Annotated in this window: 55 protein-coding genes (2 of these 55 cut by a window edge); 28 read left to right on the forward strand and 27 right to left on the reverse strand. The window is 72.5% G+C overall.

All coding sequences use genetic code 11. The features are described from left to right. Positions 1-850: the 3' portion of an L-serine ammonia-lyase, iron-sulfur-dependent, subunit alpha gene (locus V6R91_RS06170; protein WP_336394701.1), read on the forward strand. Its footprint begins 752 nt before the window's first position; only the last 850 of its 1,602 coding nucleotides appear in the window; its start codon lies off the left edge, out of view; its stop codon occupies positions 848-850. A gap of 108 nt (positions 851-958) precedes the next feature. Continuing rightward, positions 959-1,417 (forward strand): Hsp20/alpha crystallin family protein, encoded by a 459-nt coding sequence (locus V6R91_RS06175; RefSeq protein ID WP_336394702.1) that lies wholly within the window; start codon positions 959-961, stop codon positions 1,415-1,417. 111 nt (positions 1,418-1,528) lie between these two features. On the opposite strand, the gene V6R91_RS06180 is transcribed toward V6R91_RS06175, so the two are convergent. Next, the gene (locus V6R91_RS06180) at positions 1,529-2,722 is read right to left on the reverse strand and encodes a low temperature requirement protein A (RefSeq protein WP_336394703.1); all 1,194 of its coding nucleotides are present in this window, start codon (positions 2,720-2,722) and stop codon (positions 1,529-1,531) included. A 27-nt stretch (positions 2,723-2,749) separates the two neighbouring features. Next, positions 2,750-3,334 carry a thymidine kinase gene (locus V6R91_RS06185; RefSeq protein WP_336394704.1) on the reverse strand — a complete coding sequence of 195 codons (585 nt, stop codon included), beginning with the start codon at positions 3,332-3,334 and terminating at the stop codon, positions 2,750-2,752. Between the two features lie 113 nt (positions 3,335-3,447). On the opposite strand from V6R91_RS06185, the gene V6R91_RS06190 reads away from it, so the two are divergent. Together V6R91_RS06190 and V6R91_RS06195 are read left to right on the forward strand one after the other, a co-directional pair. After that, entirely contained in the window at positions 3,448-4,281 is an 834-nt protein-coding gene (locus V6R91_RS06190; protein ID WP_442928106.1) for an ABC transporter ATP-binding protein, read from the forward strand. Beyond that, positions 4,278-5,012 (forward strand): ABC transporter permease, encoded by a 735-nt coding sequence (locus V6R91_RS06195; protein WP_336394705.1) that lies wholly within the window; start codon positions 4,278-4,280, stop codon positions 5,010-5,012. The genes V6R91_RS06190 and V6R91_RS06195 overlap by 4 nt, the downstream gene beginning before the upstream one ends. Before the next feature lie 16 nt (positions 5,013-5,028). Here the strand turns inward: V6R91_RS06195 and V6R91_RS06200 are convergent, their stop codons facing one another. Then, a complete protein-coding gene (locus V6R91_RS06200; RefSeq protein WP_336394706.1) occupies positions 5,029-5,469 on the reverse strand; it encodes a MarR family winged helix-turn-helix transcriptional regulator in 441 nt (146 codons plus the stop codon). A 42-nt stretch (positions 5,470-5,511) separates the two neighbouring features. On the opposite strand from V6R91_RS06200, the gene V6R91_RS06205 reads away from it, so the two are divergent. Both V6R91_RS06205 and V6R91_RS06210 read left to right on the forward strand, forming a co-directional pair. Beyond that, positions 5,512-7,311, forward strand: a complete 1,800-nt coding sequence (locus V6R91_RS06205; protein WP_336394707.1) for a DUF2207 domain-containing protein — start codon at positions 5,512-5,514, stop codon at positions 7,309-7,311. A gap of 609 nt (positions 7,312-7,920) precedes the next feature. After that, on the forward strand, positions 7,921-8,628 hold the full coding sequence (locus tag V6R91_RS06210) for a DUF899 domain-containing protein (RefSeq protein ID WP_336394708.1): 708 nt from the start codon (positions 7,921-7,923) through the stop codon (positions 8,626-8,628). A gap of 84 nt (positions 8,629-8,712) precedes the next feature. Here V6R91_RS06210 and V6R91_RS06215 read toward each other — a convergent pair whose 3' ends face one another. Together V6R91_RS06215 and pgi are read right to left on the reverse strand one after the other, a co-directional pair. Continuing rightward, complete coding sequence (locus tag V6R91_RS06215; protein WP_336394709.1) at positions 8,713-9,627, reverse strand: phospholipase; 915 nt, start codon at positions 9,625-9,627, stop codon at positions 8,713-8,715. Positions 9,628-9,879: 252 nt separating this feature from the next. Further along, entirely contained in the window at positions 9,880-11,562 is a 1,683-nt protein-coding gene (gene pgi / locus V6R91_RS06220; protein WP_336394710.1) for a glucose-6-phosphate isomerase, read from the reverse strand. Positions 11,563-11,743: 181 nt separating this feature from the next. Between pgi and V6R91_RS06225 the strand changes: the two genes are divergently transcribed. Beyond that, entirely contained in the window at positions 11,744-12,160 is a 417-nt protein-coding gene (locus V6R91_RS06225; RefSeq protein WP_336394711.1) for an HNH endonuclease, read from the forward strand. 79 nt (positions 12,161-12,239) lie between these two features. On the opposite strand, the gene V6R91_RS06230 is transcribed toward V6R91_RS06225, so the two are convergent. Next, positions 12,240-12,995, reverse strand: a complete 756-nt coding sequence (locus V6R91_RS06230; RefSeq protein ID WP_336394712.1) for an SDR family NAD(P)-dependent oxidoreductase — start codon at positions 12,993-12,995, stop codon at positions 12,240-12,242. 108 nt (positions 12,996-13,103) lie between these two features. Between V6R91_RS06230 and V6R91_RS06235 the strand changes: the two genes are divergently transcribed. Beyond that, positions 13,104-13,685, forward strand: a complete 582-nt coding sequence (locus V6R91_RS06235; protein ID WP_336394713.1) for a TetR/AcrR family transcriptional regulator — start codon at positions 13,104-13,106, stop codon at positions 13,683-13,685. A gap of 33 nt (positions 13,686-13,718) precedes the next feature. Here V6R91_RS06235 and V6R91_RS06240 read toward each other — a convergent pair whose 3' ends face one another. Continuing rightward, positions 13,719-14,561: a hypothetical protein gene (locus V6R91_RS06240; RefSeq protein ID WP_336394714.1), complete on the reverse strand. Its 843-nt coding sequence runs from the start codon at positions 14,559-14,561 to the stop codon at positions 13,719-13,721. Between the two features lie 10 nt (positions 14,562-14,571). After that, positions 14,572-15,243, reverse strand: a complete 672-nt coding sequence (locus V6R91_RS06245) for a TetR/AcrR family transcriptional regulator (RefSeq protein ID WP_336394715.1) — start codon at positions 15,241-15,243, stop codon at positions 14,572-14,574. A 108-nt stretch (positions 15,244-15,351) separates the two neighbouring features. On the opposite strand from V6R91_RS06245, the gene V6R91_RS06250 reads away from it, so the two are divergent. Then, the gene (locus V6R91_RS06250) at positions 15,352-16,851 is read left to right on the forward strand and encodes an MFS transporter (protein ID WP_336394716.1); all 1,500 of its coding nucleotides are present in this window, start codon (positions 15,352-15,354) and stop codon (positions 16,849-16,851) included. 26 nt (positions 16,852-16,877) lie between these two features. On the opposite strand, the gene V6R91_RS06255 is transcribed toward V6R91_RS06250, so the two are convergent. Both V6R91_RS06255 and V6R91_RS06260 read right to left on the reverse strand, forming a co-directional pair. Beyond that, positions 16,878-18,590 carry an amidase gene (locus tag V6R91_RS06255; RefSeq protein WP_336394717.1) on the reverse strand — a complete coding sequence of 571 codons (1,713 nt, stop codon included), beginning with the start codon at positions 18,588-18,590 and terminating at the stop codon, positions 16,878-16,880. Between the two features lie 19 nt (positions 18,591-18,609). Beyond that, positions 18,610-19,647 (reverse strand): agmatine deiminase family protein, encoded by a 1,038-nt coding sequence (locus V6R91_RS06260; RefSeq protein ID WP_336394718.1) that lies wholly within the window; start codon positions 19,645-19,647, stop codon positions 18,610-18,612. A 205-nt stretch (positions 19,648-19,852) separates the two neighbouring features. On the opposite strand from V6R91_RS06260, the gene V6R91_RS06265 reads away from it, so the two are divergent. Next, positions 19,853-20,044: a hypothetical protein gene (locus V6R91_RS06265; RefSeq protein WP_336394719.1), complete on the forward strand. Its 192-nt coding sequence runs from the start codon at positions 19,853-19,855 to the stop codon at positions 20,042-20,044. Positions 20,045-20,096: 52 nt separating this feature from the next. Continuing rightward, positions 20,097-20,930: an aldo/keto reductase gene (locus V6R91_RS06270; RefSeq protein WP_336394720.1), complete on the forward strand. Its 834-nt coding sequence runs from the start codon at positions 20,097-20,099 to the stop codon at positions 20,928-20,930. Positions 20,931-20,944: 14 nt separating this feature from the next. On the opposite strand, the gene V6R91_RS06275 is transcribed toward V6R91_RS06270, so the two are convergent. Further along, the gene (locus tag V6R91_RS06275) at positions 20,945-21,691 is read right to left on the reverse strand and encodes an SDR family oxidoreductase (protein WP_336394721.1); all 747 of its coding nucleotides are present in this window, start codon (positions 21,689-21,691) and stop codon (positions 20,945-20,947) included. Between the two features lie 126 nt (positions 21,692-21,817). Continuing rightward, positions 21,818-22,576 (reverse strand): SDR family oxidoreductase, encoded by a 759-nt coding sequence (locus V6R91_RS06280; RefSeq protein ID WP_336394722.1) that lies wholly within the window; start codon positions 22,574-22,576, stop codon positions 21,818-21,820. Positions 22,577-22,685: 109 nt separating this feature from the next. Here V6R91_RS06280 and sigJ point away from each other — a divergent pair, with 109 nt between their 5' ends. Together sigJ and V6R91_RS06290 are read left to right on the forward strand one after the other, a co-directional pair. Next, positions 22,686-23,564: an RNA polymerase sigma factor SigJ gene (gene sigJ / locus V6R91_RS06285; RefSeq protein ID WP_336394723.1), complete on the forward strand. Its 879-nt coding sequence runs from the start codon at positions 22,686-22,688 to the stop codon at positions 23,562-23,564. Between the two features lie 33 nt (positions 23,565-23,597). Next, positions 23,598-25,739 carry a S9 family peptidase gene (locus tag V6R91_RS06290; RefSeq protein ID WP_336394724.1) on the forward strand — a complete coding sequence of 714 codons (2,142 nt, stop codon included), beginning with the start codon at positions 23,598-23,600 and terminating at the stop codon, positions 25,737-25,739. Between the two features lie 9 nt (positions 25,740-25,748). On the opposite strand, the gene V6R91_RS06295 is transcribed toward V6R91_RS06290, so the two are convergent. The 3 genes from V6R91_RS06295 to V6R91_RS06305 form a co-directional block, all read right to left on the reverse strand. Continuing rightward, on the reverse strand, positions 25,749-26,537 hold the full coding sequence (locus V6R91_RS06295) for a siderophore-interacting protein (protein WP_336394725.1): 789 nt from the start codon (positions 26,535-26,537) through the stop codon (positions 25,749-25,751). Between the two features lie 81 nt (positions 26,538-26,618). Beyond that, positions 26,619-26,804 carry a DUF1918 domain-containing protein gene (locus tag V6R91_RS06300; RefSeq protein WP_336394726.1) on the reverse strand — a complete coding sequence of 62 codons (186 nt, stop codon included), beginning with the start codon at positions 26,802-26,804 and terminating at the stop codon, positions 26,619-26,621. A gap of 69 nt (positions 26,805-26,873) precedes the next feature. Next, on the reverse strand, positions 26,874-27,098 hold the full coding sequence (locus V6R91_RS06305; RefSeq protein ID WP_336394727.1) for a hypothetical protein: 225 nt from the start codon (positions 27,096-27,098) through the stop codon (positions 26,874-26,876). Positions 27,099-27,188: 90 nt separating this feature from the next. Here V6R91_RS06305 and V6R91_RS06310 point away from each other — a divergent pair, with 90 nt between their 5' ends. Next, complete coding sequence (locus V6R91_RS06310) at positions 27,189-28,106, forward strand: aldo/keto reductase (protein WP_336394728.1); 918 nt, start codon at positions 27,189-27,191, stop codon at positions 28,104-28,106. 18 nt (positions 28,107-28,124) lie between these two features. Here the strand turns inward: V6R91_RS06310 and V6R91_RS06315 are convergent, their stop codons facing one another. The 3 genes from V6R91_RS06315 to V6R91_RS06325 form a co-directional block, all read right to left on the reverse strand. Then, on the reverse strand, positions 28,125-28,541 hold the full coding sequence (locus V6R91_RS06315; protein ID WP_336395054.1) for a VOC family protein: 417 nt from the start codon (positions 28,539-28,541) through the stop codon (positions 28,125-28,127). A 137-nt stretch (positions 28,542-28,678) separates the two neighbouring features. Further along, positions 28,679-29,686: a DNA-3-methyladenine glycosylase family protein gene (locus V6R91_RS06320; RefSeq protein ID WP_336394729.1), complete on the reverse strand. Its 1,008-nt coding sequence runs from the start codon at positions 29,684-29,686 to the stop codon at positions 28,679-28,681. A 47-nt stretch (positions 29,687-29,733) separates the two neighbouring features. Beyond that, a complete protein-coding gene (locus tag V6R91_RS06325) occupies positions 29,734-30,471 on the reverse strand; it encodes a winged helix-turn-helix domain-containing protein (protein WP_336394730.1) in 738 nt (245 codons plus the stop codon). A 550-nt stretch (positions 30,472-31,021) separates the two neighbouring features. Between V6R91_RS06325 and V6R91_RS06330 the strand changes: the two genes are divergently transcribed. The 4 genes from V6R91_RS06330 to V6R91_RS06345 all read left to right on the forward strand — a co-directional run bounded on the left by V6R91_RS06330 (position 31,022) and on the right by V6R91_RS06345 (position 32,879). After that, positions 31,022-31,315 carry a GNAT family N-acetyltransferase gene (locus V6R91_RS06330; protein ID WP_336394731.1) on the forward strand — a complete coding sequence of 98 codons (294 nt, stop codon included), beginning with the start codon at positions 31,022-31,024 and terminating at the stop codon, positions 31,313-31,315. 88 nt (positions 31,316-31,403) lie between these two features. Beyond that, positions 31,404-31,640, forward strand: a complete 237-nt coding sequence (locus V6R91_RS06335) for a hypothetical protein (protein ID WP_336394732.1) — start codon at positions 31,404-31,406, stop codon at positions 31,638-31,640. A 1-nt stretch (position 31,641) separates the two neighbouring features. Next, positions 31,642-32,388, forward strand: coding sequence for a hypothetical protein (locus tag V6R91_RS06340; protein WP_336394733.1), 747 nt, complete (start codon positions 31,642-31,644; stop codon positions 32,386-32,388). Between the two features lie 56 nt (positions 32,389-32,444). Beyond that, positions 32,445-32,879, forward strand: a complete 435-nt coding sequence (locus tag V6R91_RS06345) for a DUF1622 domain-containing protein (protein ID WP_336395055.1) — start codon at positions 32,445-32,447, stop codon at positions 32,877-32,879. Positions 32,880-32,924: 45 nt separating this feature from the next. Here the strand turns inward: V6R91_RS06345 and V6R91_RS06350 are convergent, their stop codons facing one another. The 4 genes from V6R91_RS06350 to V6R91_RS06365 all read right to left on the reverse strand — a co-directional run bounded on the left by V6R91_RS06350 (position 32,925) and on the right by V6R91_RS06365 (position 35,085). Next, the gene (locus V6R91_RS06350) at positions 32,925-33,152 is read right to left on the reverse strand and encodes a hypothetical protein (protein ID WP_336394734.1); all 228 of its coding nucleotides are present in this window, start codon (positions 33,150-33,152) and stop codon (positions 32,925-32,927) included. Positions 33,153-33,263: 111 nt separating this feature from the next. Then, on the reverse strand, positions 33,264-33,995 hold the full coding sequence (locus tag V6R91_RS06355) for an alpha/beta fold hydrolase (protein ID WP_336394735.1): 732 nt from the start codon (positions 33,993-33,995) through the stop codon (positions 33,264-33,266). Positions 33,996-33,998: 3 nt separating this feature from the next. Then, positions 33,999-34,559, reverse strand: coding sequence for a hypothetical protein (locus tag V6R91_RS06360; RefSeq protein ID WP_336394736.1), 561 nt, complete (start codon positions 34,557-34,559; stop codon positions 33,999-34,001). A gap of 52 nt (positions 34,560-34,611) precedes the next feature. Beyond that, positions 34,612-35,085 carry an 8-oxo-dGTP diphosphatase gene (locus V6R91_RS06365; RefSeq protein ID WP_336394737.1) on the reverse strand — a complete coding sequence of 158 codons (474 nt, stop codon included), beginning with the start codon at positions 35,083-35,085 and terminating at the stop codon, positions 34,612-34,614. A 109-nt stretch (positions 35,086-35,194) separates the two neighbouring features. Between V6R91_RS06365 and V6R91_RS06370 the strand changes: the two genes are divergently transcribed. The 3 genes from V6R91_RS06370 to V6R91_RS06380 all read left to right on the forward strand — a co-directional run bounded on the left by V6R91_RS06370 (position 35,195) and on the right by V6R91_RS06380 (position 40,397). Next, a complete protein-coding gene (locus V6R91_RS06370; protein WP_336394738.1) occupies positions 35,195-36,343 on the forward strand; it encodes an exonuclease SbcCD subunit D in 1,149 nt (382 codons plus the stop codon). Next, on the forward strand, positions 36,340-39,366 hold the full coding sequence (locus tag V6R91_RS06375) for an AAA family ATPase (RefSeq protein WP_336394739.1): 3,027 nt from the start codon (positions 36,340-36,342) through the stop codon (positions 39,364-39,366). Before V6R91_RS06370 ends, V6R91_RS06375 begins: the two co-directional genes overlap by 4 nt. A 179-nt stretch (positions 39,367-39,545) precedes the next feature. Beyond that, complete coding sequence (locus V6R91_RS06380) at positions 39,546-40,397, forward strand: SGNH/GDSL hydrolase family protein (RefSeq protein ID WP_336394740.1); 852 nt, start codon at positions 39,546-39,548, stop codon at positions 40,395-40,397. Between the two features lie 55 nt (positions 40,398-40,452). Here V6R91_RS06380 and V6R91_RS06385 read toward each other — a convergent pair whose 3' ends face one another. Beyond that, on the reverse strand, positions 40,453-41,010 hold the full coding sequence (locus tag V6R91_RS06385; protein WP_336394741.1) for a phosphorylase family protein: 558 nt from the start codon (positions 41,008-41,010) through the stop codon (positions 40,453-40,455). Between the two features lie 92 nt (positions 41,011-41,102). On the opposite strand from V6R91_RS06385, the gene V6R91_RS06390 reads away from it, so the two are divergent. Beyond that, positions 41,103-42,695 (forward strand): MFS transporter, encoded by a 1,593-nt coding sequence (locus V6R91_RS06390; protein ID WP_336394742.1) that lies wholly within the window; start codon positions 41,103-41,105, stop codon positions 42,693-42,695. A gap of 19 nt (positions 42,696-42,714) precedes the next feature. Here V6R91_RS06390 and V6R91_RS06395 read toward each other — a convergent pair whose 3' ends face one another. After that, positions 42,715-44,199, reverse strand: a complete 1,485-nt coding sequence (locus tag V6R91_RS06395; RefSeq protein WP_336394743.1) for a lipase maturation factor family protein — start codon at positions 44,197-44,199, stop codon at positions 42,715-42,717. A 217-nt stretch (positions 44,200-44,416) separates the two neighbouring features. Between V6R91_RS06395 and V6R91_RS06400 the strand changes: the two genes are divergently transcribed. After that, positions 44,417-44,998, forward strand: coding sequence for a hypothetical protein (locus V6R91_RS06400; RefSeq protein ID WP_336394744.1), 582 nt, complete (start codon positions 44,417-44,419; stop codon positions 44,996-44,998). Positions 44,999-45,014: 16 nt separating this feature from the next. Here V6R91_RS06400 and V6R91_RS06405 read toward each other — a convergent pair whose 3' ends face one another. Continuing rightward, positions 45,015-47,093: an NAD(+) synthase gene (locus V6R91_RS06405; RefSeq protein ID WP_336394745.1), complete on the reverse strand. Its 2,079-nt coding sequence runs from the start codon at positions 47,091-47,093 to the stop codon at positions 45,015-45,017. Between the two features lie 93 nt (positions 47,094-47,186). On the opposite strand from V6R91_RS06405, the gene V6R91_RS06410 reads away from it, so the two are divergent. The 4 genes from V6R91_RS06410 to V6R91_RS06425 all read left to right on the forward strand — a co-directional run bounded on the left by V6R91_RS06410 (position 47,187) and on the right by V6R91_RS06425 (position 53,296). Further along, complete coding sequence (locus V6R91_RS06410; RefSeq protein WP_336394746.1) at positions 47,187-50,843, forward strand: TM0106 family RecB-like putative nuclease; 3,657 nt, start codon at positions 47,187-47,189, stop codon at positions 50,841-50,843. 97 nt (positions 50,844-50,940) lie between these two features. Next, on the forward strand, positions 50,941-51,258 hold the full coding sequence (locus V6R91_RS06415; RefSeq protein WP_336394747.1) for a DUF3467 domain-containing protein: 318 nt from the start codon (positions 50,941-50,943) through the stop codon (positions 51,256-51,258). A 209-nt stretch (positions 51,259-51,467) separates the two neighbouring features. Further along, complete coding sequence (locus V6R91_RS06420) at positions 51,468-52,004, forward strand: hypothetical protein (protein ID WP_336394748.1); 537 nt, start codon at positions 51,468-51,470, stop codon at positions 52,002-52,004. Further along, a complete protein-coding gene (locus V6R91_RS06425) occupies positions 52,001-53,296 on the forward strand; it encodes a type III PLP-dependent enzyme (protein ID WP_336394749.1) in 1,296 nt (431 codons plus the stop codon). The genes V6R91_RS06420 and V6R91_RS06425 overlap by 4 nt, the downstream gene beginning before the upstream one ends. On the opposite strand, the gene upp is transcribed toward V6R91_RS06425, so the two are convergent. Then, on the reverse strand, positions 53,281-53,913 hold the full coding sequence (upp, locus tag V6R91_RS06430) for a uracil phosphoribosyltransferase (RefSeq protein ID WP_336394750.1): 633 nt from the start codon (positions 53,911-53,913) through the stop codon (positions 53,281-53,283). The two genes, V6R91_RS06425 and upp, sit on opposite strands and share 16 nt — an antisense overlap. Positions 53,914-54,012: 99 nt before the next feature. On the opposite strand from upp, the gene tadA reads away from it, so the two are divergent. Then, entirely contained in the window at positions 54,013-54,444 is a 432-nt protein-coding gene (gene tadA / locus V6R91_RS06435; protein WP_336395056.1) for a tRNA adenosine(34) deaminase TadA, read from the forward strand. Positions 54,445-54,446: 2 nt separating this feature from the next. On the opposite strand, the gene V6R91_RS06440 is transcribed toward tadA, so the two are convergent. Next, on the reverse strand, positions 54,447-54,563 hold the 3' portion of the coding sequence (locus tag V6R91_RS06440) for an LLM class F420-dependent oxidoreductase (RefSeq protein WP_336395057.1). 810 nt of this gene lie beyond the right edge of the window; only the last 117 of its 927 coding nucleotides appear in the window; its start codon lies off the right edge, out of view; the stop codon is at positions 54,447-54,449.

Below are 54,563 nucleotides of genomic sequence, written 5' to 3' on the forward strand. Positions count from 1 at the left end.
GATGGCCGCCTGCGTCGAGGCCGGTCTGCGCGCCGACGGCGTGCTGCCGGGCATGCTGGGCGTGAAGCGGCGTGCCGCTGCCATCCGCGCACAGCTCGAGACGGCGGAAGCGGACGGTCGCCGCGAACTCCCGGGGGAGTGGCTCGGTGCCTTCGCGCTCGCGGTCAACGAGGAGAACGCCGCCGGTGGCCGCGTGGTGACCGCGCCCACGAACGGCGCCGCGGGGATCGTGCCCGCCGTGGCGATGTACTGGTGGCGCTTCCTCGCCGATTCGGGGCTCGGCGCCGGCAACGCGGTCACCCCGTACGGCGAGCTCGTCGGCAGCGCCCTCCTCGGCTACCACGGGCATGCCGCCGCGCCCGAGGCGATCGCCGGGTGGGACGAGCGCGAGGTTGCCGAGGCGAACCGTCGCCGCGGCATCCGTCGGTATCTCCTCACCGCGACGGCGCTCGGCTCTCTCTTCAAGGCGAACGCGTCGATCTCGGGGGCCGAGGGCGGCTGCCAGGCCGAGGTCGGGTCGGCGTGCGCGATGGCCGCCGGCGGGCTCACCGCCGTGATGGGCGGCACCAACCGCCAGATCGAGAACGCGGCCGAGATCGCGATGGAGCACCATCTCGGCCTCACCTGCGACCCGGTCGGCGGGCTGGTGCAGATTCCGTGCATCGAGCGCAACGCGATCGCGGCGTCCACCGCCGTCACTGCGGCGCGGCTCGCGCTGCGCGGTGACGGCTCGCACTACGTCTCGCTCGATGCCGTGGTCGAGACGATGCGGCAGACGGGGATCGACATGTCGCACAAGTACAAGGAGACCAGCGAGGGCGGGCTCGCGGTCAACGTCATCGAGTGCTGACGCGTTCGTTCACGGCGAACAGCGGACCTAGCACTCGCACCCTTCGAGTGCTAATCTGTGATTAGTTGAGTCGACTCGACTCAACTCCAAGAACGAGAGGAGACAACCATGGCTACGTATGACCCGTTCCGTGATCTCGATCGTCTGGCGTCGAGTCTCTTCGACACGCGACGCGGCCCGCGCCGCATGCCGATGGACCTGTACCGCGATGGCGACCACTACGTCCTGACCGCCGATCTGCCGGGCATCGACCCGGGATCCGTCGACATCGACGTGGACGGCCAGCTCTTGACCATCCGCGCCGAGCGCACCCTCCACAGCGGCGAAGACGTCAAGTGGATCACCCGTGAGCGCGAGGCCGCGAGCTTCCTGCGGCAGCTCAACCTCGGCCAGGGGATCGACACCGACAGCATCTCCGCCAGCTACAACAACGGCGTGCTGAGCGTCACGATCCCCGTCAGCGAGAAGGCGAAGCCGCGCAAGGTCGAGGTGATGACCGAGGGGTCGTCGCCCACCATCCAGGCGCACGAGTCCACCTCGGACGCGCCGCAGCCCATCGAGCAGTGACCGGCTGAGCCGCACACGATCGACGGATGCCTCGTCCCCACGCCGGGGACGGGGCATCCCGTCTTTCCGCACGGCCCGGGAGCGAGGCCGCAGCAGCCGGTCCGGGCCCGCTCAGCCTCCGCTGCGGCGGCCGCGGCGGACGCGATCGAGCGTCTCGCCCGCGGCGACTCCGGCGAGCACGACGGAGGCGGCGACGGTGAGCCACAGCGCACCGATCCCGCCCGACGCCAGCGCCACCGCGCCGACGACCAGCAGCGCCGCGATGCCCGCGAGCTGGGCACGCGCCCACCGCTGCTCGAGCACGCGCCGGAAGAGGACGCAGCCGATCAGGAACAGCAGCGGGCCCAGCAGCACGGCGACCGTGGGCGCGAAGCCGGCTGCCCGCGGATGGGCGAGGGCCTCCTTGTCGCCCACGCTCAGCGCGACGATCCCGCCGATGATGGCGAGGTGGATCCAGGTATACGCCGTCCGCGCGAGGCGGCCGGGCTCGTCGGCCGCCTCGATCGCCTCCGAGCCCAAGCGCTCGCCGTGATCGAAGTAGATCCACCAGATGGCGGCCGCGGCGGCGAACGCCGCCGCCATGGCGATGATGGACTCGGCCGATGACTCCTTCGCCACGAAGGCGAACCCGGTGACCAGGAGCCCCTCGCCCAGGGCGATGAGGACGAACAGGGCCGTGCGCTCGGCGATATGGGGCCCGGAGAGGTCCCAGGCGCCGATGAGCACGCGGCCGCGTCCGGGGACGGGGAAGCCGAGGATGGTGCCGAGGAGCTCCACGGCGAGGGCGGCCGCCCAGAGCGGCAGCTGCCACCACAGCGGCAGCAGTGCCCCGGCGATCCACAGGCCCGCGGCCACAGCCGTCCAGACCAGCACCAGCGTGAAGTCGTGCGACACCTGGCGGTCATGGCGACGCGTCGCCCACACGATGAACGCCGTGCGGCCGATCTGCAGCACGACGTAGGCGAGGGCGAATGCCCACGCCCGCTCGCCGAACGCCTCCGCGATCGCCACGCTCATCACCAGGGCCACGAAGGCGAGGCCGATCACCACGCCGCGCACGGGCAGCGCGACGGGGTCGAGCCAGTTCGTGACCCACGTGGTCGAGACCCACGCCCACCACAGGGCGCACACCATGATCACGCCCTCGAGCAGGCCCGCCGGATTCTGGTGCTCGGCGAGATAGCTCGACAGCTGCGTCAGGGCGAACACGAAGACGAGGTCGAAGAAGAGCTCGACATAGGTGACGCGGTCGGCGCGCGGCGAGTCGGTCGGGCGCATCACATCGCGCGCCAGCCCAAAGGTCATGCCTCATCCTGGCACTGCGGCCCTCGTTCACCGGCTCCCGCGGCCGGTGAAATGCCGGCGGCAGCGGGCCTGATAGGACTCGATGCCGCCGATCTGCGCGCGGGTCGGGATCCTGGCGTCACCGGCATCCGCTGCCGAGATCCGCTGATGGAATGCGGCGTCCTCCCCGCACACGGCGCACACCGCGGTCAGCTTGATCACGTCCTCGGCGATCGCCATCAGCGACGGGAGGGGCTCGAAGGGCTCCCCGTCGAACGTGACGCACAGGCCCGACACCACGACGTCCACGCCGTCGGCGACCAGCCCGTCCACGGCGCCGACGAGCTCGGGGCCGAAGAACTGCGCCTCGTCGACGGCGACGAGATCCAGGTCCCTGCCGCGCACGGCGGACACGAGCCCGGCGACGTCGGCGACCGGCCTCGACGCCACGCTGAGTCCCGAATGGGAGCTGACCTGACCCTCGCCGCGCCGATCGTCGAGCGCATGGCTGAGCACCTCGACCGACAGTCCGGCGATGCGCGCGCGGCGGACCCGCCGCAGCAGCTCCTCGGACTTGCCGGCGAACATCGGACCGGCCACCACCTGCAGCCTGGCCTGGTTGCGTGTGTGCATGGCGCCCACCCTACGGCCGCCCATCACCGGACGCGGTGCCCGGACTCCGGGCCTGCGTCTCCGGACCTCTTGACGGCGTGCCGCCGCGGGGTCACTGTTCACACGTGATGAATATGCCTGCAGCGGATGCCGTCACGGTGCGCGGGCTGCACGTGAGGCGCGGCACCACCGAGGTCTTCAGGGACCTTCATCTCGAAGTTCCGCGTGGAGAGATCACGGGCCTTCTGGGACCGTCCGGCTGCGGCAAGACCACACTGATGCGCGCGATCGTGGGCGTGCAGAAGGTCGAGGGCGGCACCGTCACCGTGCTGGGGGAGCCGGCCGGATCGGCGGCGCTGCGCCGGCGGGTGTCGTACGACACGCAGGCGGCGTCGGTCTACGGCGACCTCACCATCCGGCAGAACATGCGGTACTTCGCCCGGCTCGTCGGCGCCCACCGCTCGGACGTCGACCGCGTCATCGAGCAGGTCGGGCTCGCCGACCAGCGCGACCAGACCATCGACTCCCTCAGCGGCGGCCAGGAGACGCGGGTCTCGCTCGGTGTGGCGATGCTCGGCGCGCCGGAGCTCCTCGTGCTGGACGAGCCGACGGTGGGCCTGGACCCGCTGCTGCGCGCCGAGCTCTGGGACGTCTTCCGCGCACTCGCCGACGCAGGGGCGACGCTCATCGTGTCGAGTCACGTCATGGACGAGGCGCTGCGGTGCGACCGGCTGGTGCTGATGAGGGCAGGGCGCATCATCGCCGACACGACCCCCGGCGGTCTGCTCGCCGACACCGGAGAGACGGATCCGGATGCCGCGTTCCTCGCGCTCGTCCAGCAGGACGCGCTGCGGCGGGCGCAGGACACCCCGGCCGACGCCCACGAAGGCCACGCCCTGACCCGCCGTGAGGCACGCCGGAACGCGGACGCGCCCGGGCGACGCGCGAAGGACGGGGGTGCGCCGTGAACGGCACCCTGACCGTCGCGACCGCCGGCCGCGTGCTGCGGCAGCTGAGCCACGACCCGCGCTCGATCGCGCTGATGCTCGTCGCCCCGAGCCTGCTGGTCGGGCTGTTCGCGTGGCTGTTCAGCGATCTGGACGGCGTCTTCGACCAGTTCGGGGGGCCCATCCTGGCGCTCTTCCCGTTCATCGTCATGTTCCTCATCACCTCGATCACGACCCTCCGTGAGCGCAGGTCGGGCACACTCGAGCGCCTGATGACGACCCCGATCCGCAAGACCGACTTCATCCTGGGGTACGGCCTCGCCTTCGGGCTGATGGCGACCCTGCAGGCGATCGTCACCGTCACCTTCGCGGTGTGGGTGTGCGGGCTCGACGTCGACGGACCGCTCTGGCAGCTCGGCCTCGTGGCCGTCGTCGACGCGATCCTGGGCAGCGCGCTCGGACTGTTCGCGAGCGCGTTCGCGCGGACGGAGTTCCAGGCGGTGCAGTTCATGCCGCTGATCGTGTTCCCGCAGATCATCCTCGGCGGACTGTTCATGCCGCGCGAGGACATGCCCGACGCGCTGTACCAGATCTCGAAGGTGCTGCCGCTGAGCTATGCGATCGACACGATCAACGCGGTGACGGCCGGAGACGAGGGATGGGACGTGTTCGGGCCACTCCTCGTCGTGGTCGCGTTCGCCGTCGGTTCGCTCATCCTGGCGTCCCTCACGCTCCGCCGTCGCACACCGTGACGGACCGGCCCGCGGCTCAGCAGCTGGGCTGCTTCTTGCGCAGCTTGGCCGTGAGGTCGCGCAGCTGAGCCAGCTCGTCGTCCGAGAGCAGCGACATCCGCTCGGCGATCGCACGTCCGTGCGCGCTCGCGATCCGGCGGAACAGCGACGCACCGGCATCCGTCGCGGTGACGAGCGCTCCGCGGCCGTCGTCGGGATCCGCGCACTTCGTGAGCAGCCCGCGCGTCACCATGCGGTCGACCAGCCGCGAGACGCTGGGCTGGCTGATGAGCATGTTCGCCGTCACGTCGCGCAGGCGCGCGGTCATGTCGGCGGCTCGGGTGACCGTGAGCAGGACGTCGTACTCGGCCTGGCTCAGGCTGTCGTCGTGGAAGTCGTCGTTGATGTCGCCGAACACCTCGTGCTGCGCGCGGAAGAGACTCTCCCAGGCGTCGATGGCGAGGCGGCGATCGGTCATAGCGTCCAGATTAGAGCCTCGGGTCGACCCTAGGCTGGCCCCATGGGGACTTCTGCTGCCGTGCCTTCGCGCGCACGGCGACTCGGGATCGCCGGCCTCGCGCTCGCCGTGTTCGCCGGTCTGCTGCTCGCGCTCGCCATGCCGGTACCGGCGCACGCCGGCGTCGACGACTTCTCGTTCGACAGCCTCGACGTCGAGTACCAGCTCGGCCGCACAGGCGACGGCACCAGCACGCTCACCGTCGTCGAGACCTTCGTCGCCCGGTTCCCCGACATCGACCAGAACCGGGGGATGCGCCGCATCATCCCGGACTCGTATCAAGGGGCACCACTGAACCCGCAGCTCGTGTCGATCACCGACGAGAGCGGCGCCGAGCGGGCGGCGGAGACGGAGTCCGAGGACGGGTTCTACATCATGACGTCCCGAGCCGACGGCTACGTGCACGGCGTCCAGACGTACGTCTTCACCTACACGCTCGAGAACGTCACGCGGTACTTCGCCGACACCGGCGCGGACGAGTTCTACTGGGACGTCAACGGCACCGCGTGGCCGCAGCCGTTCGGTCGCGTGACGGCGCGCGTGACGATGCCCGACGAGCTCGCCGCCGCGCGCACCGGCGCACAGGCGTGCTACTTCGGGCAGCAGGGCGACGACCAGACGTGCCCCATCCGCGACGACGCAGGCGCGGTCGTGGCATCCGTCGAGGGTCTTCAGCCGTACCAGACCATGACGATCGCGATCGGGTTCGAACCCGACACGTTCACCGAGTTCGATTCCTCGTACTTCGCGTCGCCGTGGGGCTGGCTGCAGGCCGGCGTCGCGCTGGTGGGCCTCGGGAGCGCGCTCGCGCTCGCGGCGGTCGCGCGCGTCCGTCACCTGCGCGACGATCCGGGGCGACCCGTGATCATCGCCGAGTACACGCCGCCGCGCGGGATCGACGCGCTCGAGAGCGCCGTGCTGCTGGGCCGCACGACCAAGGCGATCCCGGCCGAGGTGCTCGAGCAGGCGGTGGTCGGCAGCATCCGCATCGAGGAGGGTCCCCCGAAGTGGTTCGGCGGCACGCGGCTGAAGGCCGTGCTGGTGAACCCCGCGCTCGCGGACGGGGATGGACGGATGCTGCTGCCCGGCCTCTTCCCCAGTGGCGTGCCGGGGGAGGAGTTCGAGTTCGGCCGCACCGACACGCGGTTCTCCACCACCGCACAGAAGGTGCTCAAGGCGGCCGCCTTGGAGCTCGGGACGCGCGGCCTGCGACGTGCGGTGCCGCTCAAGGCCCGGGTGTGGCCGATCGTCATCGCGATCGGCTCGGCGGTGCTGGTGCTCCTGTTCGGCCTCGGCGCACTCGCCGCCTTCGTGAATCCGTTGTGGCCGATCATGCTGATCATCGCCGCCGCGTTCGTCGCGATCATCGTCGGGGCGATGGTCGCGCGCAGGCCGCTCACCGCCGCCGGGGCCGAGGCGCGCGACCACCTCGGGGGGCTGAAGCAGTTCATCGAATGGGCAGAGGCCGACCGCATCCGCATGCTGCAGTCGCCGCAGGGCGCGGAGCGGGTTGCGGTCGACATCTCCGATCCGCGTGTGAAGCTCAAGCTCTACGAGACCCTCCTGCCGTACGCGGTCGTGTTCGGGCAGGAGAAGGAGTGGTCGAAGGAGCTCGCGGTCCTCTACGGCGAGGGCAACTCGCCGACCTGGTACGCGGGCACCTCGGGCTTCAACGCCGCGGCGTTCTCGGCGGGCATCTCGACCCTCTCCGCCTCGGCCGCGTCTTCGTCGTCCTCCGGCGGCTCGTCCGGCGGCGGGTCCGCCGGCGGCGGCGGGGGCGGCGGCGGTGGCGGCGGAGTGTGACCCGCATCAACGCTGCTTCAAGGCATTGATCCGGGTCGCCCTTGAGATCTCGATACGGCGCTGGCGCGCCTACTCGATCTTGCCCCGACCCGCATCAACGCTCCTTCGTCGCATTGATCCGGGTCGCGGCAAGAGTAAGGGCCGGTCGGAGAGGCTACCGACCGGCCCTTGTCCCTTGCACCAAGAGTGTCCTGCAATCACATGTCGGCAGCTGCCACAGCAAAACAGTTACCGTGCAAGCACTCTATAACGACCAGGTAACGGTGGCAAGCATTCGTCGTTATGTTTTCGTGATGGATCGCGGCCAGCGGTGGGAGGAGGTGTCCGCACAGGGTGAGGGCCGGTCGGAGAGGCTACCGACCGGCCCTTGTCCCTTGCACCAAGAGTGTCCTGCAATCACATGCCGGCAGCTGCCACAGCAAAACAACTACCGTGCAAGCACTCTATAACGACGAGGTAACAGAGGGAAGCTTTCGCCGTTATCTCCTTGTGATGAATTCGCTGAGAGTGCGGGCCGCGCGTCCAGCCGAGCCGAGCGACGCGGCCCTTGACCACGGCGTCGGGATGTGTACAGTGTGAACATACGCATCCGCACACTCGGAGGTTCCGATGCCGAGCACGACCGACCACGCTCTTCCGCCCGTCGTCGACGCCGAGTCGTGGCGCCGAGAACTCGCCGAGCTCCGTGTCCGCGAGAAGGCAGCCACTCGTGAACTCGACGCCATCGCCGCGCAGCGGCGGCGCCTGCCGATGGTGGAGCTGCCGGACTACATGCTCGTCGGGAAGGACGGGCCGGTGCGGCTCGTCGACGTCTTCGACGGCAGGACGCAGCTGATCACGTACCACCACATGTGGTTCGAGGGGAAGGAATGGCACTGCCCCGGCTGCACCGGGTACACCTCGCAGTTCACCCGGCTGGAGTTCCTCGAGCCGTACGATGCGCGCTTCGTGATCGTCACGACGGGGCCGATCGACGAGGCGCTGGCCTACAAGGAGAGGACGGGGAACCGGATGGAGTGGTTCTCGACGGCGGACAGCCCGTTCGGCGCCGACATGGATGCGCCGGCCGGCGGCGGGTTCGCGGTGAACGTCTTCCTCCGCGACGGCGACACGGTGTACCGCACGTGGCACACCGACGGCCGCGGCACCGAGCAGCTGAGCCATACCTTCCCGCTCATCGATCTCCTCCCGTTCGGACGGCAGGAGTCCTGGCAGGACTCTCCGGAGGGCTGGCCGCGATCGGACACGTTCGACGGCTGGCTCAGCTCGCAGCAGGTGGCAGAGCTCTACGGAGCCGGCTCGGCCCGTCGCGACTGAGCCTCAAGACGAGGATGCCGCACCCCGCGACTGCGGCCGGGGTGCGGCATCCGTCATCCGAGCGCGCCGATCAGCGCGCGCCGGTCAGTACCAGTCCGTGGCCTGGCTGTGTCCCCACGCGGCGCACGGTGTGCCGTAGGCGCGCTTGATGTAATCCAGGCCCCACGCGATCTGCGTCGTCGCGTTGGTCTGCCAGTCGGAGCCGAAGCTGGCCATCTTGTCGCCCGGGAGCGACTGGGGGATGCCCGTCGCGCCGCTCGAGCCGTTGTAGGCCTGATAGTTCCAGTCGGACTCCTTGTCCCACAGCGAGTCGAGGCACGAGAACTCGCCGTCGCCCCAGCCGTACTGCGACGCCGCCATCTGGCGGGCCGTGGCCTTCGCGCCGTCGACGGTGTTGGCGGCGGCCAGCGCGGCCGCGGCGGCAGCGGCCGCCTCCGCCTGGCGCTGCGCCTCGGCGGCGGCAGCAGCGGCGGCTGCGGCGGCAGCCTCTTCGGCGGCCTTCTTCTCCTTGGCCGCGTCGAGGTGCCCGCGCAGGTCGGCGACGCGCTCCTGCACCTCGGCGGTGACGGCCGTGGCGTCGGCGGCGAGACCGGGGATGAGCAGCATGGGCACGACGTCGAGCTTCGAGAGGCGCTCGGCGGCATCGTGCAGCGCCGACGTCTCGATCGTGGTGTCCTCGACGCCGATGTCGAGACCCGAGGCCTCGATGTCGGCCGTGAGGGCATCGGCCTCGGTCTGCGCGACGCGAGCGGCCAGGAGCGTGCCCTGGGCTTCGACGCGGATGTCGCGGAGGGTCTCCGCGGCGGCATCCGGCGCGGCGGCGGTGGCGATCGCGGTGGCGGCCAGCGGGGCGGCGGCCGCGAGGGCGGGGGAGGCGAGCGTGAGGCCCGCGGTCAGGATGATGCCGAAGGCGGTGCCGGTGGCGACGGCCGGGCCGAAGAGTCGGTGACGGCGGCGGAGGGAGCGACGGGAGGGAGCAGGCGACTGGTCTGTATGCATGGGGAACGTAACGAATCTCTCGGGTATCGCGCCGCGGGTACCGGCGCCCGTGCGCCCTCGGGTCGGACACACAAGTCCCCGAGTCTGCCTCATCCCGTCTGGACGACTCCCGGCCGTTTGCTGAACGGAACCTCAGAGCGGTTTCCCGCAGAAGTGCTGGTCCGGACGCCGGAAATCCACCTCTCGCCAGGGGATCAGACAAGAGGGGGCGGATGCCGATGCTCCCGGCATCCGCCCCTCCGACGCTTTTCGCTAGACCGTTCGGTGGGCGGCGTAGTACGCGAGCAGGGCGCGGGTCGAGGCATCCTGAGCCGCGATCGCCGACTCGTCGCCCTCGATCGCGGGCGCGATCTGCAGAGCGAGCTGCTTGCCGAGCTCGACGCCCCACTGGTCGAACGAGTTGACGCCCCAGATGACGCCCTGGGTGAAGGTGATGTGCTCGTACAGCGCGACGAGCTGACCGAGCACGGCGGGGGTCAGCGCGGGCGCGAAGATCGACGTGGTCGGCTTGTTGCCGGCGAAGGTGCGGGCCGCCACGAGCGCGCCTGTCGTGCCCTCTGCCTCCACCTCCGCTGCGGTCTTGCCGAACGCGAGCGCCTTCGTCTGCGCCAGGAAGTTCGACAGGAACAGCCCGTGCACGTCCCGGCCGCCGTCCTCGAGCGGGTACGCGGGGTTCGCGAAGGCGATGAAGTCGGCGGGGATCAGCCGTGTGCCCTGGTGGATGAGCTGGTAGAACGCGTGCTGCCCGTTCGTCCCCGGCTCGCCCCAGAACACCTCGCCGGTGTCGGTGGTGACGGGGGAGCCGTCCCAGCGGACCGACTTGCCGTTGGACTCCATCGTGAGCTGCTGCAGGTAGGCGGCGAAGCGGCTGAGCTGCTGGGCATAGGGAAGGACCGCGTGCGACTGCGCGCCCAGGAAGTTCGAGTACCAGACGTTGAGGAGGCCCATCAGCACGGGCACGTTGCGCTCGAGGGGGGTCGTGCGGACGTGCTCGTCGACGGCGTGGAAGCCGGCCAGGAGCTCGCGGAACACGTCGGGTCCGAGCTCGATCATGAGCGACAGCCCGATGGCGGAGTCCACCGAGTAGCGGCCGCCCACCCAGTCCCAGAAGCCGAACGCGTTCACCGGGTCGATGCCGAAGGCGGCGACCTTGTCGAGCGCGGTCGAGACCGCGACGAAGTGGTGGGCGACGGCATCCGTCTTCTGCTCCTCGGTGCCGTCGATCGCCCCGGAACCCTCGAGCCCGGCCCACAGCCAGTCCCGGGCGAGGCGCGCGTTCGTCAGCGTCTCGAGCGTGGTGAACGTCTTCGACGCGACGATGAAGAGCGTCGTCTCGGGGTCGAGGTCCTTCGTCTTGCTCGCGAGGTCGAAGGGGTCGATGTTCGACACGAAGCGGGCCTGGATCCCGGCCGTCGCGTACGGCTCGAGCGCGGCCGAGATCATGACGGGACCGAGGTCCGATCCGCCGATGCCGATGTTGACGATGTGCGTGACCTTCTTGCCGGTCACGCCGTTCCACTGGCCGGAGCGCACCCGGTCGGCGAAGGCGGTCATCGCCGTCAGCACGGACTGGACGTCGGCGTCGATGTCCTGCCCGTCCACGACGAGGGCCGGATGCGCGCCCGCGGGGCGCCGCAGCGCCGTGTGGAGCACCGCGCGGTCCTCGGTGGTGTTGATGTGCTCACCGGCGATCATCGCGGCGTAGCGCTCGGCCACCCCCGTCTGCTCCGCCAGGCGCACGAGGGCGGCGAGGATCTCGTCGGTGACGAGGTTCTTCGACAGGTCGACGTGGAGGTCGGCCAGCTCGAAGCTGAGACGCTCCGCGCGGCGGGGATCGATCGCGAACCACTCGCGCAGGTCGGGGGCGAACGAGTCGCGGAGGGAGCTGAGCTCGGCCCAGGCGGACGTGGCGGTGGCATCGACGGGAGCAGTCACGCCACTACCGTACTCGCGCCGGTCGGCGGCACGGTTTCGTGTTGCTCACGGCCGGATCGTGTGCGTTGTGAGTCCGACCTCCCGTCCGTCGGTGCGCTTCCGGGCCACCCGGACGTGTCGCATCCCGCTGCTCGACGGTGTGCCGACGCGATCGTCCGTCGGGGCTCGGTAGCGTTGCGGCGTGGCGGTGAGTCAGTCCCGGAGGGCTCGAGCGGCGCGCCGGCGTGCCCGTCGCGTCGCCGCGGCCGACAACGACCTGAGCGTCCAGGAGTGGCAGGCGCTCCTGGAGGCGTGGGGCGCGTGCGCCTACTGCGGCACGGCAGTGGGCCCGTTCCAGAAGGACTGCGTGCTGCCGATCTCGCGCGGCGGCCGGTACACGTTCGAGAACGTCGTGCCGGCGTGCCGCTCGTGCAACGCGAGCAAGTGCAACGACGAGGTGACGGGGTGGCTGCGTCGCAAGCGTCTGGACGAGCGGGCCTTCCTGCTCCGTCACATCGAGGTGCTGGCCGCGTGGCGGGCATCGGCGACGGTGGTCGAGGCGCCGGCCGGCGCGCCGGGGGGCCGACGCGCCGGCTCTGAGGCTCCGGAGCGCTCCTGAGCATCGACCTCCGGCCCGCCGGGGTGCGCGAAGCGGCCCGCGCGTCCGGGTCGCGCGGGTCGCTCCGCGGGGATGCCCGCTACTGCGCGGCGTACCCGCCGTCGACCAGGTGGTAGCTCCCGCTGACGAAGGTCGCGGCATCCGACGACAGGAACGCGACGAGGTTCGCGACCTCCTGCGGGTCCCCGAGGCGACCGAGCGCGTGCTTGGCCGCGAGGGCCGCCTGCGCGTCGGCGTCGAGGTTGGCGTCGACGAGCGGCGTGTGGATGAAGCCGGGCCCGACGGCGTTGACGCGCACGCCCTGGGCGCCGTACTCCAGCGCGGCGTTCTTGGTGAGTCCGACGACGCCGTGCTTGGCGGTGACGTACGCCGACGACATCGGGATGCCCACCGAGCCGAGCACCGATGAGATGTTCACGATCGACCCGCCGCCGTTCGCGGCGATGGCGGGGGCCTGCGCCCGCGTGCCGTAGAACACCGCATTCAGGTTGATATCGATGACCTTCTGCCACGAGTCGATCGGGTACTCGCCCATCGGCGCTGCCGCGCCGCCGATTCCCGCGTTGTTCACGGCGATCCGCAGCGGGGCCATCGCCTGGGCGGCGTCCACCGCTGCCTGTCCGGCGGCCGGGTCCGCGACGTCGCCCACGAACGCCGCGGCGGTGCCGCCGGCCTGGGCGATCTCCGCGACCACGGCGTCGGCGGCTTCCTGTCGCACGTCGGCGACGAGGACGGCCGCTCCGTTCGCCGCGAGGGTGAGGGCGACCGCCCGGCCGATGCCGGACCCGGCGCCCGTGACGATGGCGGAACGCTCCGCGACATCGTACGTAGCCATGATTACCTCCGTTGGTGGCGTCATCGCGTGGCGCCCTGTGACTTTCCGACATGTGTCGGCTATACATGCCCTAACCTACACCTGTCGGAAAACATTCCCGGAGGCCTGATGGATCCCCGCAAGCGACGCAGCCGCGATCGCCTCTTCGCCGCGGCGCTGGACCTCGCCGCGGGAGAGCCCATCTCGCAGCTGACGGTCACCCGTATCGCCGCAGCCGCGCGCGTGCACCGCTCGACGTTCTACGAGCACGCCGACTCGCCGGAGCGGCTCGTCGAGGAGGCGCTCATGGCCGAGCTCGACGCTCTCCGGCGCGAGCTGATGGAGGACCGGTCGGATGCCGCGACCGCCCTCGCGACGGTGACCGAGGGTGTGCTCCGCCACATCCTGCGGCACGCCGACATCTACCGCCGCGAGCTGGCCGACGGCGGCGGAGCCCTGCACGCCATGCTCAGCCGCCATTTCCGAGGCACCACCGAGACGCTGCTCGCGCGCGGTCGCATCGAGCTCGACCTGCCGGTGAAGGACATGCCCGCCGCGACGGTGTCGGACGCGGCCGCCCGGTTCCTCGCCGACGGCACGGTCGGGGTCATCGGCGGCTGGCTGCGGCATCCGGATCCGCGGGTCGAGGACTTCCTGCGCGTGTACACCGCGCTGCTTCCCGCGTGGTGGCCGCACCGATCGGTCGCGTGAACGGCGGAGGACACCGGCGATCGCACCCCGGATCTACTCCTCGGAGACACCTCCGCGGCTGAGGAGCGCGATGCCGTCGAGCACCGCGCGCGTCGTCGCGGCGGCGCCGAGGACGCGGAAGTGGCCGGCCGTCGGCACGACGATGTTCGTCGCGCCGTCCAGCGCGCTGCCCTCGGGGATGTGCGGATCCCAGGGCCCGAAGACCGAGACGATGCGGCCGTTCACCGACGCGTCGCGCCCGAGGGTCACGATGGTCTCGTCGTCGGGGCGGAAGGCGCGGATGCTCGGGATCACGAAGAGACCCGCCAGCCGCGACCCGCCGAAGGGGGTCGCCACGGCCACGAGACCCAGCACGCCGAGGGGGCGGCCGTCCTCGGTGGTCGCGGCGGCCGCCGCCGCGGGGTCGCCGCCGGTGGCGGCCTCGACCGCCGCACGCGCCGCCGCGCCCGACGAGACGAGCAGGTGCTTGCCGATGAGCCCGCCCTTGCTGTGCGCCACGAGCACCCGGCCCGCGGGAGGAGGCGGCGTGTCGCTCAGGATCCGGCCCAGGATCTCGGCCGTGTGGGGGACGCCGCGTCGGTTGACGCCGAGGCCGTGCACCACCCGCACCCGGTGCCCCGCGCGGGCGAGGGCGTCGCCGAGGGGGCGCAGGAACGTCCAGTGCTCGTAGACGCCGGGCAGCAGATACACCTCCGGCAGTTCGGGGTCGTCCCGGCTCCACGCGGCCGGAGCCGGGCGGGGACGCCCGATGGCCCACGGGAGCGACAGCACCGCGAGCTGCCGTCGCGCCGCGTAGGCGTAGTCCGCCGCCCACCACAGCCCTCGGCGCACCAGCGAGTGCCGCGCGGTCGGGATCGCCTCGCGAGTGGCCGCCATGCGCGAAAGTCTAGGAGGGTGAAGCGGTGGGGTGGGCCGGCGCCGTCCCCGCGGGTGCGCCCCGGACGCCGGTGATCGCCGCCTCGACGACGTTCGCGGCGAGGGCGTCGATCACGCCCGGCGGCTGCCACCGGACCGGACCGTGCACGGCGATCTCGGCGAATCCGTGCACGGACGACCAGCAGGCCCACTCGGCGTAGGGGCGGCGATCGGCCGACAGCGCGCCGGAGTCGACCATCTCGTCGAGCGTCTGCATCAGGAGCCGGAACGGCGCCACGATCTCGTCGTCCAGCGTGACGATGCCGTCGTTGGCGTGCGTGTCCTGCGTGAAGAAGGCGGTCTCGAACCACCCGTTCTCGGCGCGGGCGAAGTCGATGTAGGCGAGACCGACGCGGCGGAGGCGCTCGATCGCGCGGTCGGCCGGCGCGAGGTCGGCGGGCGCGAGCGCGACGCGGTCGGCGATGGCGCGGGCGAGGGCGAGCTGCGCTTCGGCGGCGACGGCTCGCACGAGGGCGTCGCGGTCTCGGAAATGCCGGTACGCGGCGTTCGGCGACACGCCCGCCGCGCGCGTCGCCTCCCGGAGCGTCACGGCGCCCGGGCCGCCGGTGCGGGCGAGCTGCAGCCCCTCCGCGATGAGCGCACGTCGGAGGTCGCCGTGATGATAGGTGCGCGGTGTGATCATTGCGCCGCCCCGCTCGGGTGTGTACGGTGTGAACATTCCATGTGAACGGTGTCCACATTCACTGTATCGCCCACCCCCAGCCCCCACCGCGAACACGCCGGAGGACCCATGAGCCAGCCGACCCCGGGGCGTGCCGCGCGCTCCGACGAGATGGCGCAGCACACGCCGGGTGAGCGCACGCTGCGCGCGTTCTACCAGGTGCTCGTCAACACCGCGGTGGCCAACGTCACGACGAGCTATCTCTGGTTCGCCCTGACGTTCTGGGTGTACCTCGAGACCCGGTCGGTGCTGGCGACCGCGATCATCGGCGGCTCGTACATGCTCCTGGTCGCCGTGTTCGGCGTGGTCTTCGGCGTGATCGTCGACCGCATGAAGAAGAAGGCCGTGATGCTCCTGTCGAGCGTCGTCACGACGGCCGCCTACCTGGTCGCCGGCGCCCTGTTCCTCGCGTTCCCCGAGAGCACGCTGCTGGACTGGCAGGGGCCGTGGTTCTGGGTGTTCTCGGGCGTGATCCTCCTCGGTGGCGTGGTGGAGAACCTCCGCAACATCGCGCTGTCCACGACCGTGACGCTGCTCGTGCCGGCGGAGCGACGGGACCGGGCCAACGGCCTGGTGGGCGCCGTGCAGGGCATCGCGTTCATGGTGACCAGCGTGTTCTCCGGCCTGTCGATCGGACTCCTCGGCATGGGGTGGACCATCGCGATCGCGATCGCGGCGACCGGTGTGGCGCTCGTTCACCTGCTCTTCGTGCCGATCCCCGAGCGAGGCGTGGCGCACGTCGAGGGCGAGGCGCCGAAGAGCTTCGGCTTCCGCGGCGTCATCCCGGCGGTGATGGCCGTCCCGGGTCTGCTGGCCCTGATCCTGTTCGCCACCTTCAACAATCTCGTGGGCGGCGTCTTCATGGCTCTGATGGACCCGTACGGTCTGACGCTGTTCTCCGTCGAGCTGTGGGGGATCGTGCTGGGCGTGACGAGCTTCGGCTTCATCATCGGCGGTGCGCTGGTGGCCAAGTTCGGTCTGGGCAGGAACCCGGTCCGCACGCTGCTGCTCGTGAACATCGGCATCGCGCTGCTCGGCATGACCTTCGCGATCCGCGAGTGGTGGTGGCTGTACGCCCTCGGGATCCTCATCTTCATGAGCCTGATGCCCATCGCCGAGGCCTCGGAGCAGACCATCGTGCAGCGTGTCGTGCCGTACGAGAAGCAGGGGCGCGTGTTCGGGTTCGCGGCGAGCGTGGAGTCCGCCGCGGCGCCCGTGTCGGCATTCATCATCGGGCCGGTCGCGCAGTTCTGGCTCATCCCGTACATGGAGTCGCCGCAGGGGCAGGAGAGGTTCGGCTGGCTCCTCGGCGACGGCGAGGCCCGCGGCATCGCGCTCGCGTTCGTCGGCGCGAGCCTGCTGCTGCTCCTGGTCGTGCTGCTCGCCTTCTTCTCCAAGCCGTACCGCGACCTGTCCGCCGCGTACGCCGCGGCCCCGCCGTCACTGGCCACCGACGACGGTACGTCGGCCCTCGGCCCGCGCGACGAGGACGACGGGGCCGGGGGACCGGACCGCACGCTCGACGCGATCGGCGAGGCCGGAGAGGATCTGCGCTCGGGCCTGCGCTGACCGCGCGACGGCTCCCCCGAGGCAGCTCAGAGCTCGGGCGTGCGCGGCGGCACTGTCCGGCGCACGCGCAGAACCTCGAACGCGGACGCCCACGCCAGCAACGCGGCGTCGTCGTACGCGCGCCCGGCGATCGTCAGCCCGATGGGCATGCCGATGTCCGCCATCGTGCCCATCGGCACGGTCACCGTCGGGATGCCGAGGTGGCGGATCGCGAGGTTCCCGTTGGCGACCCACACCCCGTTGCGCCAGCCGAGATCGGCGGATGACACGTTCACGTCCATGTCCGCGCGGCCGACGTCGGCAACGGCCGGGAAGAGCACGGCATCCAATCCCTGCCGCGACATCCACTCCTCGAGGTCGAGGCGGCGGGTCTCCTCGAGACCGCGGATGCCGCGCTCGATCTCGGGGATGTCGGTGAACGACGCGTACGGGTGCTCGCGCACCTGTGCCGGGTACGTGGCGATGTCGTCGTCGAAACCGGTGTAGCGGTCGGGAAGCGCACCCTCGGGGTGGGGGTAGATGGCGGCGCCGTCGACGTCATCGAGCCGGTCCAGCGAGGGATCGCCGTTCGCCCGGAGGAAGTCGTCCCACGCCCAGGCCGAGAGGTCGACGATCTCGCGCCGGAGGAACTCCTCGGGCACGAGGCCGCGGGTTCTGATGGTCGGCGCGCCGGGGCGGTCGCCCTCGTAGTTCGTGACCGTGGGGAAGTCGACCTCCACGACCTCCGCGCCGGCGGCCTCGAGGTCGCGGCGCGCCTGCTCCCACAGCGACAGCACCGACGGGCGCGTCTCGATGGGGGTTCCGGTGGGGCCGCCGATGCCCCCGGCGGTCCCCGCCTCGGGGTCGGCGCCGATGTACATGCGCGGCACGCCGAACCGGCGCCCGGCCAGGGCGGCCCGCGCCGCATCCGCGTCGGGCGCCGCCAACGCGGGGTAGGACGCGGGGCGTGCGGCCGAGGCATCCGGGATCTGGATCCAGGGCTGCGCCCGCCAGAAGTCGCCCCGGGTCTCTGGGTCGTCGGCGACCAGGACGTCGAGGACTTCGAGCAGGTCGCGCATCGTGCGGGTGTGGGGGACGACGACGTCCATGGTGGGCACGAGCGGCCAGTTGCCGCGCACCGAGATGACGCCGCGCGAGGGCGTGTAGGCGCACAGCGCGTTGTACGAGGCGGGCGCGCGGCCGCTCGACCAGGTCTCCTCGCCGAGGCCGAAGGCCGCGAACGAGGCCGCCGTCGCGGTGCCCGAGCCGTTGGACGACCCCGAGCCGAACGCCGAGGTGAGGTAGTCGGCGCTGTAGGGGCTCTCGGCGCGCCCGTACACGCCCCGCTGCATGCCTCCGTTCGCCATCGGGGGCATGTTGGTGAGCCCGAGCAGGATGCAGCCGGCCCCGCGGAGGCGCTCGATCGAGAAGGCGTCCCGCCGGGCGACGAGATCCTGGAACGCGGGCGACCCCGCCGCCACGGTGAGACCCTTCGCCATGAACGAGTCCTTGGCGGTGTACGGGATGCCGTCGAGCGGACCCAGCGTGCGGCCTTCGGCGCGACGGAGATCGGATGCCGCCGCCTCGGCCCGCGCGTCGGGGTTGCGCACGACCACGGCGTTGAGGGCGGTCTCGGTGCCCGTGGCGTCGTACGCGTCGATGCGGGCGAGGTAGGCGTCGACGAGCTCGACGCTCGTCACGGCGCCGGACTCGAGGGCCTCGCGGAGCTCGGCGATCGTCTTCTCGACCACGGGGTACATCAGGTGTCACACCTGGGACTCATGGGGCCACGACCTTCGGCTGCTGCTGGGTGATGCAGTGGATGCCGCCACCGCCGGCGAAGATCTGGCGGGCGTCGACCGTCACGACGCGCCGACCGGGATACGCCGCCCCGAGGATCTCGCGCGCCTGGGCGTCGGCGCGCTCCTCGCCGAAGCCGCAGGCGATCACACCCCCGTTGACGACGAGGTGGTTGACGTAGCTGTAGTCGACGAAGCCCTCGTCGTCGCGGAGGGTCGCGGGGGCGGGCAGGTCGATGATCTCGAATGTGCGGCCGGCGGCATCCGTCTGCTCCGACAGGAATGCGTGCAGTTCGCGCGACACCCCGAAGTCCGGGTGCTCGGGGTTCTGCTGCACATGTAGGAGTACGCGGCCGGGCGTCGGGATCGTGGCCACGATGTCGACGTGCCCCTTCGTGCCGAACGCGTCATAGTCGCGGGTGAGGCCGCGGGGGAGCCACACCACCGTCGTGGCGCCGATGGTGCGGTGAAGCTCCGCCTCGACGCGGGCCTTGTCGGCGAAGGGGTTGCGGCGAGGGTCCAGCTGCACGGTCTCGGTGACGAGCACGGTGCCCTCGCCGTCGACGTGGATGCCGCCGCCCTCGTTCACCAGCAGCGAACTGACGAGGTCGGCCCCCACCAGCCCGGCCGTGAAGCGGGCGTGCTCGGCGGCCCTCGCCCACGACGCCCACGCCGGGGCTCCCCACCCGTTGAACACCCAGTCCACCGCTCCGAGCACGCCCGGGCGCTCGTCGTCGACGACGAAGGTGGGGCCGTGGTCGCGGAACCAGAACTCGTCGACCGGGGTCTCGACGACCTCGATCGCGGAGTCCAGCATGCGCCGCGCGCGCTCGGCCTTGGAGGGATCGGCGAGCATCGTGACCGGCTCGAAGCCGGCGACGGCGTTGGCCACGTCGCTCCATGCCGCGTAGAAGCGCTCCTGCTCGGCGGGATCGTCGCCCAGGGTGGGGCCCTCGTTCGGGAAGGCCATCCAGGTGCGCTCGTGCGGATCGCCCTCGTGCGGCATCCTCCACGCCATCGTCGTGGGTCCCTTCGTGTCGGCGATCGCCGCAGCGCGGCATCCGTGATCGTCCAGTGATCACTAGAGAAGATATCCATGCGCGAGCCGCCGGCACCACGAGGTTCGCCGCCCGGCCCGCTACCGCGAGCGGATGCCGCGGCGCAAGCCCCTCCAACCGCAGGGCGACCCGGTCGTACGGTCGGGGCAGTGGAAGGAGGGCACCATGACCAGCCAGCCCTATGACGGTCCCATGGACGACGACCGCGACGACGACACCATCCTCGACCCGCTGCTGCGCCCGGACGACGACGATCGCCCGCTGGACTCCGACATCGACGACGACCAGGTCGACAGCGCGGAAGCCGACGAGCGCGCAGCGCGCGAGGGCGAGATCGGCACGGACCAGCTCCCGTGACGACACCCGGCCCGGCCGCCCCGCCGTGCGGGATCCACGCCAGGATGGAAGCATGAGCGCGATCCCCACCGTGATCCTGAACGACGGAGCCTGGTTCCCCGAACTCGGCCTCGGCACCTACAACCTGCGGGGCGAGGAGGGGATCGCGGCCATGGTCGCTGCGATCGAAGCCGGCTACCGGCTGCTGGACACCGCGGTCAACTACGAGAACGAACGCGAGGTCGGCGAGGCGGTCCGCCGCAGCGGCGTCGCGCGCGACAAGATCCTCGTCGCGTCGAAGATCCCCGGCCGGCACCACGGGCGGCAGGAGGCCGTCGACAGCATCAAGGGGTCGCTGGACGCCCTGGGGCTGGACCGCATCGACCTGCATCTCATCCACTGGCCGAACCCGAGCGTCGGCCGGTACGTCGACACGTGGCGGGGCCTGATCGACGCCCGCACGCAGGGGCTGGTGCGCTCGATCGGCGTCTCGAACTTCACGGAGGAGATGCTCACCGAGCTCATCGAGGAGACGGGGGTCGTCCCCGCCGTGAACCAGGTGGAGCTGCATCCGTACTTCCCGCAGGAGGCGCTGCGCGCCTTCCACGCCACGCACGGCATCCGCACCGAGAGCTGGAGCCCGCTCGCGCGCCGCAGTGAGCTGCTCACCGAGCAGCTGGTGCAGGAGCTGGCCACCGTGCACGACGTGACGCCCACGCAGGTGGTCCTGCGGTGGCACACGCAGATCGGCAGCACGCCCATCCCGAAGTCGGTCGACCCCGACCGGCAGCGGGAGAACGCCGACATCTTCGACTTCGCCCTCACCGACGACCAGCTCGCCGCGATCAGCGGTCTGGAGCGCGGTCGGCTGTGGGACGGCGACCCCCTCACACACGAGGAGATGTAAGCCGGCTCACCCTCTCAGGCGTCAGGAAGGGCGTCCAGCCACTCGGTGTACGTCTGCGTGCCGTGCAGCGCGTCGGGGCCGGGGAGCAGCGCACCGGAGCGGAGCGCACGCCCCAGGGCGCCGGGGGTGTGCAGCTCGGGCAGCGGGCCGCGGTAGCCGATCGCGTGCGCGTACCGGTGCACCATGTCGGCCAGGCTCTCCTCGCGAGGACCGCCGAGGTCGGTGGCTCGACCTGCGGGATCGTGCTCGGCGAGGTCGACGAGGTGCCGCGCCACCTCGCGCACCGCGATCGGCTGCACGCGTCCGGTCGGGGCGACGTGGGCGCCGGCGTGCGTGCGGTGGAACATCATCGCCGCGTACTCGTGGAACTGCGTCGTGCGCAGGATCGTCCACGGCACCGCGCCGCGCGAGACGAGCCGTTCCTGCGCGAGCTTTCCGGCGTAGTAGCCGTCCGGCGCCGCCTCGGCCCCCACGATCGTCAGCGCGAGGTGATGCGGCACGCCGGCCGCGCGCTCCGCCGAGAGCAGGGTCTTCGTCACCCCCGCGAAGAACATCACCGAGACGTCCGGCCTCGCCGTCACCACGTTCGTGACGTCGATCACCGCGTCCACCCCTTCGAGGGCCGGACCGAGCCCCGCGCCGCTCAGCAGCTCGATCCCGGCACTGCGTGACAGCGCGACGACCCGGTGACCCCGCTCGCGCGCGACCGCGGCGATGTGCGCGCCGGTCATGCCGGTGCCGCCGGCAATCGCGAGTCTCACGGATCCCCCTCGGGTGCGGGTCGTCTGGACTCCCCATCGTGACCGACGGCGGCCGATGCCGCGAGGCCCCGAGCGCGCCGCCCCGAGCCCGCCGCGCCGCAGCCGCAGCGACGTCGTGACGCCGTGTCAGCGGAGCGCGAGGTCGGCCGAATCCTCCAGCCAGTCGGCGAAGCTCAGGGTGCCGCGGTCCGCTCCTGGGCCCGGCAGGCCGAGGCCCGCCCGCATGGCCTTCATCTGCGCCCCGGGGAGGGAGACCGAGGGGACCCATCCTCGATGTCCGGCCCGGCGGGCATAGGCCTTCACCATCTGGTCGAGTCGCTCCTCCCGCGGCCCGGCGAGGTCGGCCACGCGGCCGCGCGCAGGGCCGGTCGCGAGCTGCGCCAGGCGGGCTCCCACCTCCCGGGCGGCGATCGGCTGCACCCGCGCCCGCGGGGCCACATGAAGCGGGCCCAGCGTCGCGCGGTCGTACAGCTGCGCGGCGAACTCGTGGAACTGCGTGGCGCGCAGGATCGTCCAGGGCACGTCCCCCGCTTCGACCAGCCGCTCCTGCGCCAGCTTGCCGGCGTAGTAGTCGTGCGGCATGCGCTCGATCCCGACGATCGACAGCACGACCAGCCGTGCGATGCCCAGCCGCTGCGCCGCGTCGAGAAGGCTGCCGGTGGCGGCGTGGAAGAACCGGGTCGCCGCCTCGGCCGACAGCGCGGACACGTTCGCGACGTCCACGATCGCCTCGACCCCCTCGAGCGCGGCGGTGAGCCCCGAGCCGGTGGTGAGATCCGTCCCCCTGCTGCGGCTGAGCACGACGGGCTCGTGGCCGTCGCTCCTCAGCGCGTCGACGACGTGGACGCCCACGGTCCCGGTGCCTCCGGCGACTGCGATCCTCATGACATGTCTCCTCTCGTCCCGCGCGGTCGACGGGAACCTCTCGCCTCTTCGACGACGCAGCACGACAGAATGTGACATGTCGCGCCGCAGACCCGCGTGAGGAGGACGGATGCCGCCCATCGACGTCGACGGCGAGCGGGGGAACCTGCTCGCCGTGTGCTACCGGATGCTGGGCACGGTCGCCGACGCCGAGGACGCGGTGCAGGAGACGTACGTCCGCTGGCTGCGGCTGCCCGAGGAGGATCGCGCCGCGATCCGCAACCCCGGAGCGTGGCTGACGCGCGTCGCGGGCCGCGTCTGCCTCGACATGCTGGGGTCGGCGCGCGCCCGGCGTGAGCGCTACGTGGGGGAGTGGCTTCCCGAGCCGGTGCCGGAGGACTCGCCGGTCGCGGCATCCGTCCCCGTCGATCCGGCCGACCGCGTCGCGCTCGACGACTCGGTCTCACTGGCGCTGCTGGTCGTCCTCGAGTCCCTCACGCCCGCCGAGCGGGTGGCGTTCGTGCTGCACGACGTCTTCGGCGTGCCGTTCGACGAGATCGCCGCGACGCTCGACAGGAGCAGCGCCGCGGTCCGCCGGCTGGCCCTGCACGCACGGCGGAGGGTGCAAGAGCGGCGCGCCGGAGACGCCTCGCGCGCGGAGCACGATGCCGTCGCGCGGGCCTTCGCCGCCGCGACCACCACCGGCGACCTCGACGCGCTCGTCTCGGTGCTCGATCCCGGCGTGGTGCTGCGCTCCGACGGCGGCGGGCGCGCCTCGGCGGCGCTGCGGCCCGTCGCAAGCGCCGATCGCGTGGCGCGGTTCCTCCTCGGGCTGCCGCGTCTCGAGCCGGACGCCGTCCTCCACGCGGTCCAGACGCCCGACGGCCTCGGATTCCTGGCGACGCTCCGCGATGAGCCGAGCGCACACTTCACGCTCCGGGTGCGCGACGGCCGCATCACGGACGTCTACATCATGCGCAACCCCGACAAGCTCACGCAGTGGTCGTGAGGCGGCGGCCGGCCCTCGGTTAGCGTGGAGGGCATGGCGACCCCCACCGGCTCCACTGCGTTCGCTTCGCTGACCGACTACATCGCACTGCCGAGGGTCGAGGGCATCGCTCTCTCGCCCGACGGCGCGACCGCCGTGCTCACGGTGGCCGCGCTGAAGAAGGACGGCACCGGCTACGAGCGGGCCCTGTGGGCGGTGCCCGCGACGGGCGGAGGAACGCCCCGCAGGCTGACCAGATCTGCCAAGGGCGAGGCGGGCGCCGCGTTCACCGCGAGCGGCGACATCCTCTTCGTGTCGGCGCGGCCCGACTCCGAAGGCGACGCCGACGACGAGTCGGGTCAGCTGTGGCTGCTTCCGGCGGCGGGCGGCGAAGCCCGGCCGGTCACGCGGCTCGCGGGCGGCGTCGACGGCATCGCGGCGACGGCCGAGGCGTCCGACGTGGTCGTCCTCTCGGCATCGCTCCTGCCGGGCGGGGACACGCTCGAGAGCGAGGCGGCGCTGCGCGCCCGGCGCAAGGAGAAGAAGGTCTCGGCGATCCTGCACGACGCGTACCCGGTGCGCTTCTGGGACCACGATCTCGGACCCGCCGAACCGCACCTGCTCGCCGTCGACACGGACGCCCTCGAAGACACGATCGCCGCCGCGGTGGCCGAGTCCGCCGCCGAGGAGGAGGAGCAGGCGGATGCCGCGGCCGGCGACGGCGCGGCGGCTTCGGCAAGCTCCGCCGGCACGCCCTACCCCGCCACCCTGCCCCGCCCGCGCGATCTCACACCGCGGCCGGGCCGCTCCGCCGACCACGCGGAGGCCGCGCTCACCCCGGACGGCGCCACGCTGATCGTCTCGCTCGAGCACCGCGAGCAGCGGGCGGGACGCCGCGTCATCGTGGCGATCGACACGGCGACGGGGGAGCGGCGCACGCTGTTCGACGAGATCGGCGTCGACTACGAGATGCCCGCGGTGAGCCATGACGGCAACCGGATCGCGTACCTCCGCACGGTGAAGTCGATGCCCGACGCCCCCACCGACTACGAGGTCTGGACCGCAGGCATCGACGGCGCCGGCGCCCGTCGCGTGGTCGCCGACTGGGATCGCTGGGCTTCGTCGCTGGCCTTCGACGCCGGCGACGCCGCCCTCATCGCGACCGCCGATGACGACGGCCGCGGACCGGTGTGGCGTCTCCCTCTCGACGGCGGCTCGGCCCAGAAGCTCACCGCCGACGACTTCGCGTACTCGAACGTCGCCGTCGACGGCCGCACCGGCGACCTCGTTGCCCTTCGCTCGTCGTGGGTGGTGCCGCCCCACCCCGTGCGCATCGCGCGGGACGGCGACGTGACCCCCCTCGCGACACCGGCCGCGGCGCCCGTCGCACCCGGGTCGATCACCGAGGTCGAGACCACGGCCGAGGACGGCGCGCGCGTGCGAGGCTGGCTGCTGCTGCCCGACGGCGCGTCCGCGGATGCCCCGGCGCCACTGCTGCTGTGGATCCACGGCGGCCCGCTCAACAGCTGGAACGCGTGGAGCTGGCGCTGGGCGCCGCTGCTCGCCGTCGCCCGCGGCTACGCCGTGCTGCTGCCCGATCCGGCGCTGTCGACGGGTTACGGCCTGGACTTCATCGCGCGTGGCTGGAACAGCTGGGGCGGCAAGCCCTACACCGACCTGCTGTCGATCACGGCGGCGGTGGAGTCCCGCGACGACATCGACCAGACCCGCACCGCCGCGATGGGCGGTTCCTTCGGGGGCTACATGGCGAACTGGGTGGCCGGCCACACCGACCGCTTCCGGGCGATCGTCACGCACGCGAGCCTGTGGGCGCTCGACCAGTTCGCCGGCACGACCGACAACTCCGAGTACTGGCAGCGGATCTTCACGAGCGAGGCGATGGAGCAGAACTCGCCGCACCGGTTCGTGCGCGACATCCGCACACCCCTCCTGGTCGTCCACGGAGACAAGGACTACCGCGTGCCGCTCGGCGAGAGCCTGCGCCTGTGGTCCGACCTGGCCGAGCACCACGCGGACGAGGACGGCCGCATGCCGCACCGCTTCCTGTACTTCCCCGACGAGAACCACTGGGTCCTGAAGCCGCAGCACGCCGTGATCTGGTACGAGACGGTGTTCGCGTTCCTCGCCGAGCAGCTGCGGGGCGAGGAGTTCCAGCGGCCCGAGCTCCTGGGGTAGCCCGCCGGGTCAGTGCGGGGCGTGGTACTCCATCTCGCCGCGCTTCCAGTAGCCCTTCACGATCATCTGCTCCGGCGCGAGGCTCCACCGGTCCAGCAGCAGCGCGCGCCCGGGCTTGACGATCGACTGCTCCGCCGCGACGAAGCCGAACACCGACCCCGTCGGCCGGTCCTCGGCCGTCAGCGCGTCGAGCCGGGCGGCGAGAGCGACGCCGGCGGGACCGGTGCCGCGGTGCACCTGCTCGACGCGGACGCCGGCCGGGGCATCGATGGGCAGCGCGTGCGCGGCATCCGTCACCTCCACGTGGATGCTGCCGACGGCGTCGGCGTCCATCGCCTGAGCGAAGCGGCGCATCGCGGGCACGGCGGTCTCGTCGCCGGCGAGGAGCCACGCGTCGGGACGGCCGGTCAGCACCTTCGAGCCTCGCGGGCCGCCGACACCGGCGACGGCACCCACGGGGGCGGTCGCCGCCCACGCCGCGGCGACCCCCGCGGTCCCGTCGGCGGGGTCACCGTGGATGGCGAACTCGATCTCGAGCCAGTCCTCGCCCCACGCGAGCGGCGTGTACTCCCGGTTCGGCGCGGCGCGAAGCTCCTCGACGGTCTCCGGGGCGACCTCGGGGAAGAAGAGGCGGAGGTGGTCGTCGGCGCCGAGCGACCGGAAGCCCGTCAGCTCCGGGCCCTGCAGCCGGACGCGCACGTACGAGGGCGTGAGCCATTCGCGGGCAGCCAACGTGGCGCGGCGGAAGCGCAGCTCGAGTCCGGTGGGCTCGAGCCTGAACGAAGTTCGGTTGTCCATGCAGGTGAGGCTAGCCTGACTGTGCTCAGGCTCGGTGTTGATAGGGTGCGCCCCAGCGGCCGGCGGTGCTCGCGCGCCCGATCAGGACACGTGACGGATTTCGCAGTCGCTGCCGGGCGACAGGATCGCCTCGTGCCCGTCGTCGTAGCGAACCACCAGCAGCGGGTTCTCCTGGCTGCCTCGCACCTCTATCACCTCGCCGGCGCGCTCCACCGCTCCGACGACGCGGCCATGGATGACCACGCGGTCCCCGACGCTCGCTTGCATGCGGACCACCTCCTGGCGCACACGATACGACGGGCGGGCAGCGAGGGGTAGAGCCGACGCTGCGTCCGGTCAGAGGCGCGCCCCGTCGTCGTCGCGATCCTCCAGACCGACGCTGCGACCCCGCCACGACTCGTAGGCCATCAGCCACCCGATCGACACGGCCGCGGCAAGCAGGACGCCCAGCAGCACGTTCCCCCAGATCAGCCCGAACATGATCCCGAGGGTGAACATGAGGGCGGTGCCGAGCGCCCATCCGGAGTGTCCGCGGGTCCAGCCCTTGCGCGTCGTCGCCATGCCGAAAGCCTAGAGCGCGGCCGGGCCTGCGGCCCACGCCGATCGCGCCTCGGTAGGTTGGACAGAACGCCCCCACACGGAACGGATGCCATGACCCTCAACGTCAGCCCGCTCACCCTCGGCACCTCGGGCCTCGGACGCGACACCGCGCCCGGCTCGCCCGAAGAGGAGGCCGCCGTCGCGTTCGCCGAGCAGCTCTTCGCAGGCACGCACGCCTTCGTCGACACGTCCAACAACTACGCCGGAGGCCGGAGCGAGGCGGTGCTCGGGCTCGCCATCGCGCGGACCGGCCCGGATGCCGCCACCCGGGTCATCTCCAAGGTCGACTGCGATCCCGAGACGGGGGCCTTCGATCGCGAGCGGGTGCTGCGGTCGTTCGACGAGACGACGGCGCGCCTGGGCGTGGACCGCCTGCCGCTCCTGCACCTGCACGACCCGTACACCGTGACCTTCGACGAGGCGATGGCACGCGGCGGGGCCGTGGAGGGCCTCATCGAGCTGCGGGAGTCCGGTCGCGTCGACGCGATCGGCGTCGCCGCGGGGCCCGCCCCCATGATGGCCCGCTACGTGGGCACCGGGATCTTCGACGCGGTGCTGATCCACAACCGGTTCACGGTCGTGGACCAGTCGGCCGCACCGGTGTTCGCCGACGCGCGGGAGCGGGGCATGACGGTGTTCAACGCGGCGCCGTTCGGCGCCGGGGTCCTCGCGACCGGCGCCCGGGAGGGGGCGATGTACGGCTACCGCCCGGCACCGCCTGCTCTGCAGGACTGGGTGGCCCGCCTCGAGCAGGTGTGCGCGGCGCACGGCGTGGCTCTTCCCGCGGTCGCGCTGCACTTCTCGCTGCGCTCGCCGCTGGTCGACTCGACGATCGTCGGCATCTCGTCGGCTCGCCGGCTCGCGCAGCTCGACGAGCTCGCCGCCACGCCGATCCCCGACGAGGTGTGGACCGAGCTGGACGCGCTCGGGCCGGCTCCGTCACCGGTCGACGACAGCGAATACGCCTGACGCCACGGCGGCGGGCGCTCACTGCTGAGGAGCGTTGACCGCCACCATCCAGTCGATCCCGAAGCGGTCGGTGAGCATGCCGAACCGCCCGCCCCACGGCGGCGTGTCGAACGGCATCGTCACGGTGCCCCCGTCGGCCAGCTTGTCCCAGAAGCCCTGCAGCGGCGCCTCATCGTCGCCGCTCACCGACACCGACACGCCGGCCGGCTGCTGCCACGTCATGCCGGTCGGGGTGTCGGCGGCCATGAGCACGAAGCCGTCCGGGGTGGTGAGCTGGGAGTGCATGACCAGGTCGGCCTCTGCCGGGTCCTGCACCATGCCCTCGAACTGACCGAAGGTCGAGATATCGAGCTCGCCCCCGAAGACGCTCTGATAGAACGTCATCGCCTCGCGGGCCTGGTTCTTGAACGAGAGATACGGGTTGAGGCTGGGCATGTCGAACTCCTGAAGACGGATGGTGGATGCCGCGCCCGGCCGCGTGGCGCGTCCCAGTGTCGTCCGGGCCTCCGACATCGGCAAGAGGGTCTCCGGGCGACGCGCCTGCGTGCCGGGCCGACGCCGTCCTGCGTCGGTCAGCGGTCGCGGTGGTCCTCCGGGTGCAGCCGCGGACCGCGTCGCGGTTCGCGCACGCCGCTCGCGCCGATGAGGCGGATCACGCGCTGGCGGTGGCCAGGCCAGGCGGCCAGCAGCTGCAGCATCCCGTCATCGTCGACGCGGTGCCCGGTCAGCGCGTAGCCGACCTCGTGCGCGACGTGGAAGTCGCCGACGCTCACGGCATCGGGGTCGCCGAGCGCCCGGATGCGCGTCTCGGCGGAGGTCCACGGGCCGATCCCGGCCTGGCTGAGGAGCACGCGGTCGACGGCCTCGCCGTCCTCTGCGCTCAGCACGGCGCGCACGAGCGCGTCGCCGCGGCGGGCGGCGCGCACCACGGTCTTCGACTGCGGCGGCTCGAGCCCCGCGCGGTGCCAGACCCAGGACGGGACGTGCTGCCAGCCGTCGATGGTGGGGGGTGCGAACATCGGCACCGGCGTCGGCCCGGGCGCGCGCTCGCCGCACCACGTCACGATGCGGCGCCACGCGCCGAACGCCTGCATGCCGGTCACCTTCTGCTCGAAGATCGCGCCGGCCAGCGCGTCGAAGACGAGCCCCGTGCGGGAGAGCCGCAGGCCCGGGTTGCGGTGGTGGGCGCCGGCGATCAGCGGATGCCGCGCCGCGTCGAAGCCGGTGAGGTCGTCGTCGGCGCCGCACAGCGCCGGCAGCTGAGCAAGCGCCCACTCCCGGCCGGGGCCCCACGCCGCTCCTCGGACGACGCCGGGGTGGGTCTCGCGGATCGCGAGGGTCGCGACGCCGGCCGGAGTCCGGCTCGCCCGCCAGATGACGGCGCCGGAGACCGTCATCGTCGGGTCAGCAGCCCCGCGCCGCTGGAAGAGCACTGTGCGACGCAGGTCGAGAGGCTGACGGGGGCGGTACTCCGTCTCGAGCGGCCGCCCGTGATCGGGGCGCGGATCGCGAGGCTCGGCGCGCGTCGCGGAGCGCCCGGCATCCCTCGTCCGGGGAGTGCGCGAGAGCGACGTGGCCATGCCGCCCACCCTACGCCCCCGCCTCCGACACGCTGTCGGAGCGCGATTCAGAAGCGGTCGGGCGAAGGCGTGCCGTGACCGTAGCGGATGACGACGTCTGCGTGACGGTCGAAGCGGTAGCCCACCCCGCGGACGGTGCGCACGATGTCCTCGTAGCGCCCGAGCTTCGCGCGGAGGCGGCGCACGTGCACGTCGATCGTGCGCTCGCCCGGGGCGTCGTCGTCGGAGGTCCCCTGCCAGAGCGAGGTGACGAGCTCGGTGCGCTCGATGGTGCGGCCCTCGCGGAGCACGAGGTACTGCAGCAGCTCGAACTCCTTGAAGGTGAACGCGGCCGACTCGCCGTCGATGAGCACGCGCTTGCGCGAGATGTCGACGACGACGCCGCCGGCGGCGATCTCCTCGTCCTCGGGCTCGTCCTGCTTCGTGCGCGCCACGGCGGACGGCTCGTGCAGGGCCAGCCGCACGACGTCCACGTCGCGGCCGCCGGAGCCGACGGGCGCGAGGGCCACGGTGGCGTACGTCTCGGCGGAAGGCGCGAGGTCGGCCAGGGTGCGTCGCAGTGCGTCGACGAGCACGCCGAGGCTCACTCCCGACGCAGCGGCCTTCGCTTCGTCGATTCCGACGTAGAGGGCGAAGCCGCGGGGCGCGGTGCCGGCGGGCAGGGCACGCGCGGCCGGCTGGGCCGGCTCCGGCGCGGGCGGCTGGACGCCGACCGGGCGGTCGACGGCACGGAGGTGGCGGACGGGAGCGGTGGCGGGGCGGTCGAGGAGAGCGGTGTTCGACATGATGATGGTCCTTGCGGGAGGAACCCGGGGGCGGAGCCGGGTTGGTGTGTGCTGCGGCCCATGTCGTCGGAGGCGAGGGCCGTCGGCCGGGTGATGGCCTGTTGCCCGACGCTGGGCGATGTGCGAAGCGGATCCGGGTGCGCGTGATCGACGCACGAAACCGGTGCTTCGGGGGACTCCGTGCGATCCGTTTTCAGAAGCGGAGGAGGAGTCCGACGGGGGTCACCGTGCTAGTGGCACATTCGACAACACATGACAATGCGGCCGGCCATCATCATGCCGGCAGTCCTGTTCGCCTCCCGGGCGGACAGATACAGCGCGTTGTCAGTCATGTGGCCGATTATGACGGAGTTTGTCGGAAAACGTCAAATCGCACGGATGTCGAGGCTCGATCATGAAGGAATGTGACAGATTGCTCAGTCTGACGCGAGCGCCGGGCAGGCTCCCGGGCGGCGCCGTCCCTGAAGGCCGGCAGGACGCCTGCTCAAGGAATGCCGCGATATCGCCCGGTCAGCCGCCCCGCCCGAGCCCGCGGGCGTAGCCTGTGCGGGTGACCGAGCTCCGCTTCACCAAAGAGACCGACTCCTCGCGCTACACGCTGCACCGGGGCGAGGATCTGGTCAGCGTGCTGGACTACCGCGACGACGGACGCACGGTGGCCATGACACGCGCCTACACCGTGCCGACGTTCCGGGGCCACGGCTATGCCGGCGAGCTCGTCGGCCGGGCCGTGCAGGAGCTCGAGCAGACGGGCGACCGGAAGATCGTGCCCGTCTGCTGGTACGTCGCCGACTGGTTCGAGGAGAACCCGGCGCACCGCGGGATGCTGCAGTCCCGCTCCTGACGCGCGTCCCGACGCCCGCCCATCTTGTCAACCCCATGACGCCCCGCGGCGGGCGGGGGATGCTGGGGAAGGACGAGAGGAGCGCGACATGGAGCGCGATCGGTCGGATCAGGACCTTCCCGAAGGCGTCATCGACGCGGACCCGCAAGGCGGCTGGGATCAGGTGGACGACGTCGAGTCGCGGGAGCGCAGCGCCGCAGTTTCTGAGGGCGACCTGCTGACGGACGCCGCCCTCGCGCCGGACGATCCCGTCGAGGGCGAGGCGGCCCGCCAGGGCGCCGACCCCGATCTCGCGTCCGATGCACAGCGTGGAGAGGAGCCCTGAGATGAGCACGACAGGCAATGAGTACGAGCAGCCCGGTGTGAACCAGCCCGATCGCGGCGACGCCGCGGGGGCGGAAGGGACCCCGGCGCCCCACGAGCCGACGCGTGACGAGCAGCCGGAGGCGCCGCCCGCCCTGGGCGAGCCCGCCCCCGACTCCAAGCCCGCCGGCACCTGGACCGAGGCGCCCGAGCAGGGCGGCGCGGACGCCGCGGCGCCCCCGCCCCCGACGAGTGCGCCGGATCAGAGCGGCGACACCGGCCGTGCGGATGCAGCCGACGCGGGGTCGGCCGAGCAGGCAGCGGCCACCGCGGCGCCCGCCGAGCCGGCGCAGGGCGCAGCCGCGACCGTGCCGTCGGATGGCGCGCTGAGCGGCGAGCCGAGTCATGAGGCGGTCGGCATCGGCGTCATCGACGGCGGGGATCATCGCGGCCACGACGGCGGCCGTGACACGCTCACGGTCAGCGAGGCCCAGCGCACGCCGGGAGCGCTCGGTGCGGAGCAGGAGCAGCGGCTGCCCGCGATGGCGCAGAACAACGCCTCCGACGTCGAGAAGGTCTCCGGGATCGTCGCGCAGACGCGCTCCGACGTCGGTGCCGAGCCGCTCGAGCGCATCGCGGAGGTGCTGCGGCAGCGGCTCACGCAGTCCGGCATCGACCTGCCCGAGCACGACGTCGAGGAGCTGGCGCGGCAGGTGTCCACCGGCGATGCGGATACCCCCGCCCAATCGGGGCGCGAAGACTCGCGCTGAGTTCCGCGATCCGGCGGCGGCGACGGACCGCTCGGCCCTAGGCTGAGCGCGTGCCCATGGAGGACGTGTTCACCGTCGTCGCCGTCGGCTTCGAGGCGATCGGGGCCGGCGCGATGATCGCCGGCTTCGTCATCGCGCTCGTGCTGAGCATGAGGTCCCTCGGCCGGCACGAGGGCGGGCGCACCGCGTTCACCGTGTTGCGGACGACCCTGGGCGGCGCCATCCTCCTCGGGCTCGAGGTGCTGGTCGCCGCGGATCTCATCCGCACGATCACGTCCAAGCCCTCGCTCGAGGAGGCGGCGATCCTGGGTCTCATCGTCCTCATCCGGACGATCCTGTCGATCTCCATCCAGATCGAGATCGAGGGCACCCTGCCCTGGCGTCGCGCGATCCTCCGCAGCGGCGGTCAGGTCGTCGGCGACGCCGTCGCGCGGGACCGCGCTGCGAGCCAGGCCGCCGGCACCGCCGCGCCCGAGCCAGGCCCGCGCTGAGCGCGGCCGCTCACAGGGCTGACACGCGCGGCCGGCCGCGGATGATCAGGCGGGTGCGCACGCAGGGGTGCACTCGGCGCCGTTGTGCAGGCCGATCGGGCGTGCCCACGGCGCGCGCTGCGCGCGGGCCGGCGCGGGCACGACGGCCCTCGTCGCGGGGTGCGGCGCCCGCGCGGAGGTCCGCTCACGGATCGAGGCGAGCAGCGCGCGGTCGCGTTCCCGCGCCCAGGTGTCGTGACGGTATTGGTGCTCGGCGGCATAGACAGCGAACATGGTTTCCTCCGTTGGTTCCGACAGAGTGAACCTACGCCGGGGGTCGGACATTGCCGGGTCGGCCGCACATGGCAGGAATCCACCGCCACCAGGCAGTCCCGCCACTGCGGATCACCCCTCCCGGGCGAACTCGCGGATGAGGCGGGCGGCGGAGGAGGCATCCCGGATCATCGTCTCGTGACCGTGCCCGGGCACCTCGCGCAGCCGGCCGTCGGGGAGGGTGTCGGCGATCCTCCGGCACCACTGCGGCGGAGCGACGAGGTCGTGCTCGCCGCGCAGCACCAGCGCCGGCACGCCGGCGCGGGCGAGGACGTCCTCCGGGCGATGCACGAGCATGGCGCGGAACTTCGCGCGCAGGTGCGGCCCGGCGCGCACGTACTCGCGCGCGCCACGCGCGATCACCCGCGGGCTCTCGATCGCGATGTCGCGCAGCAGGCGCCAGAGCTGGCGCGGGGCGCTGCGGGCCGCGGGGTCGACGGTCGGTCCCACCAGGACGATGCGCTCGGCCACGCGGGGGTGCCGGACTGCGACCTCGAGCGCGATCTGGGCTCCCATCGAGTGCCCGATGACGACCGCGGGCCGGCCCACCCGCGCGCGCAGATACGCCGCGACCAGGTCGGCGGTGCGCTCGATGGTGAGCACGCGGCGGGGCTCGGGAGCCTCCCCGTACCCCGGCAGGTCGAGCATGATCACCTCGCCGTCCCGGAGGTGGTGGGCCAGATCGTCGAAGACGCTGCGCCCCATTCCGATCCCGTGCACCAGGACGTACAGCGGCGTGCCGCTGCCACGCCGCTCGGCGACGATCGACGCGCCGGCGTACGCGAACTCCTCCACTGTCGCCATCGATCAGGCGGCGCCGCTCTGGTCCCGCAGTCCCACCCGATCGGGGATGTCGAACTGCACGCGGGGGAGCCATGCCGACGGATCGGGCCACGGCCGTGACGCGGGCAGGCTGCGCAGCCGCGCCCGCAGGGCCGCCCCCGACGCTTCGACCGGCAGCACCCGCGACGGGGCACGATGCGCGAGCGCGCCCAGCCACCAGTGCCGCCACGTCCCCTCGATCGCCTCGGGGCCGGCGACCACGTAGTAGTCCGGCATGACCGCCTCGCCCGAGGCGAAGAGGTCGAGCAGCGCCCCCACCTCCGTCTCGAGCGACCCGAGCGTCGAGCGCTCCTCGTAGAGCTCGACCCACGCCGATGCCACGTGCTCGAGGGGATCTGCGTCGTGCACGACGTAGGGCATCGACACCGACGCGACGAGGTGCGCCGCGACGGCCGGCTCGGCCTCGCGCAGCGACAGCGCGACCAGGGCCGGCACATCGGCCAAGCCGGTCAGCAGCTCGTCGCTGTCGGCGCCGACGAGTGCCACGACGGTCGATCGTGGAGCGGTGTCTGCGGTCAGCGCCATGCTCAACGATAAGACGTCGCGACCCCGGAGCGGGAGTGCGCCGCTCGCGTGTTCACACCGCGGTGAGCACGACGGTGGACAGATCGGACCCGAACGTGAAGCGGGCGTCGACGGTGCCGCCGCGCAGCACGCCGGGCAGCCATCGCGAGGCGTCGTCCCACATCCGCGGGTACGGCACCGCGTCCAGCGCGTACCAGCGAGGCGTGATCTCCGCCGTCTCGACGGGCACGCCCTGGAACCTGCGGCACACGAAGACCGTGGACCGCTGCGACCAGGCGGGCCGCGTGGGGAAGTGGTAGTCGATCGTGCCCGCGAGATGCAGAGCGGATGCCTCGATCCGCACGCCGATCTCCTCCTCGACCTCGCGGACCGCGGCCTCCTCGGCCGATTCTCCGTGGTCGAGCTTGCCGCCGATCCCGACGACCTTCCCCTGGCCGAGACCGGTCCGCTTGTCGCCGAGCAGCACCTCCGTGCCCCCAGGCCCGCGCCGCAGCAGATAGACGACGCAGACCTCGGGCAAGGACATGCGTCGAGGCTACGCCCGGCGCCCGGCGCGGACCGTGCAGGCCCGCGCGATCCCCGGATGCCCGGCCTGCCTCACCGGCGATGTCGGCAGGCGAACGTACCTTGTGGGCATGCGCATCCTGCACACCTCGGACTGGCACATCGGGCGGTCGTTCCACGGCCACTCGACGCTCGACGCGCTGCGCGGCGTGCTCGAAGCGCTGGTCGGGCAGGTGCGCGAGCATGCCGTCGACGCCGTGATCGTCGCGGGGGACGTGTTCGACTCGGCCGCACCCGCCGCCCCGGCCTACACCCTTCTGACCGACACGCTGCGCGCGATCGCGGACGCGGGAGCGACGGTCGTCGTCACCAGCGGCAACCACGACTCCGCCGCTCGGCTGGGGTTCCAGTCGGCGCTGCTGCGCGACGGCATCCACGTCGTCACCGATCCGGCCGCCGTCGGCACGCCGGTGACGGTGAGCGACGAGCACGGCCCCGTCCACATCTACGGCATCCCCTACCTCGAGCCCGTGCTCCTGCGCACCGTATGGCCGGGGGTGCGCACCCAGGCCGACGTGGTCACCCGCGCGATGGACCTGGTGCGCGCCGATGCCCGCGGCCGGGGCGGCCGGTCGGTCGCCGTCGCACACTGCTTCGCGGCGGGGGTCGCGCCGACGCCCCACCTGGAGCGCGACATCCAGCAGGGCGGTCTCGACGTGGTCCCGCTGTCGGCCTTCGACGGTGTCGACTACATGGCGCTCGGTCACATCCACGGTCGCCAGCAGCTCGCGCGCGGCGTGCGCTACGCCGGCGCGCCGCTGCACTACAGCTTCGACGAGGGCGACAAGCCCCGCGGGTGCTGGCTCGTCGAGCTCGACGCCGACGGACTCGCCGACGTCCAGTGGCTCCCCCTCCCGGTGCCGCGGGCCCTCGCGACCGTCAGCGCCACACTCGACGAGCTCCTCGCCGACGAGCGGTTCGCAGCGCACGCCGGCCACTGGGTCCGTGCCGAGTACACCGACGCCCTCCCGCAGCGCGACCCCATGCGCCGCCTGCTCGCGCGCTTCCCCTTCTGCGCCGAGGTCCGGCACGCCCCCGCGGCGCCCCGGCCCGGCGAGGTCCGCACGTATGCGCAGCGGGTGCGCGCCGCGCGCAACGACGCCGAACTCGTCGACGCGTTCCTCGCGCACGTGCGCGAGGGCGAGGGGGCGTCCGCGCGCGAGGCCGACCTCGTGAGGGACCTCCTCGAGGAGCGCACGCGGGTGGAGGCCGGCGCATGAGGCTGCATCGCCTCGAGCTCACCGGGTTCGGGCCGTTCCGCGAGCGTCAGAGCGTCGACTTCGACGCGTTCGATCGTGACGGCATCTTCCTCATCGCGGGGCGCACGGGGGCCGGCAAGTCGAGCATCCTCGACGGCGTCTGCTTCGCCCTGTACGGCAGCGTGCCGCGCTACGAGTCCGGCGACAAGCGGCTGCGCAGCGACCACTGCGAGCCCGACGACCCCACCGAGGTGCGGCTCGAGTTCACCGTCGGAGAGCGGCGGTGGCGCGTCACCCGCGCCCCCGAGTACCAGCGGCCGTCGCGCCGGGGCGGCGGCCTCACGGCGGAGCCGACCCGGGCCGAGCTCGAGGAGCTCGTGGACGGCACCTGGATCGGCCGGGCGGCCAGGCCGCGCGACGTCGGCCTGCTGCTGGACGAGGTGCTCGGGCTCAGCGCTCAGCAGTTCCAGCAGGTCATCCTGCTCGCCCAGAACCGGTTCTCGCGCTTCCTCCTCGCCCCCGGGGCGGAGCGGCAGTCGTTGCTGCGCGCGCTCTTCGGCTCGCGCCGCTACGAGGAGTACGCGCGCGAGCTCGGGGAACGCAGCAAGGCCGCGCAGCGCGAGGTCGATGCGCTCGCCGAGCGGGCGAGGACGCTGCTCGCCCAGGCCGAGCGGCTCATCGCGGCGCAGGCCGACGACCCCGAGCACACCGAGGGCGCCGATGCCGGCCCTGACGTCGCCGCGACGCCGGACCTCGGCGCCCGCCGCGACGCCGTCGAGCTCGGCCGGCAGCGTGCGGCATACCGCCTCGACACGCTCACCCACGAGCGGACGGCCGCCGACGCCGCCCGCTCGGCGGCCGAGGCCGCGCACGCGGAGCTCGTCGCGCTGTCGAAGGCGCAGGCCGAGCTCGCGCGTGCACGCGAGCGGCTGGCGACGCTGGAGGCCGACGGCAGCCGGATCGCGTCCGACCGCGACCGGCTCGATCGTGCCCGGTCGGCCGAGTCGCTCCGCGCGCCGCTCGAGGCCGCAGAGCGGGCCGAGCGCACCGCCGCGGCGACCGCGGCGGCGGCGGCCGAGGCCGACACGGCGTGGCTGCTCATCGCCGAGCGCGTCGGCGAGGACGCCGCGGCCGACCTCGAGGCCGTCGTCGAGCGCGTCACCGGCGAGCTCGCCGTATGGACGGCGGCGCTGGCGCACGAGACCGCGCTCGCCGACGAGCAGGCGCAGCTGGCGGCCGCCGAGGCCGAGACGTCGCGGCTCGAGGGCGACGTCGCCGCGCTCGACGCGCAGCGGGCCCAGGTGCCGGCGGAGCTCGCGCGGCTCGAGAGCGAGCTCGAGCCGCTGCGCGAGCGCGCCGCACGCCGTGATCCCGCCCGCACCCGCCACGACGAGCTGGTGCAGCGCCTGGCCGCCGCGGAGGAGGCCGAGCGCCTCGCCGTCGTCCGGCGCGACAGCGAGGCGGCGCACCGCGACCAGGCCGCCGCGGCCGCGGCGGCTGCCGCGCGCGTCGCCGCGCTGCTGCAGAGCCGCCTGGACGGCTACGCCGGCGAGCTCGCGGCGGTCCTCGTCGACGGGGAGCCGTGCGCCGTGTGCGGGGCGACCTCCCACCCGGCACCGGCCGGTCCCGCTGACGAGCCCGTCACCGACGAGATGGTCGCCGAGGCCGAGCGCGAGCGCGATGCGGCGCGCGCGCGCGAGCGGACCGCGTCGGAGGCCGCGCGCACCGCGCGCGAGCGCCACGGCGACGCCGCGGCCCGCGCCGGCGGCGAGGGCGCCAAGACGCTGCGCGATGCGCTCCGCAAGGCGGCCGATGAGCTGGCCGCGGCCGAGCGCGCGGTGCAGCGCCGCGACGAGGTGATGACGCAGCACGCCCAGCTGGCGGCACTGGACGCCGAGGCCGAGGCATCCCGTGCCGCGCTGGCCGACCTGCTCGCGGCCGCCCGGCCGCGCGCGGCCGCGCTCGCCGCGACGGTCGAGGCCACCCGGCGGGCCGTCGACGACGCCCGCGGCGACCACGTCAGCGTGGCCGACCGCGTCGCCGAGGCGAAGAGAGTCCGGGATGCCGCCCGGCGCGCGCACGACGCGCGTGCCGAGGCCGCCCGCGCGGCCGCGTCGGCGGCGGAGAGCCTCGCCGATGTCGACGACAGGATCGGCGCCTCCGCGTTCGCCGACGCCGAGGAGGCGAGGCGGGCACTGCTGGAGCCGCGTGAGGCCGAAGCGCTGGCGGAGCGCATCGCGACGCACGACGCGCAGCTCGCGGCGACCCGCGCCCGGCTGCTCGACCTCGAGCTGGAGCTCGCGGGCGCCCCCGAGGGGCCTGCCGACACCGTCGGCTCGAAGGCCGCGCTGGACGCCGCGGACGCGGCGCGCACGGCGGCGCTGCGGGCCGAACGCGATGCTCATGCGCTCGTCGAGGCGCTGCGCGACCTCGCGCTGCAGATCGACGACTCGTACGCGGGGATCGCCGCGAAGGCCGCCGATGCGGAGGCCGTCACGCGGCTGGCCGACACGGTCGCCGGTCGGGCACCCAACACGATGAAGATGGACCTCGAGACGTTCGTCCTCGCCGCCGAGCTGGAAGAGATCGTCACCGCCGCCAACGTGCGCCTCGCCGACATGTCCTCCGGGCGCTACCGCCTGCAGCACACCGACGCCCGCGCGGCCAGAGGTGCGGCATCGGGCCTCGGCCTGGAGGTCATGGACGCCTACACGGGGCAGGCGCGTCCCGCCCAGTCCCTCTCCGGCGGCGAGACGTTCCTGGCCTCGCTCGCTCTCGCGCTGGGGCTCGCAGAGGTGGTGACGGCGCGTGCCGGCGGCATCCGTCTCGACACGCTCTTCGTCGACGAGGGGTTCGGGTCGCTCGACGAGGAGACCCTGGATCTCGCCATGCGCACCCTCGATGAGCTGCGCCAGGGCGGTCGCACGGTCGGCGTCATCAGCCACGTCGCCGCGATGAAGGAGCAGTTGCCCGCACAGCTCGCGGTCGAGGCGACGCCGGAAGGGCCGAGCGTCATCACGCAGGACGCGGTCGCGTCCGTCTGACGGCTCGGGCAGGGGGCGTCCGCTTCGCCCTGTCGCAGACCCGGGCCGAGGAGTATCGTTCGCGGCAGTGACCCGACGCCGTCGGATTCCTGGGGGAATCCGCGATCCGGTTCGACCCGCCGGCATCCCGCCGCGGCGCCGTGCCGCACCCATCCGTCACGTCGACGTACGGAGGAATCATGCGTTCCAGCACCCGGGCGCGCCGCGCCGTCGCCGCGTTCGCGGCATCCGCGCTCCTGCTCGCCGGCACGCTCGCCTCGGCCCCCGCCGCCGGCGCCGCGCCCGCCACCGCCCAGATCGTCCGCATGGCGGCGCTGGGCGACTCGATCTCGCAGGCCGCGATGACGTGCTCGAGCCTCACGTCGTGCCCCGCGAACAGCTGGTCGACCGGCTCCAGCACAACGGTGAACTCCCACTTCCTCCGGCTTCGCGCGCTCGGCGCGACCGGGCTCGCCGCGTACAACCTCTCGACGTCCGGGGCCGCCTCCGCGTCGCTCCCGGCCCAGGCCCACGCGGCCGCGACCCAGACGGTGCAGTACGTGACCATCGAGGTCGGCGCGAACGACGCGTGCACCCGGACGGTCGGCGCGATGACGCCCACGGCCACCTTCGCGGCGAACGTCACCGCGGCGCTGACCACCTTGGCGGCCAGCCCCGGGTCGCCGGAGATCTTCGTCTCGAGCATTCCCAGCCTGCAGCGGCTGTACGAGCTCAACAGATCGAGCCTCTCGGCGCGGCTCGCGTGGGGCCTGCTGCAGACGTGCCGATCGATGCTGGCCAACCCGTCCAGCACCGCGGCCGCCGACGTGCAGCGGCGGGCGGCGGTGCAGCAGCGGGTGAACGAATACAACCAGGCGCTCTCGGACGCGTGCGCGGCGACGGCGAAGTGCCGGTTCGACGGATTCGCCGTGGCGGACTACGCGTTCGCCCGGTCCGACCTCTCCACGCGCGACTACTTCCACCCGTCCCTGTCGGGCCAGGCGAATCTCGCTGCGATCACCTGGCCGAAGACGCAGTGGATGGTCCCCTGAGTCCGTCGTTGATCGACGGCTCCGACTCTGCGTCTGATGCCGCGTGCAGGGCGGCTCAGACGCCGTAGTCGGCGCGGATGCGCTCACGGAGCTGGTGGCTGCACGCGGCGACCGCGGCGTGCCAGTCGGTGATGGCGCCGTCCTGGGCGCGGTCGGACACCGCCTTCAGCACGCGGATCGGCACCTCGAACCGCTGCGCCACCCAGATGTACGCGTACGTCTCCATGTCCACCAGGCCCGCGCCCAGCGGGCGGATCACCTCGACGGCCTCCGCGTCGTCCACGAAGTGATCGCCGGTCGCGATGGTGACGCCCTCGGCGCCCAGCTCCACCAGCGAAGGCAGCGACACGTGCTGGCCGACGATCCCGTCGATGTCGGTGACGTCGTGCTGCAGCGCCGCGGCAATCTCGTAGACGGATGCCTCGAGCCGCGCGTCGATGGCGCCCGCGGTGCCGACCACCACGACCTCGTCATAGGCCGTCGCATCGAGCGCGCGCGTCAGGGCGTAGGTCGCCTGGAGCTTGCCGGGACCGGTGACGAGCCGGTGGAATCCGGGGAGGTCGTCGGGGAACGCGACGAGTTCGGAGGAAAGGGCGGCGACGAGGAGTCTCACCCCTCCATCATCTCCCGCTTCCCGTCCTGCACGCCCGCGGGAACCGACCCGATCGACCCGAGCCGGGGCGGGAGGGGGTTAGCCTGGGCACGATGCCTGGGCAAGAGTCGCGACCGCTGAAGTCCTCGAGCACAGTCTCGGAGACGGCGAGCACGGACTCGCCCGGTGCCGGCCGTCCTGCGCCGGCCCGGCCCGCGCCGGCCCACACCGCGGTGATCCCGCTCTCCGCCGGGGCACGGTGGCGGGCGTTCTGGGTCTGCGTGTCGGTCGCGGCGATCACGATCCTCGACATGACGAAGGTCAACGTCGCGCTGCCCTCCATCGGGGAGGTGCTCGACGCCGGATCGACCGAGCTGCAGCTCATCGTGTCGGGCTTCGTGCTGACGTTCGGACTGGTGCTCGTCCCGATGGGGCGCCTCGGCGACCAGCGCTCGCGGCGCACCCTCTTCGTCGTCGGCCTCTCGCTGTACACCGCGTCGAGCGTGCTGTGCGCGCTCGCGCCGACGGCCGAGGTGCTGCTCGTCGCGCGGCTGCTGCAGGGCGTGGCCGCCGGCATCCAGATGCCGCAGGTGCTCGGCATGGCGCAGGAGCTCTTCCAGGGCAAGGAGCGCGCCCGCGCGTTCGGCCTCTTCGGGGCCACGATCGGGCTGGCGACGGCGTTCGGCCCGACGCTGGGCGGTCTGCTCATCGCGCTGGGCGGCCCGACCGACGGCTGGCGGCTGATCTTCTGGATGAACGTGCCGCTGTGCCTGGCCGCGATCGGTCTCGCCCTGTGGCTGCTCCCCGAGACGCGCACCCCGTCGCAGCGCCCCGTACAGCTCGACCCCATCGGCGTGCTGCTGTTCGGCGCGAGCATCGTGTCGCTGATGTGCCCCTTCCTGTTCACCACGGGGGCGCCGACCGACGACCCGGCGCGGTGGTGGCTGCTCGTCGGCTTCGCGCTGTTCGCCTCGGCGTTCATCGCGTGGGAGCGCCGCTACGCCGCCCGCGGTCGGAACCCCCTCATCCCGCTCGGTCTGTTCCGCATCGCGTCGTACCGCAACGGCACGCTTCTGCAGACCGCCTACTTCACCGCGCTGCCCGCGCTGTTCCTGCTCACCACGCTCTACCTCCAGATCGGCCTCGGCCTCGAGCCGGTGTTCGCCGGGATGGTGTCGATCGGCTTCGCGCTGGCCAGCGCCGCCACCTCGTGGATCGGCGGCAACCTCGTCAGCGCCCACGGTCGCGTCGTCGTGGTGTGGGGGCTGGTCGGCGTCCTGCTGTGCGCCGGGGGTCTCGTGCTCATCGCCCTGTACAGCGATCCGGCGTGGACGCCCTACCTCGCGGCGGCCATGATGACCGTCGGCGGGGCAGGCGGGGGTCTGGTCATCGCGCCGAACCAGGCGCTCACCCTCGCGGACATCCCGGTCAAACGGGGCGGGCTCGCAGGCTCGGTCGGCCAGCTGGGGCAGCGCATCGGCGCCGCGGTGGGCACCGCGGTGGGGCTGTCGCTGTTCTACTCCGCGATCTACCGCGAGTCGGGCACCGCCGACGAGCTCGTGGTGTACCACGACGCCTACGCATTCGGGATGCTGTCGGTGGGCGTCTTCCTCGGGATCGCGTTCCTCGTCGCGATCGTCGATCTGACGGCGCGGCGCAGCCGGGCCGCCGACCGAAGCGGCGGCGGCGGCGACCCCGTGCCCTGACCACCGCACGCCCGCCGCGTCACCGCCGCAGCGAGACCGGCCCGAGGACGGGGCGCCGGCGGTCGCGCGTCCACCGTGCTCGCGTCCGCCGGAACTCCTCCCGGCCGGTGAAGCGATAGCGGTAGGAGACGGCCCGCACCCACCGCGGCCGCTCGCCCGCGAACGGGTCGTGCGCGAGAAGGCGCAGGGTCGGGGCATCCGCTTCCAGCAATCGCACCAGGAACGCCGTGAACCAGTCATCAAGCGACCGTCCGAGCGGAAGGAACCACATCAGCCAGTCCAGGCGCAGGTGGTACGGCGCGTACTGGCGGGGGATCCGGCGGACGTCTCCGGGCTTGCCCTTGAAGCCGTACTCGTGCCACGTCGCGACATCCGGGTCGTCGTCCATCGTGCCCTCCACGACGATCTCGATGCGCTCCTTCGTCACCGTCCCGAAGGCGCCGTACGCGTTGGCGAGCTGCCAGCGGTTGAACGACGCGTTCATCAGCTGCCGTCGCGCGAAGAGGTTCCGAAGCGGCCACCAGCTGAGCACCGCGTAGAGCGCCCCGACCGCGCCGGTGACGACGACCCAGTACAGCGGCATCCCGTCGACGATCCAGGGCAGGTCGGATGCCGCAGGGCGGGCGTCGCTCCCGATCCCCGGCAGCCCGATCGCCGAGAACGCGATCACGATCGTCATCCAGTTGAGCCAGGCGAAGTTGCCCGTGGCGACCAGCCACGCCTGCGTCGCGATCACGACGGCGGCCGCGACCGCGCCGATGACGGCCGGCACCGGGCCGGGCACGACGGTGCCGAGAAGCGGAGCGAACAGGAACCACGGCACGACGAGCTGTGCGAAGTGGTTCCCCACCACCTCGCCGCGGTGGAACCAGCGGGGGAGCAGGTGCGCCTGACGGCTCAGCGGGCCCGGCATCGGCTGCGTCTCGTGGTGGTACATCAGCGCCGTGAGGTCGCGCCACTCGCGGCCGCCGCGGATCTTGATCATGCCGGCGCCGAACTCGAGACGGAACACCAGCCACCAGAACAGGACGATCACCGCCGTCGGCGGGGGCTGGTCGTCCGAGCCGAGGAACGCCGCGAGGAACCCCGCTTCGAGCAGCAGCATCTCCCAGCCGAAGCCGTAGAAGGTCTGGCCGATGCTCGTGATCGACATGTATCCGAGCCACAGCGCGAGGAAGCACGCCATCGGCACCCACGGCGGGCCCAGCTGCGGGATGCCGGCCGCCAGCGCGGCCGCGACGACGATGCCGGCCGCGCAGAGCGCCACGAGCCGGCGATCGGTGTACCGCACGTACCGGAACAGCGTCGGGCGGAGCAGGCGCCCTGCCCGGGCCGACGAACTGGCCCAGTCCAGCAGCTCGGGCGCCGGGAGCAGCCCGCGCTCGCCGAGCAGCGGCCGGAACTGGTTCAGCGACGAGACGAAGGCGACGACGAAGAGCGCGGCGATCCCCCGCTGGAGCACCTGCCGCGCGAACTCGAAGTCGACCGCCGCGAAACCGTCCATAGGTGAGCTGTGCCCGCCGTCACGCCTCGGTCTCCGCCGCCCGCCCGCTCATGGTGCCATCCTGCGACACGGACCGGGCGCGCGGCAGGGGGTTGACGCGCGGACGCCCTCACGCGGACGGCGCCCCCTGCGCGACGCCCGCGTGGCGGTCTACCACCCCGCTCGGTGCTTCGCCAGGATGGAGGTGCGGACGGCCCGCGGGGATGGGGTGTGGATCATGGAATCGGTGCTTCTGGAGACTCCGACGGGGATCACGGCCCGGCTCGGCTGGGATCCCAAGCTGCCCGAGCATGACCGCAAACGCCTCCTCGCGAAGGAGCTCGTCGCGACGCGCCTCGGTGTCGAGCCGGAGAGCGTGCGCGTCGAGCGGGAGGCTCCCCGAACGTTCGGGTTCCACACCCAGCTCATCGCGGAGGTGGACGGCGCCGAGGTGCCCCTGAAGATCCGGAACGTCAGCTTCCGCGCCGCCACGGTCGTGGCCGTCAGCGACGCCGACACCGCACTGGGACTCGACCTGCGCGACGCACACCCGGACGACGCGGAGCTGCACCTGATGAAGAGGCACTCGCACCTGTTCGAAGAGGACGACCTGCGCAAGCTCCTCGCCCACTGGACGCGGGTCCAGGCGGTGCGCGACGCGGACGGGCGCGGCGCGCGCGTCGCCGCGGACCACGTGCGCCTGGACAGCCCGCTCTCGAAGGGCTGGATCCCAGATCGCAAGGTCTTCTACCAGCTGGCCGACCTCTCGCGCGACAGCTGGATCATCACGCTCGCGTACACCCACGCTCCGGCGAGCTGACCCGCGGCATCCGTCGTCACTCCTCGACGAGCTCGGGAAGCGCCGCCTTCAGCTCCGCGAGCCAGGCGCGGGCGTTGCCGTCGGACGGGGCCCGCCAGTCCCCGCGAGGAGACAGCGAGCCGGCCGGCGACACCTTCGGTCCGTTCGGGATCGCCGAGCGCTTGAACTGCGCGAAGGCGAAGTAGCGCTTCAGGAACACCTGCAGCCACTTCGCGACCGTGGGCAGGTCGTAGGCGTAGCGGTCTTCGTCGGGGAAGCCGGGCGGCCAGGCGCCGGCGTCCTTGTCGCCCCACGCGGCGGCCGCGAGGAACGCGATCTTCGACGGCCGGAACCCGAAGCGCAGCACGTGGTACAGCGCGAAGTCGTGGAGTGCGTACGGACCGATGCGATCCTCGGTGGACTGCATCCTGCCGTCCTGTCCGGCCGGGACGAGCTCGGGCGAGATCTCGGTGTCGAGGACCGACTGCAGCACCTCGCGCGCGCGATCGCTCAGATCGGCCGAGCCGCCCTCGTCGCCGCGGTGCGAGATCACCCAGCGGATCACGTGCTGGATGAGGGTCTTGGGCACGCCGGCGTTCACGGCGTAATGGCTCATGTGGTCGCCGACGCCGTAGGTCGCCCAGCCGAGGGCGAGCTCCGACAGGTCGGACGTGCCGATGACCATGCCGCCGTGGTGGTTCGCCAGCCGGAACAGGTAGTCGGTGCGAAGGCCCGCCTGCACGTTCTCGAAGGTGATGTCGTGCACCGGCTCGCCGTCGGCGAACGGGTGATCCAGTCGCTCGAGCATCTCGATCGCGAGCGGGCGGATGTCGATCGTCTCGATCGAGGCGCCCACCGCCTCGGCCAGCGCGATGGCGTTGGACTTGGTGTGCTCACTGGTGGCGAAGCCGGGCATCGTGTACGCCAGGATCTCGCTGCGCGGGCGGCCCATCACATCCATGGCGCGGGCAACCACGAGCAGCGCGTGCGTCGAGTCCAAGCCGCCCGAGACCCCGATGACGGGCTTGGGACCGCCGATCGCGCGCATGCGCTGAACCAGGCCGGACACCTGGATGTTGAAGGCCTCGTAGCAGTCCAGCGCGAGGCGCTCCGGGTCGTCGGGCACGAACGGGAAGCGGTCGAGCACGCGCCGCAGGCCGACGTCGGCCTGCGGCGGATCGAGCTCGAAGTGCACGGTGCGGAACGCGGCATCCGCCCCCGTCGTCCTGCGGTTGTCGTCGAAGGTGCCCTGTCGCAGCCGGTCCTGCCGCAGCCGGTCGAGGTCGACGTCGGCGACGGACTTGCGGGGACCGTCGGGGAAGCGCTCCGTCTCGGCGAGGAGGTTGCCGCCCTCGTAGATCATCGTCTGGCCGTCCCACGAGACGTCGTTCGTGGACTCGCCGTCGCCCGCGGCGGCGTACGCGTAGGCGGCCAGGCACCGCAGCGACTGCGACTTGCAGAGGTCCTTGCGGTCTTCGGCGCGCGCGATGGTGATGGGGCTGCCGCTGAGGTTGAGCAGCACGGTCGCGCCCGCGAGCGCCGCGGCCGAGGACGGCGGGATCGGGACCCAGACGTCCTCGCACACCTCCGCGTGCACCACGAGCCCCGGCACGTCGAGCGCCTCGAACAGCAGGTCCGGGCCGAACGGCGCCTCGAGAGCACCCACCCGGATGTCCTGCCCGCCCTGGTCGTCGCCGGCGGCGTACCAGCGCCGCTCGTAGAACTCGCGGTAGGTCGGCAGGTACGACTTGGGCGCGACGCCCAGCAGCTCGCCGCGGTGGATCACGACGGCGCAGTTGTACAGCCGGCTGCGATGGCGCAGCGGCGCGCCGACCACGAGCATCGGGAGCAGATCGACGGATGCCTCGACCAGCCGTTCGATCGCCGCCACGACGGCGTCGAGCACGGCGTCCTGCATGACGAGGTCCTCGATGCTGTAGCCGGTCAGGCAGAGCTCGGGGAAGACCGCGACGGCGACCGCCTCAGCGTCGCACTCCCTGGCCGATGCCAGCACCGCCTCGGCGTTGGACTGCGGATCGGCGATCGAGATCGGGATGGTGCAGGCCGCGACGCGGGCGAATCCGTGCCGGTATGCGCTCTCGAAGGGCAGGCTCATGCGCACCAGTCTGTCAGGTGCCCCCGCGGGCCGTCCGGGGTCGTGCCGGGGGTGTCGGATGCCGCGGCTAGGGTCGATGGGGAAGGGCGGGGCATGCGATACATCGAGGACGAAGGCCGGATCGTCTGGAGCGCGAGCGATCTCAAGGCCGCCGCGGAGTGCGAGTTCGCGTGGCTGCGGGCGATCGACGCGCGGCTCGGGCGCATCGCCGCCGTGGAAGAGCCCGAAGATCTGACGCTCGAGCGGGCCGGGCGCCTCGGCACGGTGCACGAGCAGCGCGTGCTCGCCGACTACGTCGGGCGCTACGGCGATCGGGTCGTCCAGATCCCCGAGACGCGCTCGTCCGACGCCGCTGCCCTCGCGGAGGCCGTCGCCCTGACCAACGCGGCACTGGACTCCGACGCCGAGGTGGTCTACCAGGCCGCCTTCGCCACCGACTCGTTCGTCGGCTTCGCCGACTTCCTCGTGCGCGACCCGTCGTCGGGCGCGGGGGCGACGAGGCCGTGGCTCGTGCAGGACACGAAGCTCGCGCGCCACGCGCGGGTGACCGCCCTCATGCAGTTGGCGGCATACGTCGACCAGCTCGACCGGCTCGCCGTTCCGCGCTCCGACCGGGTGCAGCTGCTGCTCGGCGACGGCAGCGTCAGCGAGCACGAGGTCGACGACCTGCTCCCGGTGTTCTCGCTGCGGCGCGAGCGTCTCGCGGCGCTCATCGCCGACCGCCGGCTCGACCTCGGGGCGGCGGGCGAGCCGGTCCCGTGGGGAGACCCGCGGGGCGACCTCGCCGTCGTCGCCTGCGGGCGCTGCGCGACGTGCGACGCCGAGGTGGTGGCATCCCGCGATCTGCTCCTCGTGGCGGGGATGCGCCCGGTGCAGCGCGAGCGCCTTCGCGCCGCGGGGATCTCGACCATCGAGCAGCTCGCCCACGCCGCAGTGGGTCCCGTCGGGATGAATCCGGACGTCTTCGCCTCCCTGCGCACGCAGGCGCGGCTGCAGCTCGAGAGCCCGGCCGGCACGCCGCCGCTCACACCGCCGAAGCCGGCCCGACAGCAGGCGCCGGCGGCCGAGAGCATCGTCGCGCCAGACGGCGGCGTCGCGGCGCAGGGGACGGTGACGCTGGCCGCGGTCCTCGAGGTGCCGGCTGCGGCGCCCGAGCCGCCGCCCGTCCCGGTGTTCGAGGTCGTGGCGCCCAAGGCGCTCGGGGCGCTGCCGCGTCCCGACCACGGCGACCTCTTCTTCGACTTCGAGGGCGATCCGCTGCACACCGAGCCGTCGCTGCCGGGGGAGCCCACGCAGTGGGGGATCGACTACCTGTTCGGATGGGTCGACAGCCGCGAGCAGTACACGGCGCTGTGGGCGCACTCGTTCGCCGACGAGAAGCGCGCTCTCGAGACGTTCCTCGACATCGTCAACCTGCGCCGGCAGCAGCACCCCGGCATGCACATCTACCACTACGCCCCCTACGAGCCCACGCACCTGCTGGCGATGGCCGCGCGGCACGGCGTGCGTGAGGCCGACGTCGACCGGCTCCTGCGCGACGGCGTGTTCGTCGACCTCTACCCGATCGTGCGCCGTGCGCTGCGGGTCGGATCGCGCTCGTACTCGATCAAGAAGCTCGAACCGCTCTACATGGGCGACGAGGTGCGCACGAGCGACGTCCAGAAGGGCGACGACTCGATCGTGCGGTACGTCCAGGCGCGGGCGCTGCAGGACGACGGCGACGACGCCGGGGCCCGGCTCGTGCTCGACGATCTCGCGGACTACAACCGCTACGACTGCGTGTCGACGCGCCGTCTGCGCGATTGGCTGGTCGACCGCGCCCGCGAGGCCGCCCTGGTGCCATCGCCCAATCCCGAGCCCGATGAGCGCGCGTACGAGCCGTCGCCGCGGGCGACCACGCTCGAGGCCCTCGCGCACCGCCACCCGGAGGACTCGGTCCCCGCGCGATCGCTGCGCCTCGGGGCCGCCGCGATCGACTACTACCCCCGCGAGGCGAAGTCGTTCTGGGCGACGCACTTCCTCCGGCTGCGCGAGCCGGTGTCGCTCTGGGACGAGACGCGCGACGTCGTCACGATCGATCCCGCGCGCAGCCGCGTGCGCGAGGACTGGCACTTCGCCGAGAGCGGCCGCGGCGGGGAGCGCCGCATCGTCGAACTGCGCGGCGATCTCGCGCCGGGAACGCGGCTGAGCGAGGGCACGAACCCCTTCGCGCTGTACGAGCTGCCGGCGCCCTACCCGTTCGAGCCGTCGCCCCGGTGGATCCACTCGTACCGCTCGGTGACCGTCCTCGAGGTGCTCGACGACGGCGCGGTCGTCGAAGAGACGGCCGTCGACGGCGTGACCTGGACCGACCTGCCCCTGGCGCTGACCCCTCAGGCGCCGCCGGCGGCAGGAAACCAGCAGGCGGCGATCGACGCGTGGGCGGATGCCGTCATCGCCGCCGCACCGGAACTTCCCCCGGGCCCCGCCACCGACATCCTCTGCCGTCGTCCGCCGCGCACCCTGTCGGGCCTGCTGCCCGCGGCGGGCGGTGACATCGTCGACGCGATCACACGGGCGGTCCGCGACCTCGACCGCAGCTACCTCGCGGTGCAGGGACCCCCCGGCACCGGCAAGACCTACGTGGGGTCCCACGTGATCGCGCGCCTCGTCCGCGAGCACGGCTACCGGGTGGGCGTCGTCGCCCAGGGCCATGCGACGATCGAGCAGCTCCTCGACCGCGTGATCGCCGCGGGCGTCCCGGCCGTCCAGGTCGGCAAGGCGCCGAAGGACGCGTCGTCGGCCCACTCGTTCACGGTGCTCCCGAAGAACGGCGTCGCGGCGTTCACGGCCGAGCACGAGGCATCCGGATACGTGATCGGCGGCACGGCGTGGGACTTCAGCCACGAGGGGCGCGTGCCGCGCGGGAGCCTCGACCTGCTCGTCGTCGACGAAGCGGGGCAGTTCTCGCTCGCGTCCACCATCGCGGTGTCGCTGGCGGCCCCCCGCCTGCTGCTGCTGGGCGACCCCCAGCAGCTGCCGCAGGTGAGCCAGGGCACGCACCCCGCGCCCGTCGACACGTCGGCCCTGGGCTGGGTCATGGACGGCGCCGACGTCGTGCCGCCCGAGTACGGCTACTTCCTCGCTCAGACCCGGCGCATGCGGCCCGAGGTGGCCGCGCCCGTCTCGACGCTGTCGTACCGGGGCGAGCTCGAGGCGCACCCGTCGACCGCGCTGCGCCGCATCGACGGCATCCGTCCGGGCCTCGTTCCTGTTCCGCTGCGCCATCGAGGAAACGCCACGCAGTCCCTCGAGGAGGCCGCCGAGGTGGCTCGCCTCGTATCGGACCTGGTGGGCCGCGATTGGACGGACGCCGCGACCGCGGACGCCGACGGGACGTCGGTGGCCCTGCCGCCGCGCCCGCTCGAGCAGGGCGACATCATCGTGGTCACGCCGTACAACGCGCAGCAGGTCGCGGTCGAGGCCGCGCTCGCCGCCGCCGGCTTCCCCGACGTCCCCGTCGGCACGGTCGACAAGTTCCAGGGCAAGGAGGCAGCGGTCGCGATCGTGTCATTGGCCGCATCGAGCGGGCGGGACGCTCCGCGGGGCCTGGAGTTCCTGCTCCTGCGCAACCGCCTGAACGTCGCGATCTCGCGCGCCATGCACACCGCCTACGTCGTGTACTCGCCCGGGCTGCTGGACGACCTCCCGTACACGCCGGAGGCGGTGGCCCGTCTCAGCGGCTTCGCGCGACTGGTCGGCAGGGGCTGAGCGCCGCGTAGACTCGCGCACACGTCGCACAGACAGCACCGGCGCGTCCTGCCCCGGTCCCAACGCCGCGAGACCCGACGCCCGAAGAGGAGCCCGCATGGCCGACGACGCATCCCAGCAGTTCGAGATCGATCTCCCGCCGGAACTGATCGGCGGCGCCTACGCCGACTTCGCGAACGTGTGGCATACGCCCACGGTGTTCGTGATGGATTTCCTCACGCTCGCCCAGCCGCCGAGGGAGCAGGTGGACGCCGAGACCGGGCAGCGTCACACCGTCGTGCCCGCCCGCGTGGTGAGCCGGATCCGCATCCCGCCCGACCAGGTGTTCGAGCTCGCCAAGGCGCTGACCCAGCAGCTGGAGTTCTGGGAGCGCGAGACGGGCCGCCGCAATCCGCAGGAGCCGCTCGGAGACTGACGCACCGGGCCGGCGCGGCCATCCTTCCCGTAAGCAAACGGCTCGCCGATGTCAACCCCGTTGGGGGTCTTTCTCCCACGTGATTGGGTGGGGCATGCGTCGCATAGACGCAGAGGCGCGGCATCCGTTCGGCGAGGGGCGGATGCCGCGCCGTATTCGTGCGGTATCACCCCCGGCGCCCCCTCCTCCTCCACACCGAGGAGGACGACATGAGCACCATCGAGCACCGGCTCGCCGGGACCGGGTCGGCGACGGAGGACAGCCGGACGGATGCCGCAGCCCGGCGCCGCGGGCTGGTCTTCTGGATCGTCCGCTACCTCCCTGCCGAACTGGCGGGCACCGCCGCGATGGTGTTCGGCGGACTCCTCGCCGCCATGTGGACGGATGCCGCGCCCCTCATCGCGCTGGCCGCGCTCGGCGGCGAGATCCTCGGGTTCTACCTGGTGCTCGCCGTCACCATCTACAGCGAGCAGGCGCGGGTGTCGGCGACGCGGCGGCGTGCCGTGGCGCGCACCGCGATGCTGCTGCTCGCCGAGTTCGGTGCGGCGGAGCTGCTCGACACCTTCGTGATCCGTCCCGCCGCGCTCCTGCTCGGCGTGTGGCTGATCCCCGACCCGCTGTGGGGAATGCTCGCCGGCAAGATCGCCGCCGACGTCGTCTTCTACTCCATCGCCGCCGGCGCCTTCACCGTGACCGCCAGGTCCGGTCTGCGCGACGGCCGGCACGCGAGGGCGGTGGCGTCATGAACCTCGGCGCGCTGCGGCGCGAGCCGCGCACCACCCGCCCCTACGAGGACCGTCGCCGGGCCGAGGCATCCGCTCTCCTGTCCACCGTCGCTGCACGCGCCGCCATCGCCGTGCACGGCACTCCCGTGCTGCTGCTGGACCCGGCGCGCGTCGAGGCGCAGTACGGGCGTCTGCGCGCCGCGCTGCCGTTCGTCGGCTTCCACTACGCGGTGAAGGCCCTCGCGCACGAGGCGGTGCTCGACGTCCTCGACGGCGCCGGGTGCGGGTTCGATGTCGCGACCGGGGAGGAGCTGCGGCTGCTCACCCGACGCGGCGTAGAGGCGACGCGGATCATCCACACGCACCCGATCAAGAAGCCGGCCGAGATCGCCGAGGCGCTCGCAGCCGGCGTCCGCACGTTCGTGGTCGACAACGAGGTCGAGATCGCCAAGTTCCACGGCACCCCGGCCGACACCCGGCTGCTGGTGCGCCTGGCCTACCGCAGCCCTCACGCCAAGAGCGACCTGTCCAGCAAGTTCGGCGTCGGGCCGTTCGAGGCCGCGCGGCTCGTCGAGAGCGCGCTGGCGTCGGGGGTGCGGGTCGCGGGCTTCAGCTATCACGTCGGCAGCCAGCTCGACGACCCGCCGCGCTTCGCCGCGGCGGCAGCCGACACCCTCGAGCTCATGGGGATCCTCGAGCGACGACTGAACGTGCAGTTCGACACGCTCGACATCGGGGGCGGGCTGCCGGCGTCGTACGACAGCGAGGCGTCCGGGATCGACGAGGTCGCCGCCGCGCTGAGGCCGGTCCTCGCCCCGCACGCGCGGCGGCTCGACATCATCGCCGAACCGGGTCGCGTCATGGTGGCCGAGGCGATGAGCCTCATCACGAGCGTCGTGGGCGTCGCCGAGCGCGCCGACGGGCGGTGGTACTACCTCGACGACGGGCTCTACGGGTCGTACTCGAACGTGCTCACCGAGGACGTGCACCCGCTCGTCTTCGCGGAGCGCGATCTCGGCGGCGTCGGCCACGACGGCCGCCGCCGGATGCCGCAGGATCACCGGTGGGCCACCCTCGCCGGCCCCACGTGCGACTCGTCGGATGTCATCGCGCGCGAGGTGCTGCTGCCCGACCTGCAGCCGGGCGACCTCCTCGTCAGCCCGACGATGGGCGCGTACACCACCGTCACCGCGACGCGGTTCAACGGGCGCCCGTTCACGCCGGTCGCGGTCGTCGACGGCGGTGCGGTGACGGGCGCGACCGCCCTCCCGAGAGTCGAGCTGCGTGCGCCGGAGGGTCAGACGGTGCCGTAGAGGCGGTCGCCGGCGTCGCCGAGGCCGGGCACGATGTAGCCCTTCTCGTTGAGCCGCTCATCGAGGGCGCCGAGCACCAGGGTGACGTCGCGTCCGTCGACCTGCTTCTCGATCGCCGCGACGCCCTCGGGGGCGCCGAGGAGGCAGATCGCCGTGACGTCCTGTGCGCCGCGGCGGAACAGGAACTCGATCGCCGCGCCCAGGGAGCCCCCGGTCGCGAGCATGGGGTCGAGCACGAAGCACTGGCGGTCGCTGAGGTCGTCGGGCAGGCGCTCGGCGTACGTGGACGGCTCGAGGGTCTCCTCGTTGCGCACCATGCCGAGGAAGCCGACCTCGGCGGTCGGGATGAGCTTGACCATGCCCTCGAGCATCCCGAGCCCCGCACGCAGGATCGGTACGACGAGCGGACGCGGGTCGCCGATCTTGACGCCGGTGGTCGTGGTGACCGGCGTCTGGATCTCGATCTGCTCGACCCGCACGTTGCGGGTCGCTTCGTAGGCGAGCAGCGTCACGAGCTCCTCGGTGAGCTGACGGAACACCGGCGACGACGTGCGCTGGTCGCGCAGCACCGTGAGCTTGTGGGTGATGAGGGGGTGGTCGGCGACGTGCAGGCGCATACGCCCAAGGGTAGTGCGTCCCGCCGTGGGCGCCGGGCCGATGTGGGCCCGCGCGGCTACGCTCGTCGTGTGCACCCCGACACCGCCGATCTCGCGGCGATGCAGCGCGCCCTCGCGCTGGCCGCCCAGGCGGGGGAGTCGGGCGACGTACCGGTGGGGGCGGTGGTGACGGATGCCTCCGGCGCGGTCATCGCCGAGGGCCGCAACCTGCGCGAGCTCGACCACGACCCCACCGCGCACGCGGAGGTCGTCGCGCTGCGTGCAGCCGCCGCCGCGCGCGGATCCTGGAACCTCGAGGGCTGCACGCTCGTCGTGACGCTCGAGCCCTGCGTCATGTGCGCCGGCGCAGTGCTGCAGTCCCGCATCTCGCGACTGGTGTTCGGCGCGTGGGACGAGAAGGCCGGGGCGGCCGGGTCGATGTACGACGTGGTCCGCGACCGGCGCCTGCCCTACCGCGCCGAGGTCGTGGCGGGTGTGCGCGAGGACGAGGCATCCGCTCTCCTGCGCGCCTTCTTCGACGCGCGCCGCTAGCGTCAGCGCGGAAGGTGCGGCAGCACCTCGCCGAGATACTCGACGTGCGAGATGTCCTGCAGGTCCATGAGCTGGAAGTACACGCGCTGGGCCCCCAGCGCCACGAGCCGCTCGACCTT

The organism is Microbacterium sp. CCNWLW41, assembly GCF_037083505.1.

What these genes read in the sequence shown, in the direction of transcription:
- V6R91_RS06290 (WP_336394724.1), top strand. Translation starts at nt 23,598, where the DNA reads ATGGCGACCCCCACCGGCTCCACTGCGTTCGCTTCGCTGACCGACTAC.
- V6R91_RS06245 (WP_336394715.1), bottom strand. Translation starts at nt 15,243, where the DNA reads ATGATCACACCGCGCACCTATCATCACGGCGACCTCCGACGTGCGCTC.
- V6R91_RS06185 (WP_336394704.1), bottom strand. Translation starts at nt 3,334, where the DNA reads ATGCACACACGCAACCAGGCCAGGCTGCAGGTGGTGGCCGGTCCGATG.
- V6R91_RS06320 (WP_336394729.1), bottom strand. Translation starts at nt 29,686, where the DNA reads ATGGCCACGTCGCTCTCGCGCACTCCCCGGACGAGGGATGCCGGGCGC.
- V6R91_RS06215 (WP_336394709.1), bottom strand. Translation starts at nt 9,627, where the DNA reads ATGCATACAGACCAGTCGCCTGCTCCCTCCCGTCGCTCCCTCCGCCGC.
- V6R91_RS06415 (WP_336394747.1), top strand. Translation starts at nt 50,941, where the DNA reads ATGGCCGACGACGCATCCCAGCAGTTCGAGATCGATCTCCCGCCGGAA.
- V6R91_RS06280 (WP_336394722.1), bottom strand. Translation starts at nt 22,576, where the DNA reads ATGAGGATCGCAGTCGCCGGAGGCACCGGGACCGTGGGCGTCCACGTC.
- V6R91_RS06315 (WP_336395054.1), bottom strand. Translation starts at nt 28,541, where the DNA reads ATGCCCAGCCTCAACCCGTATCTCTCGTTCAAGAACCAGGCCCGCGAG.
- V6R91_RS06390 (WP_336394742.1), top strand. Translation starts at nt 41,103, where the DNA reads ATGCCTGGGCAAGAGTCGCGACCGCTGAAGTCCTCGAGCACAGTCTCG.
- V6R91_RS06310 (WP_336394728.1), top strand. Translation starts at nt 27,189, where the DNA reads ATGACCCTCAACGTCAGCCCGCTCACCCTCGGCACCTCGGGCCTCGGA.
- V6R91_RS06340 (WP_336394733.1), top strand. Translation starts at nt 31,642, where the DNA reads ATGAGCACGACAGGCAATGAGTACGAGCAGCCCGGTGTGAACCAGCCC.
- V6R91_RS06300 (WP_336394726.1), bottom strand. Translation starts at nt 26,804, where the DNA reads ATGCAAGCGAGCGTCGGGGACCGCGTGGTCATCCATGGCCGCGTCGTC.
- V6R91_RS06180 (WP_336394703.1), bottom strand. Translation starts at nt 2,722, where the DNA reads ATGACCTTTGGGCTGGCGCGCGATGTGATGCGCCCGACCGACTCGCCG.
- V6R91_RS06255 (WP_336394717.1), bottom strand. Translation starts at nt 18,590, where the DNA reads ATGTACCCCGTGGTCGAGAAGACGATCGCCGAGCTCCGCGAGGCCCTC.
- V6R91_RS06270 (WP_336394720.1), top strand. Translation starts at nt 20,097, where the DNA reads ATGAGCGCGATCCCCACCGTGATCCTGAACGACGGAGCCTGGTTCCCC.
- V6R91_RS06205 (WP_336394707.1), top strand. Translation starts at nt 5,512, where the DNA reads ATGGGGACTTCTGCTGCCGTGCCTTCGCGCGCACGGCGACTCGGGATC.
- tadA (WP_336395056.1), top strand. Translation starts at nt 54,013, where the DNA reads ATGCAGCGCGCCCTCGCGCTGGCCGCCCAGGCGGGGGAGTCGGGCGAC.
- V6R91_RS06380 (WP_336394740.1), top strand. Translation starts at nt 39,546, where the DNA reads ATGCGTTCCAGCACCCGGGCGCGCCGCGCCGTCGCCGCGTTCGCGGCA.
- V6R91_RS06175 (WP_336394702.1), top strand. Translation starts at nt 959, where the DNA reads ATGGCTACGTATGACCCGTTCCGTGATCTCGATCGTCTGGCGTCGAGT.
- V6R91_RS06360 (WP_336394736.1), bottom strand. Translation starts at nt 34,559, where the DNA reads ATGGCGCTGACCGCAGACACCGCTCCACGATCGACCGTCGTGGCACTC.
- V6R91_RS06200 (WP_336394706.1), bottom strand. Translation starts at nt 5,469, where the DNA reads ATGACCGATCGCCGCCTCGCCATCGACGCCTGGGAGAGTCTCTTCCGC.
- V6R91_RS06375 (WP_336394739.1), top strand. Translation starts at nt 36,340, where the DNA reads ATGAGGCTGCATCGCCTCGAGCTCACCGGGTTCGGGCCGTTCCGCGAG.
- V6R91_RS06240 (WP_336394714.1), bottom strand. Translation starts at nt 14,561, where the DNA reads ATGGCGGCCACTCGCGAGGCGATCCCGACCGCGCGGCACTCGCTGGTG.
- sigJ (WP_336394723.1), top strand. Translation starts at nt 22,686, where the DNA reads ATGCCGCCCATCGACGTCGACGGCGAGCGGGGGAACCTGCTCGCCGTG.
- V6R91_RS06345 (WP_336395055.1), top strand. Translation starts at nt 32,445, where the DNA reads ATGGAGGACGTGTTCACCGTCGTCGCCGTCGGCTTCGAGGCGATCGGG.
- V6R91_RS06210 (WP_336394708.1), top strand. Translation starts at nt 7,921, where the DNA reads ATGCCGAGCACGACCGACCACGCTCTTCCGCCCGTCGTCGACGCCGAG.
- V6R91_RS06335 (WP_336394732.1), top strand. Translation starts at nt 31,404, where the DNA reads ATGGAGCGCGATCGGTCGGATCAGGACCTTCCCGAAGGCGTCATCGAC.
- V6R91_RS06400 (WP_336394744.1), top strand. Translation starts at nt 44,417, where the DNA reads ATGGAATCGGTGCTTCTGGAGACTCCGACGGGGATCACGGCCCGGCTC.
- V6R91_RS06420 (WP_336394748.1), top strand. Translation starts at nt 51,468, where the DNA reads ATGAGCACCATCGAGCACCGGCTCGCCGGGACCGGGTCGGCGACGGAG.
- V6R91_RS06230 (WP_336394712.1), bottom strand. Translation starts at nt 12,995, where the DNA reads ATGGCTACGTACGATGTCGCGGAGCGTTCCGCCATCGTCACGGGCGCC.
- V6R91_RS06425 (WP_336394749.1), top strand. Translation starts at nt 52,001, where the DNA reads ATGAACCTCGGCGCGCTGCGGCGCGAGCCGCGCACCACCCGCCCCTAC.
- V6R91_RS06325 (WP_336394730.1), bottom strand. Translation starts at nt 30,471, where the DNA reads ATGTCGAACACCGCTCTCCTCGACCGCCCCGCCACCGCTCCCGTCCGC.
- V6R91_RS06365 (WP_336394737.1), bottom strand. Translation starts at nt 35,085, where the DNA reads ATGTCCTTGCCCGAGGTCTGCGTCGTCTATCTGCTGCGGCGCGGGCCT.
- V6R91_RS06350 (WP_336394734.1), bottom strand. Translation starts at nt 33,152, where the DNA reads ATGTTCGCTGTCTATGCCGCCGAGCACCAATACCGTCACGACACCTGG.
- V6R91_RS06395 (WP_336394743.1), bottom strand. Translation starts at nt 44,199, where the DNA reads ATGGACGGTTTCGCGGCGGTCGACTTCGAGTTCGCGCGGCAGGTGCTC.
- V6R91_RS06410 (WP_336394746.1), top strand. Translation starts at nt 47,187, where the DNA reads ATGCGATACATCGAGGACGAAGGCCGGATCGTCTGGAGCGCGAGCGAT.
- V6R91_RS06260 (WP_336394718.1), bottom strand. Translation starts at nt 19,647, where the DNA reads ATGGCGTGGAGGATGCCGCACGAGGGCGATCCGCACGAGCGCACCTGG.
- V6R91_RS06405 (WP_336394745.1), bottom strand. Translation starts at nt 47,093, where the DNA reads ATGAGCCTGCCCTTCGAGAGCGCATACCGGCACGGATTCGCCCGCGTC.
- V6R91_RS06355 (WP_336394735.1), bottom strand. Translation starts at nt 33,995, where the DNA reads ATGGCGACAGTGGAGGAGTTCGCGTACGCCGGCGCGTCGATCGTCGCC.
- V6R91_RS06295 (WP_336394725.1), bottom strand. Translation starts at nt 26,537, where the DNA reads ATGGACAACCGAACTTCGTTCAGGCTCGAGCCCACCGGACTCGAGCTG.
- V6R91_RS06250 (WP_336394716.1), top strand. Translation starts at nt 15,352, where the DNA reads ATGAGCCAGCCGACCCCGGGGCGTGCCGCGCGCTCCGACGAGATGGCG.
- V6R91_RS06235 (WP_336394713.1), top strand. Translation starts at nt 13,104, where the DNA reads ATGGATCCCCGCAAGCGACGCAGCCGCGATCGCCTCTTCGCCGCGGCG.
- V6R91_RS06370 (WP_336394738.1), top strand. Translation starts at nt 35,195, where the DNA reads ATGCGCATCCTGCACACCTCGGACTGGCACATCGGGCGGTCGTTCCAC.
- V6R91_RS06190 (WP_442928106.1), top strand. Translation starts at nt 3,448, where the DNA reads ATGCCTGCAGCGGATGCCGTCACGGTGCGCGGGCTGCACGTGAGGCGC.
- upp (WP_336394750.1), bottom strand. Translation starts at nt 53,913, where the DNA reads ATGCGCCTGCACGTCGCCGACCACCCCCTCATCACCCACAAGCTCACG.
- V6R91_RS06305 (WP_336394727.1), bottom strand. Translation starts at nt 27,098, where the DNA reads ATGGCGACGACGCGCAAGGGCTGGACCCGCGGACACTCCGGATGGGCG.
- V6R91_RS06265 (WP_336394719.1), top strand. Translation starts at nt 19,853, where the DNA reads ATGACCAGCCAGCCCTATGACGGTCCCATGGACGACGACCGCGACGAC.